Source organism: Enterococcus dongliensis (assembly GCF_031927985.1).
Classification (GTDB): domain Bacteria; phylum Bacillota; class Bacilli; order Lactobacillales; family Enterococcaceae; genus Enterococcus_A; species Enterococcus_A dongliensis.
This window is the reverse complement of record NZ_JARPZC010000005.1, coordinates 115,344-167,776: the sequence shown is the minus strand read 5'-3', so window position 1 is coordinate 167,776 and position 52,433 is coordinate 115,344. Positions and strand designations below refer to the sequence as shown.

Below are 52,433 nucleotides of genomic sequence, written 5' to 3'. Positions count from 1 at the left end.
TGTTTCTATTAAATAGAAACGCCCTACACATTTGGTTTGTTTTATTCGTTCAGTTTTCAAAGGTCTACATTGTTTGTCGCGTTGTTTCAGCAACTTTTATATCTTAACAGCTTACTGAGTGAATGTCAATAACTTTTTTGAAGTTTTTTTCGAAGAAGTTGTTGTCATCGTTTATTGCGACTTTGATAGAATAACTGAAAACCAGTTACCTGTCAATAACAATTTTAAAGTTTTTCAAACGAGGCAAGCTCGCTTTGGAACATTAAATAATATACCAACTTAATCTTATTAGGTCAATCGAAAATGTCATATTTTTTGAAGTTTTTTTCATTACTGACCAATAGGCTTTGATATTCGTTTAAATGTTCGCAAATAACATAAAAGCCGGTTGAAAACTCCCCTTTCAGAAAAATTTCAATCGCATTTTTGTTTTATCCTATGACATCATTTTCTAATGTTTCTTTTAAAGAAACTAAAAAAGACGCTCAGCTAAGCTGAACGTCTACTAAAATTTTTATTTTTAACGCAAGGTTGGGAATAATAAAACGTCGCGGATCGACTGAACATCGGTCAGCAACATGACTAAGCGATCAATCCCGATTCCTAGACCACCCGTTGGCGGCATACCATATTCCAGTGCTTCTAAGAAATCTTCGTCTACCCCATGCGCTTCGTCATTGCCTTGTTCGCGCTCTTTTTCTTGTGCCTTGAAACGTTCTCGTTGATCAATTGGATCATTTAATTCAGTAAATGCGTTGGCAAATTCTCGGCCCACGATAAATAATTCAAATCGATCAGTAAATCGGCCATCTTCAGCATTTTTCTTTGCCAGCGGTGAGACTTCCACTGGATGTCCGTAAACAAATGTTGGTTGTTGCAATGTTTCTTCAACAAATGTTTCAAAAAATTCATTGATGATATGACCAAGTTCCATATTGTCATTGATCTCAACGTTATGTTCTTTTGCTAATGCACGTGCTTCTTCAAGTGTTACTTCTGACCAAAAGTCTACGCCAGTTTGGTCTTTAATCGCATCTACCATGTGGACACGTTTGAATGGAGAACCTAGATCAATCATTTCGCCATCATAAGAAAGCGTAGTTTCTCCTAATACATTTTGTGCAACATCGCGGATAATCCCTTCAGTCAAGTTCATTACATCTAGGAAATCTTGATAAGCAGTGTACACTTCCATCATAGTAAATTCTGGGTTATGAGTTGTATCGATTCCTTCGTTACGGAAAACACGACCAATTTCATATACTTTTTCCATCCCGCCGACAATTAGTCGTTTTAAGTGCAATTCCAATGCGATACGCAAGTATAGATCCATATCCAATGCATTGTGGTGGGTAATAAATGGGCGTGCTGTAGCGCCGCCTGCTTCATTATGTAAAACAGGGGTCTCAACTTCGATATAGCCTAATCCATCTAAGTAACGGCGGATCTGGCTAATAATCTGACTACGTTTAGTAAAACGATCAAAACTTTCCCGATTACTGATTAAATCCAAGTAGCGTTGACGGTAACGTTGTTCTACGTTTGTTAAGCCATGGTATTTTTCTGGTAAGGGACGTAATGCTTTTGACAGCAGTGTGATCTCTTTTGCCTTGATTGAAACTTCACCGGTGTCTGTCTTCATGATTTCTCCAGTCACGCCGAAAAAGTCACCTAAGTCGCCTTTTTTAAAGATTGCATAAGGTTCTTCGCCAACTTCGTCTTTACGGACATAAATCTGGATTTGGCCTTCGCGGTCTTGTAAATGTGCAAAACCGACTTTCCCTTTCCCTCGTTTAGTCATCATCCGACCTGCAACACTTGCGCTCAATTGTTTTTCATGCAGCTCTTCTTTTGTATTTGCATCATATGTTTCATGTAGTTCTTTTGAATTCGTTGTGCGTTCAAAGCGTGCGCCGAATGGATCGATTCCTTCTTCACGAAGGTTGTCCAATTTTTCGCGTCGAACACGCATTTGGTCGTTCATTTCTGTCAAATTCGTTTGTTCCTCAGTCACGAATGTTCCTCCTCAGTATGTAATTACTCTTACTTATAATGCCAATGTATAAGCAAAAAATCAAGCCGAATTCCACATTCGGCTTGAAGATCAGCTAATTTTCTCTCTTGCTTCGGTCTTTTCCACCAATCTATCCAACAAATCTAGGATAACTTGTTTTTCCTCTGTTTGGTTGATTGCAACTTTGACTTTCGCAGAACGCGGAATGCCTTTTAAGTAATAACTAGCATGTTGCCGAAACTCGCGACAGGCGATTTTTTCACCTTTCAGCTGGATTAATCGTTCTAGATGCAGCTTGGCGGTCTCGATTTTTTCTCTTGCACTAGGTTCTGGAATCAGTACGCCTGTTTCTAAATAATGCTGTGTTTGATGGATCATCCACGGATTACCCAAAGCAGCACGTCCGATCATTACCGCATCAGCTCCGACTTCTTCGATCATTCGTTTTGCGTCTTCTGGTGTACGAACATCTCCATTTCCCATAAAAGGAATCGTCAATTGCTCAGCCACTTGTTTTAAGATTTCCCAATTTGCTTGCCCTTCGTACATCTGGACCCGTGTACGACCATGCATCGCAAGCGCAGAAGCTTCAGCACTTTGGGCAGCTTGAGCATTTTCCACTGCTAAGATATGTTGCTCATCCCATCCGATCCGCATTTTTACAGTCACGGGAATATCCACAGCTGAAGAAACAGCATGAACCATCTCATAAACCTTATCTGGATCCAATAACCATTTAGCTCCGGCTTCAGCTTTGATAACCTTGTTTACAGGACACCCCATGTTGATATCAATAATGTCTGCTTCGGTATTTTCTTGTACGAATCGAGCAGCCTCGACCAAAGAATCCTTATTCCCGCCAAAAATTTGCACACTTAAAGGATGCTCCCGTTCATCAATATATAACATCTCTAATGTTTTTTTGTTTCTAAAATGGATGCCTTGGTCGCTAATCATTTCACAGACTACTAACCCAGCACCGAATTCTTTGACTGTTACACGAAAAGCAGCATTTGTAATTCCCGCCATCGGAGCTACAACTACCCGATTTGGTACAGTCACATCACCGATTTTCCATGCACCATTTAATGGTTTCACTGCTATTCCCCCAAAATCTCTTGCTTTAATTCATAAAGATCTGCTTCACTGTATTGGTATTTATTATTACAAAAAGCACAAACAGCTTCTGCACCATGATCTTGATCGATCAACTCTTGGATTTGCTCAGGCCCCAACGTAATGATCGCTGAAGCAAATTTTTCTTTAGAACAATCACAGTTGAATTGAACTGGCATCTTATCTAAAAATTCCACCTCAGTCGTAGCCAAAAGGTTTTGTAAAATTTCTTCTGGTGTCTGCCCCTCGTCTAATAAAGTAGAGATTCGAGTCGTTTCTTTCAAACGGGCCTCAATCTGATCAATGATTGATTCATTAGCCCCTGGCATGATTTGAATCATGAAGCCCCCTGCTGTTTTGATCGAATCATCGGTATCAACTAACACCGACACACCAACAGCCGATGGAATCTGCTCGGAAACAGCTAAATAATAAGTAAAGTCTTCGCCAATCTCACCAGAGACGATTGGTGTTTGTCCAGAAAAAGGTTCTTTTAATCCGAGATCTTTGATGACGGTAAACATCCCAGCCGTACCAACAGCTCCTCGTACGTCAATTTTACCAGCTCCATTCAACGGCAAACTGATATGAGGATTTTTAATATACCCTTTTACTTCCCCATTGCCATTGCTATCAACAATGATCGCTCCTGCTGGGCCATTTCCTTCAATTTTTACGGTCAGCTTGTCTTCGCCTTTTAACGTCGCACCTAACATCAAGGCGCCCACCATCGTCCGGCCCAAAGCTGCGGAAGAAGTGTTCCAAGTATCATGACGGCATTGCGCTTCTGCAATTGTTTCTGTCGCATTGACTGCATACGCTCGGACAAATCCTTCATAAGCTAATGCTTTTACTAAATAATCACTCATCTATCTGCTCCTTATTTCTCTCTACGAAATCAACCATTCGATTTCACTCGTGATTGCATCATACTAGGTGTTTCAATTTTTTTCAACTTCTCGGTATGAGCTTAAGAAAAAAACAGACGATTACTCGTCTGTTCATCAAAACCACAGCGGCAGTAAGAGTGCCGACATCGCCGTAGCATCGTATTTGACTGCTTCTTTTTTCAGCTGATTGTACAATACCCCTAGTGCTTTGGGGAAATCATGTTGATGCGACAAGGTGTACCAAGCGATTCCTTGACAAATCTTGGTTGCGACCAATCCACAGTCTTCGGTTTTTTCCAGCAATTGAGCATTCTCTAATAAGAGCTTTCGCACTTCATGTTGGTTCACTTGCTTATCTCCATAGGCTCGGCTGATCTGATCCATCATTTGTGAAACTCGTTCATCTCGTCTCATCTGCGTTCAACTCCCTTGTCGCTCATTTTACTCCTGCTTGCCTTTCAAATCAAAGAAGCTCTTTTGCCATAATCAGGTCTGTCTGCTGATCATCCCCCACATAAAAATCATGGGAACCGACTTGAACAAAACCAAATGTTTGATAAAAACGCAAAGCATTCTGATTGTGTTCCCACACACCTAGCCAGATTTGTTCACGTTTTTCTTGATCAGCGATAGCAAAAGCAAAATCTAATAATTGCCGTCCTAACCCTTGCCGTTTGAAATGTTTGCGGATATAGATTCGTTCAATCTCTAGTCCGTTTTTATCGCTCATCTCTGTTTGCGCCTTATTAGTGTTTAGTTTCAAGTAGCCTGCTAGCTGATCTTCTAAATAAATAAAAAAGAAGCGTGAATCAGGCGTGCTTAATTCCTTTTCTAATTTTACTAATCCATAAGCGTTTGATAAATACGTAGTTAAATCATTGGGATCATTTTCTGCTGCAAACGTATCTTTAAAGGTCTCGATACTGATTTTTTGTAATTCCGGCAGATCTTTATGCGTACATGGATAAATAGTTCCCTTCATTTTTTCCTCCTTGGATATAAAAAACCGGCATGCCAGAAGACATGCCGGTTTTTTTTAATCTTGCTTGTCGCTTGTATTATCTGATTCGATTGAATCGTTGTCTTCGGTTTTATCTTCTGCTTGTTTCTCAGCATCTTTTTCTTCCAAAGCACGTTTGGCTTCTTCGAAAGTTTGTGCTTGCGCTTTTTCACTTGGATAAAGACTGTCTTTGCCACCAGGCATTTGGCCGGTCTCAAACAATGACTTGATTGCTTTGGCATCCAATGTTTCAAATTCCAATAATTTTTCGGCAATCAATTTATGTTGTTCACGGTGTGCTTCAATGATCTCACGTGCTTTTTCATGTGCTTGCATCAAGATATGACGAACTTCTTCATCAATCTCAAAAGCAACTTGTTCAGAATAAGCTTTTGTTTGACCATAGTCGCGACCAACAAAGACTTGATGATTTCCTTCGTACTGAACTGGACCGAGTTTATCACTCATTCCATATTCAGTTACCATGCTGCGCGCTAATGCCGTTGCTTGTTCAAAGTCATTTGAAGCGCCAGTAGTTTGGACGTTGAAGACGATCTCTTCAGCCGTACGTCCACCTAACAAACCAACGATTTGTTCAAACAAATCATCTCTTGACATCAGCATTTGATCTTCTTTTGGTAAAGCAATCATATAGCCGCCTGCGCGTCCACGAGGGATGATGGTTACTTTATGCACGACACGTGCTCGGTTCAAGACCATCCCAATAATTGTATGGCCGGCTTCGTGGTAAGCCACTGTTTCGCGCTCGCGTTTGCTGATGACCCGGTCTTTTTTAGCAGGTCCTGCAATTACACGATCTTCCGCTTCATCCACATCAGAAGCGTCGATTTTCTTCTTGTTGCGACGAGCAGCTACTAATGCTGCTTCATTTAAGACATTTTCTAAGTCAGCACCAGCAAATCCTGGTGTTTGTTGTGCAACGACTTTTAAATCAACGTCGTCAGCCAAAGGCTTGTTACGAGCGTGGACTCTAAGAATCGCTTCACGTCCTTTAACATCGGGACGTCCAACTAAGATTTGACGGTCAAAACGACCTGGACGAAGCAACGCTGGGTCTAAAACATCTGAACGGTTCGTTGCCGCAACAACGATCACGCCTTCGTTTCCATCAAACCCATCCATTTCAACGAGCAATTGGTTCAAGGTTTGTTCACGTTCATCGTGACCGCCGCCCATACCGGCGCCACGTTGACGACCGACTGCATCGATTTCATCAATGAAGATAATCGCTGGCGCATTTTTCTTGGCTGTTTCGAACAAGTCACGGACACGAGAAGCTCCGACCCCAACGAACATTTCCACGAAATCTGACCCTGAGATAGAATAAAATGGTACACCGGCTTCACCGGCTACTGCTTTTGCAAGCAATGTTTTACCAGTTCCGGGAGGTCCCTCTAGTAAAACACCTGCTGGGATACGAGCACCCAGCTCAACGAAACGACGCGGATCTTTTAAGAATTCCACGACTTCTACTAATTCTTGTTTCTCTTCTTCAGCACCTGCTACGTCAGAGAAACGGACACGATTGGCTTTTTTGTCGGCTTCTTTGGCTTTAGATTTCCCAAAGTTCATCACACGGCCATTTCCGCCGCCACCGCCGCCTTGTTGTCCAATCATCATGTAGAAGAAGAAAACCATAATCAAGATTGGTAAGAAGCTGATTAATAATGTCACCCACATACCGCTGCTTGATTCTTCTTCGATTACTGTTTTAACCTTGTTTTCTTTTGCAAGATCAGTAACTTGACTCAAAGTCGTATCATTTGGCAAAATGATTGTTGAAAAATGAGTCGTTTTTGAATCTGTTGATCCAATGATACTCAAACCACCAGAGTTAGCCACTTCTTGTTTTTCTTTGTATTCACCGGTGATCTTGTAGACGCCACTAGCCGGCTGGATCTTCACATTTTTGATTTTGCCGTCTTGCATCTGTTCTGTAAAAGTTGAATATTCGACATCTGGCGAAGCTGACTTGTTATCTCCGAAAAGGAAATAAACAACCATGACCATCGCTAAGATGACGAGAATATAATAGAGAGCGTTTTTTGCCCCCTTATTGTTCTTATTCATCTAGGTCCTCCTCGTGCTTGTTAGTTTCTTAGCTTGTTAAAAAAGTTTTATCAATTTTGACCTTTTAAGTATATCACACTGTGATTTTTTCGGTCACTAATTTGATTGATAAATTTCAGGCTTTAATACACCTACGTATGGTAAATTGCGATACGCTTCTGCATAGTCTAAACCGTACCCAACGACAAATTCATTCGGTACATCAAATCCAACATAATCTGCATGAATATCTACTACGCGCCCCTCTGGTTTGTCCAACAATGTGACAATTTTCACTGAACGAGCTTTACGATATTTGAATAAATCGACTAAGTACCCCAATGTGCGGCCGCTATCGATAATATCTTCAACGATTAGCAAGTCGCGACCTTCGACATTCGTATCCAAGTCTTTAATGATTTTTACTTCTCCAGAAGAGACCATTTGATTGCCGTAGCTTGAAACGTCCATGAAGTCCAATTCTAGATGGGCATCGATCTCACGAACGATATCTGCCATAAAAGGAACAGCTCCTTTTAAAATACCAACCACTAATGGATTTTTATCGGCATAATCTGCGGTTAATTGTGCGCCTAATTCAGCACAACGTTTTTGAATATCTTCTCTAGTAATCAAGATTTTCTCAATATCTTTTGCTAGCATATAGAAACTCCTTTCATTTCGCTACTTGAAGCGTGTAGTCAAGTATGTAGTGTATTCTATCAGTTTCAGTTGCAATACTCAAATAGGAATTGACAAAAGGTAAAAGTGCAACGACTTCCCCGGCTGCATCTGCTACTACCCACGCTTCTTCACGATCATCCGCAGGGATTTTTCGATCGATAAAATAACGACTAATTCGTTTTGTCAACGTCTTGCTCAATCGAATACGGTCCCCAGCTTGCCTTTTACGGATAGTCAATGGCAAGTTAATCGTCAATGGTAACGGAATAGATGTCGGCGTTTTTTCAGAAACCATATCACTTTTTTTTAGTGTGATTTTTGCTCCATTTGGCAATATCTGCTGATCATTTTCTGCCAAATAAAAAGAACCTTCAGCTGCAGTTGTCCTTTTTTCTAAGTAAAACCGCTGGTAACGTCGGGAAAATCGCCAACCATCCCCTAGATCGACGGCCCATTGACTTACTGGTCGTTGAAGTTGATCTAACAAGGCAAAAAGTTGTTTTTGCGAGACAGCCAACTTTGTTTGTGCCGTAACTTGCTGGAAAAAGCTGGATAGAAAATAATAACGACCGCCTGGATCCGCAGGCAAGGTTTCAGCAGTGAAGTTCCAGCGGTGACCGTCATATTCGACATTTCTTAAATTTTTTTTTAGCAGCTGGTTAATCAGCTGATCTGCCCACGCCAATTGTTGGTGAAACTGCTGGGCGTGTGTCAAAATTTGCGGATTCTCCTTTTTAAGTTCTGGGACGACATTGTGCCGGATACGATTTCGAAAATACACTGTTGAAGCATTCGTCGCATCTTCGAAATAGGTCAAATTCTTTTCTTTTGCGTAACAATAAATCTCTTCTTTAGAAAAAGACAGCAGCGGACGAAGCAACGTCCCTGTACCAAATGGTTGTTGGCGTGCAATTCCGCTGTGACCGATTAATGAGCCGCCTCGAGCCAGTCGCATCAAAAGTGTTTCTAGTTGATCATCGCCATGATGGGCCGTTAAAAGAACATCGTAATTTTCTTGTTCCATGATGGTTTCAAAAAAAGCATAACGTAAACTACGCGCTTGGGCCTCAATATTTTCTTTTGCAGGCTGTTCCCAGATTTTTAAATAAAATGGTAATTGATGCTCCCGGCAATACTCCCGTAAAAAAAGGGCCTCATCATTTGATTCCGTCCGTAGCTGATGATTCACATGTACGATACCGATTTGTATTTTTTGTTGTTCCAATAAGTGTAAAAGAACCATTGAATCAACACCCGTAGAAACGGCCACTAATAATTTCTTTCCTGTTAGTAATTCAGGATTCCCACGAAAAAATGCTTGCTCCATATCAAACTCCTCATTCTAGTTGCTGGATTCGATAAAAAAAGCTGAAATCCCATAAGAATTCCAGCTTAACTACTCTAACTACGGCGACCGCCTCGGCCTCCACGTTTTCCTTCAGTATTGCGTTTGATCGATGACAAACGATCATCGCTATCCTTTAAAAAGGAACTCATCAATGAATCGAAGTCTTGTTTGCCGCTATTTTGGGGTTTGCCCTTAGCAGATGGTTTCGGACGATTGTTATCACGAAACTCACGTTTGAAAGGTTTCTTTTCTGGTTGTGGTTGATCCTGTGCCTTACGGATCGAAAGACCTACTTTACCGTCGTCTCCGACTGAAGTTACTTTCACCGTTACTTCATCCCCGACAGTTAACACATCGTGAATGTCTTTGACGAAACCATTAGATATTTCACTGATATGGACTAAGCCCGTTTTACCTTCTCCCAAGTCGATAAAGGCACCGAAATTGGTGATCCCTGATACTTTTCCTTGCAGCTTAGCTCCTACTTCGATTGACATAAAAAAAACGTTCCTCCTAATTTTTTTCCAATTTATTTTAAAACTGTACGTAATGACAGTTTTGGTCTTTATTTTTCAGCAGCTTGTTTGTCTGTATGCGTGTTTGCTGAATCTGGTAAAACAAAAATCAATTCGTCCTCTTTTGAATAATAGAACCGGCTCCGAGCCAATTTTGCCACATAGTTCTCATCTTTCAACAATTCTACGTCTTGTTTCAAGCCTGATACTTGATTATCAATTTCAGCAGATTTAGCGATCGTTTCAGTTTTGATCTCTTTTAATTCACTCAAATGACGCTGTTCGTTGAAGATCTGGACACCCATGACGATAGCTGCAAAAGCAGCAACAGCAAATAAAACAGCCAAACGGCGACGCTTGAAGATCAATTGACGATGTTGCTTTTGAAATTTACGATATTGCTCTTTTGCATACGGCGTATCTAATGAAGCAATTTTCGGCGTCTCGTTCTCATTCATCACTGCTCGCTCCTCACCTTGAAATTCTTTACTATTATATCAATTCAGGCTATCATTGTCTATTTGAATTGTCGTTAATTCCCGTTATTTTCCACACGTGTCTCACTAATGATCCGATACATTTTTGCAGCATCTTCTTTTTTCGTTGACTCATGCAGCTCTTCTATCGCAATCACCAAGACTTTGTTACCAAATTGGATACGCAATTCATCACCGATTTTTACATCAGTGGATGATTTGGCTAGTTTCCCGTTCACTTGAATCCGTCCCTTATCGGCGACTTCTTTTGCCACCGTCCGACGTTTGATGATCCGTGAAATTTTTAAAAATTTATCTAATCGCATGAATTATCTCCTTTTCCAATGTATTCTCAATAATTTACTACCAAAAGGCAACATCAGCCACTCGCGAATCGTTAACAAGCGCAAGCGTATAGCTAAGATCAAAAAAGCGCTCCCGCCAATCAACACTCCAAAAACAGCTGCGAGCAATGCGAAACCTCTGCTTTGTACCATTCCAAAAAGAATACTGATACTGCCATAATAACACAAGAGGACGATTATCATACCCGCTAAACAAATAAAAAGTTTCCCAGCAAAATGTTGTTGTCTATAATAATTCCTCGTTTCCTGTTCACAGGCATAATGCAAGAGGATTAGTGCTGCGGCTAGACCTAGCAATGTGGAGAGACTAGCACCGATTGTCCCAAATTGTTTGGTCAATGGAAAAGTAGTCACGCCTTTTACTATGAGTCCAACGCCTGCTGCTTGCAGTGATCGTCGGTATTTGTTTTGACTTTGGGCAATACTTTGATACGCCTGCACCAGCGCCATTAGAAAAATCGCAAAGACAAACAACACTAATGGAGCATTTCCTTTGTAGTCTTTAAACAAGCCATAATTGACATAAGGCAGTAATAGCGCCAAACCTATTGACGCGGCTGCTCCGATTGCACAAGTCAACCGTAAAAAAATTTGGCTGGTTTTAACAAACAGTCTGCGATCACGATTAGCTAAGTAGCGGGTCAAGACCGGCAGAAAACTTGAGCTCAATGCTAGGGCTACGACTAATCCTAATTGGACCAGCGGCTGTCCCCGATCATAGACTCCTTTTGCCAATTTAGCACCATGTTCACTTAATCCAAATTCAACTAACGCTTTTTTGACAGTGAAAGAATCGATCAATTGGAACAAAATCAACAAGCCGCTGTAGGCAGTCATCAAGCCGCCTTCAAGTGCTAATCGTTTGCCTAACGCCCTTGTTTTAGCGTCCAAGCTAGGCAGTATATACGCGATATTTGTCCCTAAAATTGTTTGACGGTAATAGCGTAGGACAAAGACTGCAACTACTCCACCCACTAGCGCACCGGACATTGCGATTGTTCCAGTATGATACACATCCCAGCCAAATTGTTTAAATGACCAGGCAGCGCTTATGATCACACCTACACGAAGCAATTGTTCGACCACTTGCGAGACAGCCGTAGGAATCATCAGCAGTTTCCCTTGAAACTCGCCGCGTGTAATCGCTAAAAAAGGCATGATTACAAAAGTGAACGACACGACCCGCAGCAAAGGAGCCAGCTGCTCATCTCCCATCCAGATAGACAAAGGACGCGCGCTAAAAAAACAAAGAGCCCATAAAATCAATCCAAAACTACTAATCAGCGGAAATAATTCTTTCAACGCTCGCCGTTGTTCGTTCGGTTCTTTTTGTTCTGCCACATATTTTGAAATAAACTGCGGCAATCCCGACAAAGCTAACGTCATGGCAATACCATAGATTGGGTAGACTTGCTGGTAGACATAAAAACCTTCATCTCCAACGAAATTTTGATACGGTACGCGGTAGATAGCACTTAATAACTTCGCCACAAAAGATGCCGCCGTCAAGACGAAGGCACCTTGCATCATGACACGCATTTCTTTATTCGCCAGTGCCGCCACCACCTATTCTTTGTATTTTTGTTCTCGCAATGCTCGGACAAATAGACTAATCTCTCGCAACCAGACCGCTTCATCCATCGTTTTTGCAATCATTAATTTGATCACCATCTGGTCTTTTTCCACTCCTAAAGTCGCCTTCATTTTCGTCGCGCCAAGCGCTTCGAACAATTGCTCGACTTTATACGCCTTCGTGCCTACTTTACTTAAAGTAAAAATAATTTGTTGCTGACGTTTTTGGATGCTTTCTACGAGGGCACGATCGCCATCCATCTTGATCTGACCAACGTTCAATAAATTAGCCACTTCATCCGGATAATCGCCAAAACGATCGACTAAGTCTGCTTCTACTTCATCGAGCATCTCAGTGCTTTCCAATTCACGGATTCGTTTATAGATTTCAATTTTTTGTCGTTCGTCTTCAATATAATCTCCCGGGATATAGGCATCAATCCCTAGATTGATCTCAACTGACGTTCGCTCGATCTGAGTATTTTTTTCTTGCTTACGATCAACTGCTTCAGATAACATTTGTGAATACATATCAAATCCGACTGCGTCGATAAAGCCATGTTGTTGTGCTCCGAGAAGATTTCCTGCACCACGGATAGACAAGTCTCTCATCGCGATCTTAAAGCCTGAACCAAGTTCTGTAAAGTCTTTGATTGCTTGTAGACGCTTTTCACTGACTTCATTTAAAATCTTCTGCGGCTCATACATGAAATAAGCATAGGCGATTCGATTGCTCCGCCCCACTCGTCCGCGCAACTGATACAAAGTTGAAAGTCCCATGTAATCGGCATTTTCAACAAACAACGTATTCACATTGGGAATATCTACCCCGGTTTCAATGATCGTCGTTGTCACTAAGATATCATATTGTCCATCAATAAAATCCATCAAAGTATTTTCCAATTGCACTTCGGTCATTTGTCCATGAGCAAAGCCGATTTTAGCATCGGGTACTAGCATTTGCAGTTCTTCCACTTTTCGTTCGATTGTCTCTACTCGATTATAAAGGTAAAAAACTTGTCCTCCGCGAGCCATTTCTCGTTCGATCGCTTCACGGATTGCCCCAGGATTAGTCTCCATCACATATGTTTGGATTGGGTAACGATTTTCCGGCGGCGTTTCGATCACTGAAAGATCTCGTACGCCCAACATCGACATATGCAATGTGCGAGGAATCGGTGTGGCAGTCAAGGTCAATACATCGACTTGAGAACGAAGCTGTTTCAATCGTTCTTTGTGTTTTACGCCAAACCGTTGTTCTTCGTCAATCACCAACAGCCCTAAATCAGCAAATTGTAGATCTTTTGATAAAAGGCGATGAGTCCCTACCACGATATCCACTTGCCCTGTACGAATTTGTTCAATCGTTTCGTTTTGTTGTTTTTTCGTGCGGAAGCGACTTAGCATCGCTATATTGACTGGAAAATTCTCAAAACGCTCAGTCATTGTTTCTAAGTGCTGTTGAGCCAAGATTGTCGTTGGGACCAAAAAAGCGACTTGTTTGTTTTCTTTAACTGCTTTGAAGGCTGCTCGTAAAGCAACTTCAGTCTTGCCAAAACCAACATCACCGACCAACAGGCGATCCATCGGACGTGCTCGCTCCATATCGTGCTTGATCTCAGCTGTACTACGCAGTTGATCGTCCGTTTCACTATAAGGAAAAGCATCTTCGAATTCCTTTTGGTATTCATCGTCCGGTCCAAAGGCATAGCCGCGCTCTGCCTCTCGTTTTGCGTATAATTCAATCAAATCATCAGCAATATCTTCAATTTTTTTCGAAACTTTACTTTTAGTTTTCGTCCATTCACTCCCACCCAATTTATTTACTTTTGGTGGTTTTGCTTCGGAAGAAACATATTTTTGAATCAAGTTTAATTGAGTCACTGGGATAAATAGTTTGTCGTCTTTTTGATACAAAATCGACATGTAATCTTGATGAACACCATCGATTTCGATTGTCTCCATCCCAATGTATTTTCCGATCCCATGGTTAGCATGAACGACATAATCACCAGGTTTCAGCTCATTGTAGCTCTTCAATCGTTCGGCATTAGAAATTGTTTGACGTCGGGCACGCTTTTTGGTTACTTTTTGGAAAATCTCCCGTTCTGTCACTACGACCAATTTGTCTTGCGGCAATTCAAATCCAGACGTTAAACTGCCTGTAACAATCTGTGTTTGTCCAATCAATAATTGTTCTGGTGTAGTCTGGACGGCTTTAATCCCGACATCTTGAAATTCCTGTGTCAATTTTTCTTGCCGCTCCGGATCAGAAACAAGGAATAACACTGTTTGCTCTTGTTTTTGCCAACGATCGACCTCTGTTTTTAATAAAGGCATCTGTCCAAAAAATTGCTGCATGGAGCGGTATTGGAAATTATGGATTGCTTCAAACCGTAAATTTCCCATACCTTTTTGAAACAATGAAAAGAAACTGGCAACAAGTTTGGACTTTTTGATCAGGTCGTGTGCATTCATTCCAAAAGTCTGTTCTGAAAAGACCCGCATTTCTTCGATTTTCTGCGTATGCCACTCGGCTTCTTCTCGTTCCATTTCACGATGAGTCTCCATCATACGAGGATAATCATCGACAAACAACAGTGCATCTTTGGCAAAATGATCCAATAATGAAACTTTTTTTTCATATAATAGATCAGTGTAATACTTCGCCTGCTCTGTCGGTATCCCCGCTTCCCAAGAAGTGATCAATTGACCAAAATAATCATTTAAAAAATGATAGTCGGCTTTTTCTTTTGTAACAACTAAGCGATTCTGCAAAAGTTGATTTACTTTCTCTGCTCCTTGGGTCAAATCTTCTTTAGAAAAAACCAAATCTGTTGTCGGGGTGATCCAAACTTCTACCAAATTTTCCACTGAACGTTGCGTCTCTGGTTCAAAGTAGCGCAGAGAATCGATCTCCACATCAAATAACTCCATTCGGACGGGGTATTCCGTCGTTAATGGATAGACATCTACAATATTGCCGCGCATACTGAATTCGCCGGGTTTTCCAACCATCGTCTGACGTTCATAGCCCATTAAAACTAATTGTTGAGCCAAATGTTCTAAGTCGACTTCACTGCCAATCTGCCAATGGAATTGATTGGCTTGCCATGTTTCTGCTGTCGGTAAAAACTTTCGTAACGCTGCGACGGGTACGACATATAGTCCCTTTTGGCCTTGCGACAAGGCCTGCAGTGTCGATACGCGTTCTGCACGAGCTTCAGGAGAAGCAAAAGCCATCTCTGCTGACAGCACTTCATCTACTGGAAAAAGATGAACATCATCAACGATTTGTCTCAATTCCTCTGCCAATTGGTTACTATAATAAAGATTCGGCACGACTACAACGGTTTGCTTTTGATTTGCCTGATGAGTCGCTGTCATGACTAAGGCTTTTGCTGAACCAGAAAGACCGATCAACAATTGCCGTTTTGCTTTATTTTCTAGATCTGCTTGCCAACTCTTGACTAATGGCAGCCGATTCACAAATTCAATCACATTCATGTTTATACTCCTTATTGATCTTCTTGATCTATTCATTGAATGATATAGATACTAACTAGGTGTTCATTTTTCTGTTTGATCCATTTAACCTTATACGAACCAAATTGTTCAAAGCCAAACAGCCTTAGTTGAAGCGATTCATTGTTTTCAAAAAATCATTGCCGCTGACAAAATCATCCACCGCATCAGCCGCTCGTGCTACACTTGTCGCAATCACTGCCGCATCTTCTTTACTAAATGTACTCAATACATGATTGACCACGGTCTTTCCATTCGGACGGCCGATTCCGAGTTTGATTCGATTAAATTCTTGTGTGCCGATATGTGCGATAATACTTTTTAACCCGTTGTGTCCCCCTGCACTGCCTTTTTGTCTTAGGCGCAGTTTAGCAAGCTCCATATCCAGATCATCCGCAATGACGACCAGTTCTGCTAAATCAACACCAAAATAAGTCATTAAAGGGCCGACTGCTCGGCCAGACTCATTCATGAAAGTCAGCGGTTTTACCAATAGAATCTTCTCACCATTTTCAAAATAATCTGCGACTTCGGCTTCAAACGTATTTTTTTTGAATACTGCGCCATGCTCAGACGCCAATCGATCAACGACCATAAAGCCGACATTGTGTTTTGTGTTCTCATATTTTTTTCCTGGATTTCCCAGACCTACGATCATTTTCATTTAATTTCGCCTCGTTCTTTTAAATAAATATTGTGTGGTGTGGATAAAAAAATTATTCACCATTTAGCTGCATGACAAAATGCTGGATAGTCAAATGACTACCCAGTCCAAAATTTTCTTTATCCAGTATAACACAAACTTATCTGTAGTGACCGTTTTCAGCACTTTAAGTCTCCCTTAAGATTCTGTTATTTTTGAAAAAACTTTATACTAACAGCCTCTTGAGCTATTAACACATGAAGCGTTTTCTTTTGAAACAGCAAAAATAACTGTATTATTAATGAGTAAAATACGTGACAAACTTCATTAATTAATGGTATCATTCCACTGGAAAACAAATAAAAGAAGGGATTGGTACACATGACTGCAACAGCAGCTAGTAAAACCCATCAAAAAGTAATGTTAATCGGAGACGGCGCAGTAGGTTCAAGTTATGCCTTTGCTTTAGTCAATCAAAATATCGCTCAAGAAATCGGTATTATCGATATCGATGCCAACCGCACACAAGGAGATGCGATCGATTTATCACACGCATTAGCCTTTACTTCACCTAAGAAAATTTATTCTGCAACTTACGAAGATTGCCATGATGCTGACTTAGTAGTCATCACAGCTGGTGCTCCTCAAAAACCAGGCGAAACTCGTTTAGACTTAGTTGGTAAAAACTTACGCATCAACAAAAGCATTGTTGAACAAGTTGTCGCTTCAGGTTTCGACGGTATCTTCTTAGTTGCTGCCAACCCTGTAGATATTCTTACTTACTCTACTTGGAAATTCTCAGGTTTTCCTAAAGAACGAGTTATCGGTTCAGGTACTTCTTTAGATACAGCTCGTTTCCGTCAAGCAATCGCTGAATTAGTTGACGTTGATGCACGTAACGTCCATGCTTACATCTTAGGCGAACACGGTGACTCAGAATTCCCAGTTTGGTCACATGCCAACGTTGCCGGCTTACAAATTTACGAATGGGTCAAAGATAATCCTGAAGTAGATGAAGAAGCTTTAGTTAACTTATTCTTCGGTGTCCGTGATGCTGCTTACGAAATCATCGAGAAAAAAGGTGCTACTTTCTATGGTATCGCTGTTGCATTAGCTCGTATTACTCGTGCTATCTTAAATGACGAAAGTGCTGTCTTCCCTCTATCTGTTTACTTAGAAGGTCAATACGGACAAAACGACATTTACATCGGTGCTCCAGCAGTTGTCAATGCAAAAGGTGTTCAAAATGTTATCGAAATTCCATTGAGCGATGCTGAAAAAGATCGTATGAACGCTTCTGCTAAAGAACTTAAAGATGTTATGAAACAAGCCTTTGCTGATCTTGAAGCTGAAGGAAAATAAAACAATCTTCAACCACAAAGAATATTCATATTCTTTGTGGTTTTTTTAATATTTCTTATATTCTAAGCATATCACTCGTAATTCAATCATTCTGTGGTATATTTGTATTCGGTATATCATTTATTCAGCGGCTATTATTATTGATTGACATGCTTTGATAATTGATACAAACCAAAAGAAAAAACAATGAGGAGTTATTTCGATGACAAGAAACGAAAGAAGAAATTCTCATAGCCGAAAACATATCGGTGTGATTGTTGTTTTAGGTTTATTGGTAGTTTTAGTTGGCGGATACGCTATCCGTAGTACATATTATTCCGAACGATTTCTACCTAATACAGTCGTTAACGGTGTGAAGATTAATAATTTGACAGTCAGTGAAGCCAATCGCAAAATTACTCGCGAATTAACAGATTCGCCTTTTTTGATCAAGATCGATAACAAAAATTGGAAAGAGATCAAACGAGCAGATTTAGGTTGGCAAAATGACTACCTTCCAGGTCTAAAAGCTGTGAAAAAAGATCAAAACCCTTTCAGCTGGGGAATGCAACTAGTTTCTGCAGCAGATACGAAAGACGTCGATGGCAATACCTTGGACGAAAATAAATTGAACGCAGTCGGCGAAGCGGTACGAGCAGAACTTACCCAAGCCAATACAACTCGAACCGCTACAGAAAATGCCAAAGTCACTCGGACAAACGAAGGCTTTGAGATCACTCCCGAAAAACAGGGAACAACAATCGATGTTGAAGCAGCTGTGACAGCTTTTAAAGAAGCAGCTAAAAATGGCAAACACAGTATTGATTTTGAACATTATCTTGCCAAACCAACCATCACCAAAGATGATACCGATTTGAAAAAGACGATGGATAAAATGAACGCAGTAGCAAAAATAAAGGCAACGTACAGTATCAATGGAAAAACGATTCAAATCCCTACCTCAGACATCAACACTTGGTTGATCGACGACAACGGAACGATGTCACTTGATCAAGATAAAGTAACGGCATACGTAACAAGCTTAGGTGAAAAATACAATACTAAGACTAACCCAACTGAATTTAACAGCACCCGTCGCGGAAAAGTTTCTGTCCCAGCCGGCACTTATAGTTGGACGATCAACACGCCTGAAGAAGTAGCCGCTTTGACAGAACAGATTTTAGCCGGCAAAGACTTCACTCGCTCACCAATTGTTACAGGAGCAACAACAGCCGACAAGCCTTTAGTAGATAAGACCTATATTGAAGTAGATTTAGAAAATCAACATATGTGGTATTACAAAGATGGCAAAGTAGCGTTAGAAACAGATATCGTTAGTGGAAAACCAAGCACACAGACCCCAACAGGTGTTGATTACGTTTGGTCGAAAGAAAGAAACAAAACGTTAAAAGGTAAAAATGACGACGGTTCTGATTATGCCAGTCCTGTTAGTTACTGGATGCCGATTGATTGGACCGGTGTGGGATTGCACGACTCAGATTGGCAACCTGCATACGGTGGAGATCTTTGGAAGACTCGCGGTTCCCACGGTTGTGTGAATACACCGCCTGACGTAATGGCGAAACTCTTCGATATGGTTGAAGTCGGAACTCCTGTATTAGTCTTTTAAAAATCCAACCTTGTAATAACTATACAAAATAAAAACGTTCCAGAGAGAATAATCGTATTTTCTCTGAAACGTTTTTTGATTTATATTTACAAAAAAATCGGCAATTTTTTACTACTCTCATCAATAAAGATCACGTTTTATTCAGCCGAAGTAAACACTTCTGAAACATCGTCATCGTCTTCTAATTTCTCTACCAAACGATCTAGTTTTTCTTGTTGTTCTTGGTCCAAACGAATTGTTGTTTGTGGAATCATCGTCAGCTCCGCCTGAGCTAAAGTAAATCCATCTGCTTCTAATTGATCACGAACTTGAGTAAAATCCTCTGCAGCAGTATAGATCTCAAAGACTTCCGGTAAGATTTCCATATCTTCTGCACCAGCCTCTAACACATCTTCAAACATCGTCTCTTCATCTACAGATAAATTTTCACGTTCGATTGCCATATATCCTTTGCGATCAAATAAATAATTTACTGAGCCAGTTTCTCCTAAATTACCGCCGTTTCGATTAAAAGCGACACGAACATTGGTCGCTGTTCGATTACGATTATCAGTCAGTGTATGAACTAGGATCGCAACCCCACCAGGTCCATACCCTTCATAAGTTATCTCGTCATACTGCTCGCCTTCTCCAGCTGAAGTCGCTTTTTTGATTGCTCGTGCGACATTGTCATTAGGCATATTTGCTGATTTGGCTTTATCAATCACCAACCGCAACGCAGGATTTGTACTCGGGTCAGGCCCTCCGGCTTTAGCGGCCATATAAATCTCGCGCGATATTTTTTGGAAAATCTTTCCCCTTTTCGCATCTTGAGCATTTTTCCGCCCTTGAATATTGTGCCATTTGCTATGTCCTGACATAGTACATTCCTCCAATTACTTTTTGTTCTCTATTATTGTCCACCTGAAATCTTTTTTCGTCAAGAAGAAGCCAGTTAACGTTTCTTAATAGCTTGATAGAGCACGATAAGCAGACACGCTGTCAGAGCTCCACAAGCATCCAGCATGACATCTTGAAACAACGGTGTTCGGCCACCTGTCATCATTTGATGAAATTCGTCCAGTGCCGCGTAACCAGTTGCGGCTAGCCAAGCAAAAAACAGACTTAAGACCGATGATTTTTGTTTCAATTTCGGTGATAATCCTAAGTATAGACTACCGCCTAAAATAAAATATGTCATAAAATGAGCCGCTTTACGAATAAAAAATTCAATAAATTTATCATAGCCTTTGGCTGCAATACTCACTTCACTACCCGCATAGTCAAAAGAAATTCGACTGAAAAAGTCTTTTAACGGCTTGTGGGCCAAATATTTTTGAATCGATGAGACTTGACTCTGTTGCTGATACGTCATTGAAGAGCTAATAAACAAAATGACCATCATCAAGATAGCCAGTCCCAAGTAAAAATTCCCATTTTTTAATTGTTTCTGCATTTTTTCCTCCATAAAAAAAGCCGGTACGAATTTCGTACCGACCATGATTGATAAATTAAATTACATACGAACGGCAAAGCTTGGTGCGAAGTAGCTTACAGAACTTACTGTAACAGTTTCGCCAGGTTGAGGAGCGTGAATGTATTGTCCGCCACCCATTGCAATTGCTACGTGGTATGTGCCGCCAGGGCTACCCCAGAAGTATAAATCGCCAGCTTGTGCTTGATCAACTGAGATTTGTGTTCCTGCTGATTCTTGAGGAACTGTCCATCCACCGATTTCACGGCCTGTTGCTTGACGGAAAACATATGAAGTAAAACCAGAACAGTCAAATCCTGATGGTGTTTTACCACCCCATACATAAGGTGTACCGATATATTTCATTGCTTCAGCAACTACTGATGAACCATTTCCAGACGGTGCTGGAGCTGGTGTCGGAGTTGATGGTGCTGGTGTAGCTGGTGTTTGATTTTCAGTTGAACCTTGATTGTTACTTGAACTTCCAGTATCAGAAGGTGTAGCTGGTGTTTCGCTACTTTGAGAATTATCTTCATTAGATACTTCTGTTGAAGGTTCTGTTGTTGGTTGTTGTTCAGTTGAAGAAGATTCTACAGTTGTGCTTTCAGTTGATGAAACTTCAGTTGTAGATTCTGTAGATTCCACTGTTGTACTTTCAGTTGTTGAAACAGTTGCTTCTTCTTGTGCTTGACGATCTGCTTCTGCTTTTGCATCAGCTTCCGCTTTGGCATCGGCCTCTGCTTTTTGAGCAGCTGCTTGTGCTTCCGCAGCTTTACGAGCTTCTTCTTGAACACGTTCTTGTTCTTTGATTGCTGCTTCTTGTTTTTCTTTCAAACTTGCTTTTTCACTTTCAGCTGTTGCTTGTTCTGCAGCTAAAGTCGTTGTTTGAACATTCAAATCTGCTTGTTTTGCAATCAAGTCGCCTTTTTGACCTTCTAAGGCTGCTTGGTTTGCAGCAATTTGTTCTTGTTGTTTTTGGTTTTCAGTTTGTTTTTGTTCAACTTCTGCTTTGTCCGCTTTTTGTTGTTCAACTAGGTCATTATTTGCTTTAACAATTGTTGACATAGCTTGAACACGGCCAACAGCATCGCTGAATGATTCAGCATTCAATACAACATCAATAACATTAGCTGACGATTGTTTTACTTGTACGTCGCGCGCTTGTTCTTTAATCGCCGCTGAACGTTTTTCAATACGTTTTTGTAATGTTTCGATTTGTTTTTGTAATTCTTGTGATTTTTCTCTTAATGATGCTTGTTCGTTTAATAACCCTTGCGCTTTGTCGTTAATTGAAGCAACTTCGCCTTCTAATGCACTGATTTGTGATTGTGCATCAGTTTGTTGGTTTTGTAAACTAGAGATTTTTGCATCCTGATCTGCGATTTTACTATCAAATTCATCGGCAGAAGCTGCGGCTGGAGCTGCTAATGCGCTTAATGTTACTGAACATACCATTAATGCTGATAACAAACTTTTTTTCACTCTTATGTCCTCCGACTACTTATTCGTTTTATTTTGAATTTTATTAGACTTTTTTCTAACACATTGATGAGTTTACCATAGCTGTGTGTCATCTATATAATAGCTTTGTTACAAAAATATTTCATTTTACTATTCCAAAATTACAAAGCGAGCCCAACAAAAAAGCAGAAGGAAAATCCTTCTGCTTTTTACTCGTTAATATAACTACTACTTTTTTAAATACTAAGCTCATCTTCTGTGGGGTCTATCAATAGTTTTTCTAATGGAAAGATTAAAATCACAAACATTAGAATATTGAACAACAGTGTCGGTCCTAAATATCGCGGAATAAAGAAGTCACTGCTGACTCCAGTCAGACCAAAAATAGTTTGAAGGAGCAAACTAATTGTCTCAAATAACGTCACGCTGATAATGACCGTGAAAAAAAGAGTCAAAATATTTTGTTGGATGATTTGTTTAAAAAGATAAAACAACATAACCAACATCGGGAAGATCACCGCATAGATCCCGATGACTCCGATATAATACAGATCATACAAAAAACCTATGGCTAATGAAGTTCCAAGTAAAAATCGTTGATTAACAACGCGAGAAACAAGCAGTAACACAAGTAACGCCAAATGAGCATTGGCAACGTACGCATTATTCGTCAAAGCGGCAATGATTCGTGTCACATGAGCATCGAGCAAGAACAATAAAAACAATAGTACTGGTGTAATATTTTTTAAAGTTGTTCGTCTAATCATTCGGCTGCTCCCGCCATTCTTTGGATGATTGTTACGACGGAGATATCATACATCTGTGCATAAGGTTTGATGTATACTTCTCGATTCAATCCATAACTATCAGGTTTCACTTTAATAACCGTGCCAATAGCAAGATCTGCTGGTGAATTACCTCCCAGCCCCGATGTTTGAACAACATCGCCTGCTTTGATGTCTTGTTCTCCTGTGATCTCTGAAGCAATCAACTGCTGTGCTTTCACATCATATTTGTTTAAAACACCAAAGGATTCGCCTTTAGCTGAACTTATTTTTACTGGAAAATGATTGCTGCTTTTATTGTCAGAAGTTAACAACTGAATCTTGGAAGAGTGCGCATTTACTTCCATGACGCGTCCAATCAATCCTTTTTTAGACATGACTGCCATATTTCCTTCTACGCCATCGCTGCTGCCTTTATCCACGATCAACATGTCTTGCCAAGTATCTGGAGAACGAGTGATCACATTGGCTGTCACTTTTTGATAGCTGGTCAAGGTCTGATTTAATTCAAGTTCATCTTTTAAGCGCTCGATTTCTTGTGCTTGGTTTTTGGTTTGTTGCTTCACTTCATCGTATTGATCGACTTCGTTTTTTAACTTTTGATTTTCCTCATAAGTATTGAGCAAATTGGCGATTGATTGAACTCCGCCAGTAAGCCAACGTCCGGGTGCAGTAATTACTTTATCAACCACACTGATTGTATCATTCACAGCTGATTGAACAATATTTGTCTTGCTGTCTCTTGCACGACTTGCTGCAGTAATCGAGATAGTTGTCACTACAATAATTGCCACGATTAATATGATAATAATATTTTTATTTGGATTAGACTTTCTCACTTAGGCACCTCTGAACGCTATAATATAGATTGAATTTTACCACTAAATGAAGGGATTAAAAAGCATCGACAGCTGATTTTAGAGAATTTTAGGATCTCTTCGTTAAAAGAAAAAAAAGCAGCAGATTCGTTTCAAAAAAAACGACGCTGCTGCTTTTTTACACATCTCTACTTTGGATTACTGCAATTATTCCTTCCGAAAAACTTACTTCAGCTTCCCCGGTTAAAAACTCATTACTAGCTAAACTAGTCGGCTGTAAAAAATCGATATCTGAAAGTTCGTATTTAACATTTTTCAATGTCAATTGTTTTACCGGAGTCAAACAACAAAAAGCAAGATAACTCATCTGTGCTTCTTTAACAATCTGATGACTTCCAGGCATAAGATAATCAACGCTATTTCCTTTATCTGCGATACGGATTTGTGTTGAAAACGGCTGGAAACGCGGTTCGACCCCTAACCACAGATTAGCCAACAGATGGTCTAAACGGCCACCGGTCGCCCCAATCAAGGTCACTTGTGCTTTTGGAAATCGTTCAAAGGCTGTCAACAAGGCTAATTGCGTATCTGTATCGTCTTTTTCTGCAGGTGAAGTCAACACTTCTGCAACTTGACTAAAAACTTCTTTTTTCTCGCTTGCATTCAATGAATCAAAATCACCGATCGCTAAATCTGGCACGATTCCTCGACGCAAAAGAAACAAGTTGCCGCGATCGATTCCAATGATTTTATCAAATCCAGCAAAAGCAGGCCAGTATGTAGGATCACCGCCTGCCACAAGTAAGATCTTCATTAATCGATGGCTGCGCGCAAAGCGTTGATTTTTTCTTGTGAATTTTCTGCGTCATAAATGTATGAACCAGCCACAAAAACATCTGCACCAGCAGCTGCACATTTTTTAGCAGATTCAGGTTGGATCCCGCCATCTACTTCAATCTCATAGCGATAGCCATGTTCTTTTCGTAAACGATCTAGCTCTGCAATTTTTTCAACAGTACTTTCGATAAATGATTGTCCGCCAAATCCTGGATTGACAGTCATCACTAGAATCTGATTAACATCACCCAACACGTATTTGATTGCTTCGACCGGTGTTCCTGGATTTAATACTACCCCAGGTTTTACACCAGCGGCCTTGATCATTTGGACTACACGATGGATATGCGGTGTTGCTTCCACGTGAGCCATAATAATATCAGCGCCTGCTTTAGCAAAGTCATTGATATAATTTTCTGGATTAGCGATCATCAAGTGGACATCTAGCGGTAATTTAGTCACCGGACGCAATGCACTTACGACAACTTGCCCAAACGAAATATTGGGCACAAAATTTCCATCCATCACATCCACATGAATGTAATCCACTCCTGCTTCTTCTACCATTTTCACTTCTTCGCCTAATCGTGCAAAGTCTGCACTTAAAATCGATGGGGCAATTTTCATTATCTGTACTCCTTCTTTCTTTTAATTTACATTTATTTTTCTTTTCAGAAAAAATAAGTCTGTTTTTTCTACAAGACTGAACTTATCTTCTACGATGACAGCTCGCTTTTAACACCTGCGCCAAAACCTTGTGTTTAGTTTTTATTTTTTTTGTAGATTGGGCGGCGTTTTTCGATTTCTTGTAAGAATTGCAAATAATTATCATAACGGATTGAGGAAATTTTTCCTTCTTCCACCCGCCGTTTCACTTCACATCCCGGCTCTTTTACATGGCGGCACTCGCGAAACCGACATTCTGAAGCGGCTGCCCGGAATTCTGGAAACTCCTTAGGCAATTCTTCTAATGAGATCTCCAAAAAATCGATTGAGCTAAATCCTGGGGTATCTGCTACTAACCCGCCAAACAATTCCAACAATTCTACATGACGGGTCGTGTGGCGTCCTCGACCTAATGAATCAGAAATCTCTCCAGTCTCTAAATTCAAACCTGGTGAGACATCGTTTAACAACGTTGATTTTCCAGCTCCCGATTGTCCCATAAAAACAGTCAATTTATCCGCAAATAAATCAGTCAGTTTTTGCTTATCTTGTTCCCCGTCAATAACGGGATAACCTAAAGGTTCGTATATCGAACGAATGTCTGCGACCAGCGTTTGATCAGCAACTAGATCCGTTTTGGATAAATAGATGATCGGATGGATATATTTATTTTCTAAAGTGACTAAAAAACGATCCAATAAATTATACGACAAATTAGGTTCCACCAAACTTGTAACAACAACACCTTGATCCACGTTAGCTACTGGCGGACGGATTAATTCATTTTTTCGCGGCAACAGTTCAAGGATATACCCTTCGCTATTTTCCTCACTACTAAAAATCACTTCATCTCCGACTAACGGGGTCAATTTCTTTTTACGAAAATTCCCTCGTGCACGGGTCTGATGAATTTTTCCTTCACTAGCAACATAATAAAAACCACTGAGGGCTTTACGAATCTGTCCTTTGATCCGGCTCATCTCCTTTTTTATACTAACGGAATTGATTTATCCAACAAAAATCAATTCGTTCTCCAAGTTATTTACTGTTTTTCCATAATTTATGAGGTACTGCTCTAAAAATTATCTTTCAGCGGATTCAATCAATGAATCTTCACGCTATTGTTAAATAATTTTCTATGAGTATGAACGTACCCACTTTTATTCAATTTTATTGTAGCATACTTTAAAATCAATTTCAGTACAAATAACCTAAAAACCTTTCCTAAGCAATTAGGAAAGGTTTTATCTACGGTACTATAATTGTTTCTGCTTTTTGTACATTTTTGGTAACGGCTGATTTGCCGTTTCGTTGGACTTCAATCGTTCCTGATCCACCTTCAGCAGTCGTTACAGAGACTGTTTGTTCTGTGGAAGGCGTATTCTTATCTAACTTGAAATCTAAAACAGGCGTTGCAGTAGTATTTTTTTCATCTTTTACCAGTACAGTGATTGTATCTTGCTGATTATCTGGACCAGTAAATTCAGCTGAGATCGTCACGTCAAAAGTCGTATTCTCCGATCCTTTTGAAATATATACGGTTACTGTATCGCCAGCTTTAAGCGAAGTTGAGCCTGCACCCGGATCGGTTCGAATCACTTTGCCTTCTTCCACTTCATCAGAAAATTCTTGCTGTTCCTCATATTTCAAACCTAAGTTTGCGATAATCTCTTCTGCTTCAGCTTTATCTTTATTAGCTAAATTATCTAATTTGATGTATGCCGAGCCAGAACTGACGGTCAACGTAATTTTATCTTTAGTCGTTAGTTCCGAACCACTCACTGGATTTTGGCGGATAACTTCTTCTGCTGGGATTGTTTCACTCGTCTCATCTTCGCGAACGATTTGATCTTTAGTAATTCCTAATTGCAATAAGCTCTGTTCGGCTTCTTCATAAGTCATCTGAGAATACTTGCCAATTTTAATTGTCTCTGGTCCATCCGAGACTTCAAGAACAATCTCGTCTTCTTTGGGATCGACTTTTGAGCCTGCTTTGGGGGTTTGGCTGATTACTTCATCAGCTGGGACAGATTCATCATTAACTTTTTCTATTCGAATGTTTTTATCTAAAAAACCAATCTTATTCAAGTCTTCTTTGACATCTTCAATCAGATCACCTGCGTAATCTTTCATCGTGACTTTTTGCGTGCCAGAACTAATATACAAATGAACCGAGCGGCTTTTTTTGATCATCGTGCCTGCTTCAGGATTTGTTTTAACAATCCGACCTTTTTTGATTGTATCGCTAGGTACCTCGTCTGTACTGCTATCGACTGTTAATTTAGCCGCTTCTAACGCTGAACGCGCCTCCGACTCAGTCATATCTTTGACTTGCGGGACTCTGATTTCGGCAGAGCTGGTCAGCAGATAAGCTGCAGTTCCACCAACCGTCAGCAACAACAAAAAGAAAATAAAAAGGAATCGCTTCTTGCCCTTTTTCTTCTTAGGTTTTTTTTCAATTATCGGCGGTTCTGGCTCTTTTTCTTCAGCAGGCATTTCTACTGGCTGGATTGGAGTCAATACTTTTGTTTCATCCAACATTGCTGTAGGATGCCAAGGTAATTCATTGGCACGCTCAACAGATAATGCAGTCGCAAGATCAGCTGCCATCTCATCAGCTGTATGATAACGATCCATGGGTTCTTTAGCTGTTGCATGCATTACGATGTTTTCCAATGCTTGCGGGACTTCTGGATCAAATCCTTTTACCGACGGCATCTCATCTTGAAAATGCTTCAATGCGATCGTCACAGCTGATTCTCCATCAAAAGGGACACTCCCTGTAATCATTTCATATAAAATGATCCCTAAAGCATAGATATCCGATTGTTTTGTCGCCATACTGCCACGAGCTTGCTCTGGTGATAAGTAATGGACTGAGCCTAACATAGAATTCGTTTGGGTCAGTGATGTCTCAGACAAAGCAATAGCAATCCCAAAATCAGTGATTTTTACCACGCCAGCTTGATCCATCAAAATATTTTGCGGCTTCAAATCACGGTGAATGATTCCATGAGCATGCGCCAAACTCACTGCAGATAAAATTTGTTCCATAATATCTACAATTTTTCTATAAGGAATCGGTGAATGCGTCTGGATATAGCGTTTCAAGTCCATCCCCTTCACATATTCCATGACTAAATACTGCATGCCGCTTTCTTCATCTACATCATAAACACCGACAATATTAGGATGAACCATTTCTGTCGCCGCTAAAGCTTCTCGTTGAAAACGTCGAATTGCAGTTTGGTCATTTTGAAAATTGAAGCGTAATATTTTGATGGCAACATCACGATCCAAGATTAAATCGTGGGCCAAAAAGACGTTAGCCATACCGCCGCTACCAATAGTGGCGATGATTTTATAGCGTCCATTGACCAATTTGCCTATTTCGATCATGGACGAGCCTCCCCTTCAAAATGGATCAGCAAAACGGTGATATTATCTGCGCCGCCAGCTTCATTGGCAGCATCGATCAATTGTTTCGTCTTAGTTTCCAATGATTGGTCACTTTCTACAATCGCTAAAATATCAGCTTCACTTACCATATTGGTCAGTCCATCAGAACATAATAATAAATAATCGTTTGGCTGGCATTGATGTTGCGAAACATCTGTCTTTACTTCTCCAGCAAAGCCTACTGAACGAGTCAAAACATTCTTTTGCGGATGGATTGCTGCCATTTCTTCAGTGATTTCTCCAGATTTCAGTAATTCATTTACTAACGAATGATCATCCGTTAATTGTTGCAGTTGTCCTTTTTGAACCAAATACGCACGGCTGTCGCCAACATGTGCTAAGACAAAGGTTTCATCCAACAAAGCCGTGCTGACAATCGTTGTTCCCATTCCCTGCATTTCTGGATGGGCGATACCTTCTTGATAGATCGCTTCATTGATTTTTTGGATCTCTTGCAAAAACCATTGAGTCGCTTCTTCTGGTTGTGCGATAGTCGAGGTCGACCAAGCAGCACCTAAACCATCCACAGCCATTTTGCTAGCTACATCACCTGCTAGATGACCGCCCATGCCATCGGCTAATATCGCTAAATCCATACCAGCTTGATTAATAAAAACATTTGCATAGTCTTGGTTCATATTTCGCCGCTTGCCGATGTCTGATTGAAACTGAATCTCCATCTTTCCACCTCGTTTATCTATTTTTTTCGCATTGCACAAATAAAGAAGCCATCTGTCATAAACATTTCCGGATATAAAATCAACATTTGTTCATGAATCGCCGGCTGTAATTTTTCTTCTATGTCTAATTCTATTTTTTCAAAATCAGGATGTGTTGCTAAAAATTCAGCGATGACTGCTTGATTTTCCGCAGGCACAATCGTACATGTACTGTATACCATAATTCCACCAGATTTCAATGTCGGAGCGCAATTCTTTAAAATTTCCAGTTGAATTGTCGGTAATTGACTAAAATCTTGTGGTTTTTTCTGATACTTAATATCGGGTTTTCGTCGCATCAAACCTAGACCCGAACAAGGTGCATCAACTAAAATACGATCAAAACTATTAGGTGAAAAGTTTACTGACGCTTCCCGTGCATCCATTTTTTTCGTGACTACCGTATCTGCCACCCGTAAACGTTCTGCGTTTTCATGCACTAACTCTAACTTATGATCATGAATATCCAATGCCGTCACTGATCCTTTGCCTTCCAGCAAAGCAGCAATATGAGTTGTTTTTCCGCCAGGAGCTGCACAAGCATCTAAAATCGTTTGACCTGGTTGCACTTGCAATGCTTGCGCTACTAACATTGAGCTTTCATCTTGGATTGTCAGCCAACCGTTTTGAAACAGTTCACTGCCGGCCAGAAATCCTTTATCTGCTACAATTCCGTAAGGAGAAAGTTCACTGATTCGCGCCTCAATTCCATCTTCAGCTAATGCCTCGATTGCTTCTGCTCGAGTCAAAAAGCGTAGATCAATCCGCGCACTGACACGACTAGGTTCAAATAAAGAAAGACCCATCTTTCGAGTTTGTTCTTCACCGATTTGTGCAACAAATTTTTCTGTTAGAAATTTGGGTAAACTAATCTCTGTTGCTAAGCGTTCCAAAGGATCTTGAATCAATTCTAGTGGTGGCACACCTTTTCGTTGGATCGAACGCAAGACACCATTGACAAATTTGCCGGTACCAGGATTTCCTTTAGCTTTGGCAATCTCAACTGCCTCATTGATGATCGCGTGATCAGGCACACGGTCTAAGTAAAGCATTTGATAAACAGATAACTGCAATAAACTTTTAACCCACGGGTCCACTTTTTTTGCTTTTTTGATAAACGGTTCAATGTCGTATGCCAACAACAGTTGACGACTGATCGTGCCGTAAACAAGTTCTGTTAATAAAGCGGTGTCTTTGCCGTCCACTTGATTTTTTTGGATTAATTCGTTCAATAATAAATTGGAATAGGCGCCGCCACGATTGATACGTTCAATTGCTTCTAGCGCAGTGAATCGAACAGAGCGTAATAATTTTTTGGGAATCTTTGCCATCTAACCCACCAGCTGCCCTTCTGAAACTATTTGACCGCTGCCATTTAAAAAAGCTTGAATAGTTTGTTTTGCTTTACCTGCAGGTTGTAGTTCATCAATTGCAACGACTGTTCCACCGCCACAAGCGATGTGTAGGGCTTTTTTTGTCCGAGTAATGATCGTACCTGGTACAGCAGTTGTCTCTTCTTCTAATGGCGTCACGCGGAAAATTTTCCAGCGCGTACCTTTATAAGTTGTGAAAGCTACTGGCCATGGATGCATTCCACGAACTTGATTATCCACTTCTTCTGCCGTTTTTTCCCAATCAATCGCTTCTTGTTCGCGACTGATATTTGGCGAAAAAGTGACATTTGCTTCATCTTGCGGAATAGGTTTCAATTCACCAGAAATAATTTTTGGCAACGTCTTTAGTAATAACTCCTTACCAACTTGACTGAGTTTTTCAAACATCGTACCAACATCGTCTTGTTTAGTAATAGCGATTTCTTGTTGGCTAAAAATTCCGCCCGCATCCATTTTTTTAATCATTTCCATGATGGTCACACCTGTTTTTGATTCACCTTCCATAATGGCATAGTGTACGGGTGCACCACCACGATATTTTGGTAACAGTGACGCATGGACATTAATCGCACCTAATTTAGGTACTTGCAGTAATTTTTCTGGTAAAAATTGGCCAAAAGCAGCAGTAACCAATAGATCCGGCGCCAATTCTTTGATTTTTTCCATTTCTGGGGAGCCGCTGATCTTTTCTGGTTGCAAGACTAACAGATTATGTTTTAATGCTGCTTCTTTCACTGGTGTCGGTGTAATAATTTTTTTTCGTCCCACGGGGCGATCTGGTTGAGTGACTACCGCAGCAACTTCATAACCTGCTGTGATCAAACTTTCTAGAATCGGCACTGAAAAAGCTGGGGTTCCCATAAATATAATTTTAGTCATCGGCATGTTCCTCCATATAACGTTCTAAGTCTTCCGGTTTGATCCGCTCAATCAGTTGATCAATAAATAATTTTCCATCCAAGTGATCAATCTCATGTTGAAAGGCACGGGCCAAATAACCGTACGCTGTAACTTCCATCTCTGAGCCATCGCGATCGTAATAACGTACAGTCACTTCGTCAGCTCGTTCGACCGTACCATATACTTCCGGGATTGAAAGACATCCTTCCACATCGATACTGGTCCCTTTGCGATCTATGATCTCTGGATTAATAAGATCAAAGCGGTCGCCCTCATCTACTTCTACTACTGCAATACGCAGTTTCCTTCCAATCTGGGGCGCTGCAAGACCGATTCCATCGTGAGCGACCATCGTTTCATACATATCGTCTAATAATACGACAATCTCATCAGTAATATAATCAATTGGTTCAGCTTGTTCATACAGACGCTGATCTGGATGAATAATGATTGGGTAACGCATAACGTCCATCCTCCTTTGTAATCGCTCTTTAAATAAAATACATAGGTTCATTGTCAATGGCGATTAATAAGCCTTGACGCTGATCTTTTTGACTAACTTGTAAAATATCTGTTAGAGTCGCTTGTAATTTTGGTTCATTTTTATATTTTATGATCAATTGATAGTAATAACGATTTTTGATTCGTAAAATGGCGCCTGGTGTGGGCCCTAGCAAAATACTTTGTGAACTTAATTGCTGTTGCAGTTGTTTTGCCAATTGAAATGCTTTTTGAGCTGCTCGCATCTCTTCTTGATGTGACACTGTCACTTTAACCGTGTAATAGTATGGTGGATAATCCGTTTGATGACGGATCTGCATCTCTTGCTTAAAAAATCGTTCATAATCATGGTGTTGCGCTAATTTGATCGTGTAGTGTTCCGGGTTAAAGGTCTGAATGACAACTTCACCGGCTTTATCTCCTCGACCAGCGCGTCCACTAACTTGGGTCAACAATTGAAACGTTCGTTCGCTGGCGCGGAAATCTGGTAAATTCAATGCCGTATCTGCATTTAATACCCCTACTAGCGTGACATTAGGAAAATCCAAACCTTTAGCGATCATCTGTGTCCCCAGTAAAATATCTGCTTTTCGTTCACCAAAGGCCGTTAAAATTTTTTCATGGGCCCCTTTACGTCTAGTCGTATCTACATCCATTCGCAAAACACGTGCCTCTGGAATCAATTGTGCTAATTCTTCCTGAACTTTTTCTGTTCCTGTCCCGAAATAACGGATCTTATCTTTTCCGCAATTGGGACAACGATGAGGAATTCCTTCTTCATGCCCGCAATAATGGCAACGCATTGTTTTTGTATCCATGTGCAACGTCAATGAAATATCACAATTTGGACATGGTAAAACAAATCCACAATCTCGGCACATTACAAATGAAGAATAGCCTCGGCGATTCAATAAAAGTACACTTTGTTCTTCTTTTATTAAACGGTCACGCAACTTTTCTTCCAGATTTTCGGAAAATGAAGAATTTAATCGGCGCTGCATCTCTTCACGCATATCGACAATCTCAACAGTCGGTAATTTTGCTTGGTTATTGGCCCGTCTAGTCAATTTCAATAACTGATAGACACCTTTTTGCCCTCGGGCACGGGATTCCAACGAAGGGGTCGCACTGCCTAAAACCACTGGACAGTGATGATACTTCCCGCGCCAAATCGCTAAATCACGAGCATGGTATCGAGGTGATTCTTCTTGCTTATAGCTAGTCTCGTGTTCTTCATCGATAATGATTGCCCCTAAATTTTTTAACGGAGCGAAAATAGCAGAGCGAGCACCCACTACTACATGGGCCTCTCCTCGTTCTAATTTACGCCATTCATCATATTTCTCTCCTTGTGATAGTCCGCTATGCAAAACAGCTACCTCACTGCCAAAACGCGCTTTAAAACGAGTTGCCATCTGCGGCGTCAAAGAAATTTCCGGTACTAACATCATGGCAGTCTGCCCATTAGCTAGCGTATCTTGAATGACTTGCAAATAAACTTCGGTCTTGCCGCTGCCTGTCACACCTTCTAGTAAAAAGACTCGATGGTTCTTCTCAGCACTTGCTCGACTGATTTCTTCATAAGCTTTTTTTTGTTCCGCGTTCAATTTCAGTGCAGACGTTTGTTGAATCGTTCTTTCAGCATACGGATCACGGTACGTTTCAACTGCTACAAACGTCAACCAGCCTTTTTTCTCTGCTTGATTCAAATTAGCTGTAGAATAGTCAGCTTTCAGTTGTTTGACCGCGACCAATTCTTCGTCAGCCAATTTAGCAAGATCATCTAGTAATTGTTCTTGTTTATACGAATTTTTACGTAGGCCGGCTTTTAATTCTTGTACCTTCTCAGGTTTGAAAATCCGTTTGATGTAGCGTTCAGTCTTAATTTTATTTTTCGTATGAACTTCATAGCGCAACTCCACGATTCCTTGCTCCCGCAAGACAGCCAATTCTTTTAACCAACCTTGTGCTTCCGCTTCTTCCCAACTCAATGAATCTGCCTCGCCGAAATAATTTGCTCGAACCACGGGATCATCTGCAACAAGATACAAACGTTTTTGATAATCTGCCTTCATCACGCTAGGCAACATTGTCTGCAGACAAGTCACTTTAAACGCAAACGTGGTTTCTTTCATATAATCGGCTAGCGCTAGTAATTCTTGATTTAAAACTGGCGCCAGATCCAGCACCCGAATGATTGGTTTTAAATTATTAGGTAATTGAGCAGGCGCTGAATCAAAACCAACTACAAACCCTTGAACATGGCGCGGACCAAAACCAACTTCTACGCGCATCCCGATTTCTACCGCTAAGTGGGGCGGGATCAAGTAACTAAACGGCTGATCTGTCTGCATTGAAGGCACATCTACGATCACTTGTGCTAATTTCATTTGTTCCGCCTCCATTTTCTAATTAGTGTACTAAATTTTAACTATGTACGTCTAAATTTATGAAACTATGTACCAGTACTTTTAACACAAAAAGAAGGGACTGCGCCAAAAGTATTGGTACAATCCCAGTTACACTTCATCAGCGAGAAAAATCTACGCTTAGTTTTGTTCGTTGCGAATCCGCGCTTCTAGATCACGTTGATCACGTTCGCGTTGCAAGTGGTGTTCTTCTTCTTCCATTTTCAAACGTTCCCGTTTGATCTCTGGATGTGGATCATTGATTACAGCACCGGCATCGATTTCTTCTAGTGCTTGACCCACACTTTTGACAGAATCAAATGATTCTAGAGTTGGCTGTGCCCCCGCATCTAATTCGTGTGCACGTTTGCTAGCTAAGATTACTAAAGAATATTTCGAATTCACATGATCTAATAAGGTATCAATTGAAGGTTTTAACATCATAAGCTTATATCTCCTTTAACATTTTTATATATTTACCAATTACTCGGTCAACTCGGTAATGCTCACTGACGATGATATCTTTGATTCGCTCGACAGCTTTTGGTACTTGATCATTGACGACAGCGTAATCGTATAAAGCCATCATCTCGATTTCTTGACGAGCAACTTTCATCCGTTTTTCGATTACTTCAGGACTGTCAGTTCCGCGACCAACAATTCGTGCTTTTAATTCTGCAAGATCTGGCGGCGTTAAAAAAATAAAAACGCCATCTGGTACTTTTTCTTTTACTTGTTGAGCCCCTTGAACTTCAATCTCTAAGAAGACATCTTTGCCTTCATCTAATGTTTTATTTACGTAAGTCAGCGGTGTTCCGTAATAATTTCCAACATACTCAGCGTACTCTAGCATTTCACCAGCTTCGATCATCGCCTCAAATTCTTCTCTAGTACGGAAATAATAATCAACGCCGTCAACTTCGCCTTCCCGCATTGGACGGGTGGTCATGGAGACAGAGTATTCAAACTCATTATCATCTCGTTCAAAAATGGCTTTTCTAACCGTTCCTTTACCAACTCCGGAAGGTCCCGACAATACAATCAACAGTCCTCGTTCAGACATACTAACGCCCTTTCATGCTCGTTTTAGCTAACGCCTATTGTGCACTTTTTTTACGAATATTTCAAGAGGCATCCACAAGCTACAGCCTATTTCTTATGAAAAACCACCGAATTATTCAACATTTTGAATCTGTTCACGAATTTTTTCTAAGATCGTTTTTAATTGGACGACGATGTCTTTAATCTGGATTGGACTTGATTTTGACCCAATCGTATTGACTTCGCGATTCATTTCTTGCAGCAGAAAATCCAGCTCTCGTCCGACGGGTTCAGTCGTTTGCAAAAGTTTGGACAATTTTTCTAAATGAATGCCTAAGCGATCCAATTCTTCATGAATGTCTCCGCGTTCTAATAAGATTGCTAATTCGGTCAACAAGCGCTCTTGGTCAACCGTATTGCCTAAATATTCTTCCAGCTTTGCTTGATAACGTTGTTGAAAATCAGCCTCATACTCAGTGACAAATCCTCCTAGTTTCGCCACCAATGATTGGACTTTTTCCCCATATTCAGTCAATACTTTTTGAATTCCTGCACCTTCGTGTTCACGGCTTATTGCTAATTGTGTAAAAGCATCATCGACAGCTGTTTGGACTAAATCCTCTAAGGTATCATCTTCAGTCGGCTGATCGACTAAGGTCACAAAATCAGCATGCTCCATCGCTTGGACTAATACTTTTTCTACTGGAAAATCGATGATGCCAAAATGTTTTTTGCTGCCCGTTTGTAATTCTGCTACTAATTGTTGTAAAAGATTCCAATCAACAGAAACTTTTTTATTGCCGCTTTTTAATGGTATCAAATTAATGAACACATCCACTCGTCCGCGGCGGATTTTTTCTTTTGCGATCTTACGAATCACTGATTCATAAGGATTCAATTCTTTAGGCATTCGAATTTGTAAATCTAAAAAACGATTGTTGACACTTTTTAGTTCAATGTTCAGTTCATACGCTTCGTTACTTTGTGCCGCTTGTCCATAACCCGTCATACTTTTCATTCGATTTGTTCCTTTCTCGCTCTAAATTCAACTACATTTTACTTAAGGTTTCTTTTAATACAGCAAATTCTTCATTGCTTAACGTAACACCTTTTCCCATCTTCTCATGTCCGGGCGCCCAGTCTCGTAAATCAAATTTAGGCGGACGGTCATTCCAACTCACTAAATTCAATTCTTTGCGCCACCCTTTCGGATTTTCCGATAAAACAGCGATTTCCTCTACGATTTCATAATTAAACTCAGCCATTTTCTTTCCTCCTGATTATTTCAACGATTTGATATTCTGCTTGCTTTTCAGGTTATTTCTTGTTGTTTAATAAAAATAATTTATTCATCTAGTCACTAGAAAAATTAGTCTCTCGAATATAGCGAAAAAAGAACGCCAGTAAAGTCTGGATCGGCCAACGTCGGTAAAAAGGTTTCAATGAACCTTTTTGCTGTTGAATTTGTAAAACACGATAATAGTCTGAAAAAACATTTCGACTTTCAATGAACTCTTCAATTTGTTCCTGTACAGATAAATTTGTATTCAACTGATTCGGCAATTCAACGTGTGCCAAGATCGTTCTAATAAATTCACTTGGCGTAAAAATGCGGGCAGGCGGAACCTTCACCCAATAAGCAAAAAATTCTAAAAAAGCCAAACTGAGTAGTTCTACTGGTACAGCTTGTTTAAAAAATTTTTGCAGCTCTGGATAAAGCTCTTTCCAATCCAATGTTAGTTTCGGTTGTAAATACCGTAAGAAATCTTTGGTCAACATTTCAAAATCTGCGTGTGGATAGAAAAAATAACGATACCCTTGCAAATCTCCCAATGCTCGTTTCGCCTCTAAATAGCCCAACTCAATATTTTCTGCTGAACGATCACTTTGGAACAAAAATAAATCCCCTAAGCTCCAAGGTGTGCTTAATACCAATTCCGCAACTCCAGCCGGTAACCGATAGTTTTTATCTAGACCTGGACCATGGACATCAACTATGATTAATTCTGTGACCGGATTTTGTAAAGCGACATCTACTGGTAAATTATTTCGATAACCACCGTCCACATAAAAGACGTCTTTGATTTTGCTCATCGCCATCATGGGAAAAAAAGCCGAAGAGGCTAACAACCAATCAATGATCTCTTCTTTTGAACAATCATTGATTGCGATGACTATTTCTTGAAATGCTGGGACCTTGGTCGTTACAACATATAAAGGACAACCCGTTTGAATTTTCGACAATTCCAAATGAGCTGCTAACAATTGCCGAAGCGGCTCAGTAGAGATCCCTCGCTGTTGCAAAGAAGTTCGAATAAAGGTTCGTAATTGATCGACTTGAGCAGAAAAATCTACTGCTTCGACTTCTTTGAAAGTGATATCCAATACTTTGTTCGTTTCGATCTTTTCCCATAATGTTAAAGCCTGGTCATAATCGCCTTGTACAATCAGCGCACCATTCAAGCTGCCAACAGAAGTTCCAGCGATGATTTCTATTGTGATATTTTTTTCTAACAATGCTTTCCAGACCCCTATTTGATACGCTCCGCGCGCACCGTCTCCACCTAGGACCAAGCCTGTATGGTAAACCAACTCTTTTTGCCAAATGCCCGCCTTTAACTGATACCCTTGTGACACTAGCCATTGATGTACAACGATATTTGCTTCAAATTTTAAATGTAAAGCTTGTTTGAATTTCTGTCGGGCAGCATTTTCCAGCAATAAAAAAGCAGTCTGCCAGCCAAGATTGGTTGAGATCAATAAGTTATTAATCTCCCAACAATCTTCTTGATCAATCTTGTCTACTAATAGCCAATAGGAGTGGTATTGAATACGATACCCCCCACCACGTTTGACCGCTGAAAAAAAAGCAGTACGTGCTTGACCATGCGAAGAATAAAAGGGAAAAAGCAACTGTGTCTGTTGAAATTTCTTCCAATCCATCAACAAATCCGAGACATAAACTCTTTTTAGTTCCATTGCTTCCTCCCTAATTGATCTTATGGTCAACAGCTTCTTGTTCTTTTAGTATAGCAGAAATCTTTTTTCAAAAAACTATCTCGCCTAATAGCAATAAAAAAGTTAGCCTTTTCAGACTAACTTCTTCTCCAAGCTTTTTATTCGGAAACAATTACTAAAAAACAAGGACATATTAATAGGTACGCTGTTCCATCTCAAAAGCTTTTCGCATGGAATCTGTCGCTTTATTGACCGGAGTTGTTGCTGCAAGGTCCCCTTGTACGATGTTTCGAGTCACACCTTCGATCTCCCCGCAAGTGACCAAAGTTACCTGTTTTTTTCCTGGCAAAACATCTAGATATTTTACTTCTGTTGGTTGCACTCGAACTTTTAAGGTAGTTTTATACGTATAAATATTGGTTAAATCAGTCAAATAGATTACGTCACCTTCTGTAACGCTCTCTAATGGTGTAAATAATAATCCTGGACGATCTGCACGATGACTCGCCAAGGCATAATTGCCTTCGCCCATCTGTTGATCAGGTGATAAGGTCCCTGCCCCATATAACAGCACTTCATTAGCTAAGCCTTTAAAAATCGACAAATTTATTTCAACTGATGGAATCGCGATTCCACCTACGACAGGTAATTTCTTATTACTCAATTGCGCCTGTAATACGGCTTCTGTACTAGCCGGTTGTACCGCATCAAAATCAAATGAAGCCTCTTTTTGGTTATTTTCATTAAGCTCGCTACGCTCCATTTTTGCTACAGCATAGCGTTCACCATTATATTGCATAAGGAAATATTTGATTTGATTGTTAAAAATCAACGCCAACCCTATTAATAATAGCAAGAAAAGAAAAATATTTATAAACCAATTTCTTTTTTTCTTCATCATAAGCCTCCTGTATTTTCGCACCTATTCTACCATACTCTTTCAAATCCAGTGAACTACTTTTACTCGAGATTTAAATGAAAAACAAGTAAGAATTAGATGAACTATTCGTTATTTATTAACGTCTTTCCAGCGATTTGAAAAAGGCTTCAACCTTACATTCTTTAAGGTCTTTGTAATCTAATTTTAAAATAAAAGATACGAGCTTTTTTTTTATTATTGAGTTAAAATGAGTATGACAATTATTAGAAAGGGTGAAAATTGTGCCAGATACATTATTTGCTTATATCGATTCCACAAGTAATGCGGTGCTTTCGAAAGGTCTTTCACCCAATGATTTTGTTGAGGGAATTGTTCATCGACCTAAAAATTTATTATTGCTAGATCCGGTAGCAGAAACAGGCGAATACGAGCCTCATACTGGTTTGAAAATTGTCAACAGTCCTGAACAAGTCCAACAGTTTTTTAACAACAAAACTTTTACTAATTCAAAAGGAACCAAATGGATTGATTTTAATGATTTAGCGATGTTGAAAGAACTGACACCATTAGAAATCTCCGAACTATTATATTTTGGGCACATGCGAACACATTTGCATTCACCCTTTTTTTACAAATTACAAAACAATTTCGTCTATTTCAATTTAGGCAATGAAACGATGCGTGTTTATTATCGCTATTTAGATGAATTTTATCGAATACTGGCTAGTAAATTGACCCGAATCGCCTTAGAAAAAGTAAATGATCGGCGATCGTTTTTCCGCAAAGGATCATCTGTTGCGCCATTAGATGGTGAATTATTAAAGGAATTATACCCGCTGTTACAAGAAGGTGCCATTTTTTGTCTTAACCAGTCGGAATTAAAGAATAAATTATACCGTATTCCAATCTTTCTTTCTGATGAAAAAGGTTGGCGACGCAATCCTAATAATTACACGAAAGAACAACAGATTGCAGAAATCTCCTATGATACGGCGAACCAACAATGGTCATTGGAGGTTGAAAACGATGATCCCGTTTTTTCATTTCGATAAGTTCTAAAAAAAGCATTTGTCTTTTTAAGACAAATGCTTTTTCTGTTTATTATTGACTTTTTCTTTGAACCAACAGACCATCTTTAGGCAGATATAATTGCGGTGCTTTTTCTGCGACCAATACTGCGACGATCGCTGTCACAATCGCGGTTGCTAACCCACTGACACCATTCATGACCAATGAGAACAGCCAAGGATTCATGCCCCACAATGCATAACTTCCCCAAAAAACAACTCCTGCAATAAAATGCCAGAAAAATCGCGTACTCGTTCCAACAAAGGAACCTAAAATAATCGTTTTTCGCGCCTTTCGAACATCTTGTTCAACTAATGCTTGTTGAACTTTTTTGGCATACAATCCCGCAAAACCAGCAAATGTAAAAGCAATCGGGTACTCGATCAATACTTGAACGACACTGAGATAAACAACTTGGCTTGCTGGAAAATGCAAGATCCCCCAAATAAAAGCTGCCATCAATGCAGGTTTCAATCCCCGTCGCAAAGCAAAAAGTGTCATTGGAATCATTCCCAATGAGATCGTAAAGCTGCTGCCGATAGTAGTCGGAATAAACGACAATACTAGCGACAAAGCTGCCACGACAGTCCCCTCGACTAAAATTCTTGTTTTATACATAAAAAAACTCCTCCTTTTGAACATACAGTCCACAAAGGAGAAGTAATTATCATTACTTCATCACAATTCCTACGCTCGAATAACCGAAACAGGTACTAGGGTTTAGAGTCATCTCAATCTCAGCCCGAAGGCTCCCCTTTGCGACAGTATTATTCTATTTTTAATACATTCCGAGTATAACAGATGTCTGGTTATCCGTAAAGGTAGAAAATACTTTTACCGTGAGATACTTTCTTGAACACCATTTGGGGATAACGTCGTCACCTTTTTGATTCGCTCAATCGGTAACATCACTAATTGATTTTCTTGAGTTCGAATCACGATGGAATCATTGTTCACCACTTTAGGTAGCCAACCGGAGATTGTTTGAAACTTCTCTTCGTCTTGTTCATCTTGAACTTGAATGACTACTAAACTATTTTGGAGAGCTGCCATCTTTAGTTTAAGAAAAATATTCTCGTTGGCTTGCTCTTGAGCTCGTTTTTCAGCAGAATCATTCAAAAAATCCGAAATGAAACGATACGACGAATTTGAAAACAGCTTAATTAAATTCTTTTTAGGCTTTTCATTTTTAATCATTCAGCTTCCTCCTATCAAGAGCGTAGTTTGATTTTACTTAAATTTCTAAGAAAAAACAAGGAATCTAGTCGTTTTCAAAAAAAGTTAACCATTCGTTTAACCCTTTTTGAATCAAGTAGAAGGTTTCAGCAAAATCACCTGTGTACCAAGGATCTGGAATACTTTTACCTGTATATCCAGGTACACGATCCAAATATAAATAGATTTTATTTTTCGTCCCTTCAGGAGCGATTGCTTGTAATTCACGGACATTTTCTTGGTCCATCCCAATAATGTAATCCGCAGAATAAAAATCTTCAGCAGTCACTTGACGCGCATGCATCCCTTTTGTAGAAATCTGGTAGCGCGATAAAATCTCTTGCGTACCATGGTGAGGGGGATTTCCGACTTCCCAACGACTCGTAGCTGCTGAATCAACTTGATAGTTATCGGAAATCTGTGCTTGTTTTAATGCATCACGAAAAATAGCCTCCGCCATTGGTGATCGGCAGATATTTCCCATACAAACAAATAGAATCTTTTTCATGTCATTCCTCCTGTGCTATAGTCAAATTAGTGAAATGAAACGAGGGATTGTCAATGAGTCAAATTTATCTTTCTGCTAAATTACCTGAACTTGGTACCAAATTATTAAAAGAGGCAGCCTTGGACTATACAGTATATGAAGGCGATCGCTTAATTACGAAAAAAGAACTGATCGAACATGTCGCTAGCTGCGAAGTTTTAATCTGTCCACTTTCCACGATAGTCGATCGTGAAGTCATCGATGCTGCGCCTAAACTGAAGTTGATTGCAAATTTTGGTGCAGGGTTCAACAACATCGATAGTGCGTACGCTAAAGAAAAAAATATCTATGTAACAAATACACCTGTCGTCTCCACCTATGCAACCGCTGAATTAACTGCTGGGTTAATCATCGCTTTGTCCCGTCGGATTGTCGAAGGAGATCGACTCATGCACGAACAAGGTTTCGATGGCTGGGCCCCACTTTTTTTCTTAGGACATGAATTAAAATATAAGACCTTGGGTATCATTGGAATGGGACAGATTGGACAAGCTTTAGCCAAAATGATGACGGCTTTTGGCATGAAGATTCTTTACTACCAGCGCCATCGTCTGCCTTTTGCATTGGAGAAACAGTTACAGGCGACTTACTGTTCACAAGCCGTGCTCATCCAACAAGCAGATGTCTTGACTTTGCATGCGCCGCTGACTAATGAGACACATCATTTATTGACTAGCAAAACTTTTGAACAAATGAAAAATAGTGCTCTTTTAATTAACGCTGCTCGTGGACCGCTAGTCGATGAACAAGCCTTGCTTCAAGCACTAACTACCCAACAAATTGCTGGTGCTGCTTTGGATGTCTATGAATTTGAACCAGCCGTTACTGCTGGCCTAAAAGAACAAAGTAATGTGATCTTGACGCCCCATATCGGCAACGCTAGTGTAGAAGCACGAAACGATATGGCCGAGATTGTTGCCAAAAATACGATCGCTTTATTTGAAAAACAGCCGATCCATCATATTATTAATCCGTAGACTGGTATGAGCCTAGCGCTCACGCCAGTCTTTTTCATATAAACGATAAGCAAAAAATTCAATATCTTTAGCAAAACGAAACAATTGGGCCGCAATCGTGATTGGGGGCTGATCAGCGCCTGCCAAAAGCCAATCAATCAAAATACCGCCGCAACCATGGGCCAAAAAACGAGCATAAAATTCTTTGTCTGTTAACGAAAGTTCACCTTCTTGGTCAACTTCATCAAATAAGCGGACAAATAAACGTTTAGCTAGTTCATTGAATTCTTTGGTTAGTACCTTGGGGGTCGCCCTTACGGTATTTAAATAAAATTGATGACAAATCTGCATCTCTTTTAACATCTTCAGCACGGATTCTTCCCAATTTCCCAAGGATAATTCATCAGAGACTAGATATTGCAGCCCCCGCTGATAATACGCATAGTGAAGCAGATCATCTTTGCCTTTAAAGTGATAATAAAATGTTTGGCGGTTCAAGCTGGCCAGCTGACTGATGTCTTGCACTGTAATCTTGTCATACGTTTTTTCTTGGCATAATGCGACTAACGCTTGGACAAATGTTTCTTTGGTCGCTTTTCCTTCCGCCATTTTTTCACCTTCAATCTATGTTTGATAAGGGTAGTTCAAATGTTCGTATGCTAATGGTGTTGCTACGCGTCCTCGCGGTGTGCGTTTGATGAATCCTTTTTGAATCAAATACGGCTCATACATATCTTCTACTGTCTCTCGCTCTTCACCGATATTTACTGCTAGCGTACTTAACCCGATCGGACCGCCATGATAAAGTTCGATCATTGTTTTTAATAATTTTTGATCGACGTAGTCTAGGCCAGCTCCATCAACTTGCAATAAACCCAAAGCTTGATCGGCAATTCTTTGGTCGATCATCCCATCAGATTGAACTTGGGCAAAGTCGCGAATCCGTTTCAGCAAGCGATTCGCGATTCGCGGTGTTCCCCGTGAACGACGAGCGATCTCGATTGCACCTTCTTCTACAATCTCAGTTTGAAAAATATCCGCCGAGCGCAATACAATTTCTCGTAAATCCTCTTCTTCATAATATTCCATATGAGAAATAATCCCAAAACGATCACGTAAAGGAGCCGAGAGCATTCCTGCTCGCGTTGTCGCTCCGACTAATGTAAATGGCGGTAACGGAAAATGCACAGGGTGTGCCGTTGGGCCTTGCCCTACCATAATGTCTACGTAATAATCTTCCATCGCAGAATACAACGTTTCTTCGGCAACTCGCGGCAAACGATGAATCTCATCAATGAACAAGACATCCCCAGGTTCTAATTCGTTCAAAATCGCTACGAGATCCCCGGGACGTTCGATCGCTGGGCCACTTGTTGAACGGATTTGTACATCCATTTCGTTAGCAATCACCATGGCCATCGTTGTCTTACCAAGTCCTGGTGGGCCATAAAGTAAGACATGATCTAATGCTTCTTGACGATTTTTTGCTGCTTCAATATAGATTGACAACTCTTGTTTTACTTTATCTTGTCCGATATATTGAGCAAGATACCGAGGACGCAGCGATTTTTCTAAACTTTTATCACTTTCATCTGCATCAGGTGATAATAAGTGTTCTTCCTCCATCTATGCTGTCCTCCTATTTCTTCATCATTAATTTTAAGGCCGCTCGCAAGTAATCGTCGGTATTTGGCAATGTTTCTTTTTCCAAAACTTTCTCGACTTTCTTGATCTCTTTTGGGCTGTAACCTAATGCTTGTAAAGCTTCCAATGCTTCAGCCAGAGCGGTGTCATCATTGCCTTCATAAAATAAAGACATGGGATCATCGACTAATTCCGCCAACTTGCCTTTTAGATCTAAGACCATTTGTTGAGCAGTCTTTTTACCGACACCTGGAAATTTAGTTAAATAGGTCACATCTCCCGCTTCGATTGCTTGGATCAATCCTTGGTGATCTTCATTAGCCATGATTGCTAAACCGCTTTTAGGACCAATACCTGATACAGAAAGCAGACGTAAAAATAATTCCTTTTCAGCCAATGTTTCAAAGCCGTACAACAGCTGTGCATCCTCTCGAATGATTTGTTGCACATAGATAGTCACCGCCTGCTCCATCTTGCTGCTGTAGCGATAGGGATTGCCTAACGCAATTTGATAGCCAATACCGTTTACATCTAACACCACATAACTTGGACTGATAAAAGTCAAACGACCTGTAATATATTCGTACATAGTTGATCCTTTCTTGTGTTGCAGCCATTAATAAACTGCACATATGTTCTCATTATTCTAGCACAAAAAGCGGCGGTTAAAAACTCTTACCGCCGAATCCTTGTACTAGTCTTAATAAAGCAAAATAATCAGCCATACGTAATTCCTGTGTGATAGCTAGCGTTGGTACCTCATCGTTATCATAAAGTAAGCTAGTTGTTAAACAAAGATCACTATTTTCTAGTGTCTCAGCAAAGACCACTTGAAAATCATTTGCTAAAAAGCGGCGGACATCTTCTTTTAAAATCAGCTCTTCAAATTCTGGCAAATCTGTTTGTAAAAAAATTCGCAATACCGGTTGTACCGTCAGTTCTGGTAAACGGCGCAATACAGATAAATAACGGCCAAATAAAATGGATTCACTTCCACCTTGATCAGACAAGATTTCTGCTACAAATGCAACTAATTTAGGCTGTTGCTGTGTGACCATCGTCCAAAAAGCTTTGCCATTGATGTTGAAGTGAATCATAGGAAACAAACGGTGATATAGATGCCCGCTGATTAAATAGTTTTCCGCCTGTAAGGCTTGGAATTTTTTCCACGTGCTGCGGTCATTGATTTTCTTTTCTAGCACCTGATACATCGCATCTACTTCGTCAATTACCGAAAAAGGTGCTTTGGCTAATAAACGGTGGATTTTTTTTGTGATAGTCGGTTCATGGTAATATTCTTCTCGCGTCAATAAATTCAAAAACAGATTGCCCAACGGTTCTTGTTTTTGAAAATACGGGGGCATTGCCGCTTTCAATTGTCGAGAAAAGTCGTTGAAGAGTGGATCATTTTTCAAGACCGTTTGACTAGCCGCTTGTTCCAATGAATAATGTTGGACCTCCCGCAACAGATGAGCCGCTACTAAATACTCCAAACGCTGTTCTTTGATAGGATTCAAATCAACTTGGAAAAAGCGTTGGATCGCTTGACTGACTTTTTCAACCAACTCATGTTGCAACGGGGCAAAAGGCCAATCTTTCCCTCGAAACAAGCGCCAATAATACACTGACAAATACATTCGAATGACCGCTTCTGGAGCCTGAAAACAAACCTCTCCTCGCTCAATCGTTAGTTGTAACGGAGTCAATTCTTTGCGAATCTCTTTTAATTTACGGCGGATCGTTGATTCACTGCGAAACAGTTTTTCACTGAGTTCTTTGATTGTTCGGACATTTCCAGCGATCAATAAATCAAGCAATCGATAGGCCAGCGAATGGCGAATTAAATCGACGAGAAATTGATTTTGTTCCATTGTCTGATTGGCAATCAACAGCTGATAACTATTGCCATTTTTTTCAAACAAAGGCAGATCTGCTTCAGTAAAACGCAGATAACTTCTGCCTAATTCTTCCAATAAGCGCTGCACGCTACGAGTATCTAACGTCAACGCTTTAGCTAAATCGCCTTTTTTATGGGGCTGTCTGTCATTCATTTCTTCTAACAAACGAACACCAAAATAAATATCTTTTTCGTAATTTTGCAATTCCAGCGCGTTAATATACATAAAAAAAAACTCCTTCACGCTTTATTTTAGCAAAAGAGCGCAAGGAGTGGTTACTAAAAACCTTCAAATAAACGAAACAATACCGGCAGCAAGGCTACGGTCACTAACCCATTAACACAAATACATAAGCCGGATAAAATTCCCTCCAACTCGCCAATCTCGATTGCTCGGCCTGTACCGATTGCATGAGACGTACTGCCTAGAGCGATTCCTTGTGCTACAGGACTTTTGATATTGAAAATCTGAAAGACTTTTGTTCCTACTAAAGCCCCAAAGATTCCTGTAGAAACGACAATCGCCAAAGTAACAGGAGAAATACCGCCCATCTGACTCGATAAATCCACTGAAATCGCCGTTGTTACAGATTTTGGCAATAACGAAACAACGATTCCTTGATTCAATGAAAATAGCCGTCCGATGCTAACACTCAATAAACAATTGAGGACTACACCGACTAGCGTTCCTAAAATTACTGGTAAAAAATATTTTTTTAACTTATCGAAATTTTGATACAGCGGTAAAGCCAAGGCTACCGTTGCTGGTGTGATCATCATGGTGAATAGATTTCCACCCATATTATACTCTTTATAACTAATTCCACTGAATTTCAATAAGATAATGATGATGACTACACTTGCAATCAAAGGATTGATAAAGGGAATATTGACCTTACTCAAAAGTTTTTCCATCACTGTGTAAATCAGCAAAGTAAGAGCCAACCCGAAAAGCGGGTTATTCGCCAGCGCTGAGATCATCCGCCTCACCTCGTATACTTTCAACTTTTTCAATCAAACGTAATTTTCTCTCACTACTTTTTATACCGATTTTTTCAACGAGTTCAGCTGTTTTCCCAACCGCTACAAGTGAAACCAATGAACAAATTACAACTGCACCTAAAAGGATCGGCCATGTATACTTAATCGCACCATAATATTGCATCAAACCAACACCTGCTGGTACGAATAAAATAGTTAAATGATTCAATAAGAAGTTTGCCGTGTCTTCGATTGCTGCGGGCTTCAAAATTTTGGTTTGGAAAGAAAGAAATAATAGCAAAATGCCGATAATGCTTCCTGGAACTGGTAAATGGAAAAACATCCGTATACCTTCTCCAAGAATAGAATACAGTAGCAACAGACTCAATTCTTTAAACATTTTCATAAAAATCGCCTTCTCTAAATAGGATGTTTCTAGTATACCCAAAAAAGAAAGGCCTCCTCACCAAGTTTTGTATAATTTCTAGACATTTTCTGAAAAAAAGCTGTACCAAAAATTGGCACAGCTTATTTTACTTGCTCTTTATATTTTCCGTAACCAGGAGCTTCCATTTCATCAAATGGAATGAAGCGCAACGCTGCAGAATTGATGCAATAGCGTAATCCTCCACGTTCTTGTGGCCCATCGCTAAAAACATGACCTAGATGTGCGTTAGCTTCTTTGCTTCGTACTTCTACACGGTGCATCCCATGAGAAAAATCGGCTTTTTCAGCAACACCTCGTTTTTCGATTGGCTGAGTAAATGACGGCCAGCCACAACCAGCATCATATTTATCACTGGAAGAAAATAAGGGTTCTCCACTAATTACATCAACATATATCCCTTTTTGATAAAAATCGTCATATTTTCCAGAAAATGGCGCTTCGGTTGCATTTTCTTGTGTCACTGCATATTCTATTGGTGAAAGTTTTTTCTTTAATTCTTCTTGACCCATCAAATTTCCCTTCTTTCAGTTTTTTTCTATATTAAGCATACGCTCACTAATAAAAAGAGACGAAGAATCTGCTCAACATTGTTCGTATTCACAAAAAAATCGATGAACTTTCTGTTCATCGATCAATACTCAAAATTTTTCAACATCTGATTCACTGCACCTACAGGAAAGCCTACGATACTGTAATAATCGCCGTCAATCCGTTCGACAAAAACCCCCGCACCATTTTGAATACCATATGCACCAGCTTTGTCTTTATAGTCATCACTATCAAGGTAATGATTGATTTCTTCATCGCTTAAAGAATAAAATGTTACTTTGGCAGACGTCAAACGCTCTTCCAATTTTTCTTGTTGGCGGATAACTACTGAAGTATAAACCAAATGACTGCCACCGCTCATACTCTTTAACATTGTAAATGCTTCTTGCCGGTTCTTTGGTTTGCCCAAGATTTTGTCTGCTAGTACCACGACTGTATCACTGGCGATTATTAATGCTTCCGGCTGTTTTTCAGCCACAACTGCCGATTTTTGCCGTGCCATCTCCATCACATACTCTTTAGGCGCATATTGATCTTTGACTTCTTCGTCAATATCTGCTGGTTGAACCATAAAATCTGGAATCAACCATTTTAATAATTCTTTTCGTCTTGGTGATTGTGAAGCTAAAACAACTGTCATAATTCTGCTCCTTTTACCATATTTAATGGGGATCTTGGATTCGTTTAAACATATGTTCCATGTCGCTGTTGCTGAAATGAATCAAAACGGGGCGGCCATGCGGACAATTAAATGGATTTTCACATTGGGCTAAATCTGATAACAACACTCGGGCTTGTGCTTCATTTAAATGATGATTGGCTTTGATGGATCGTTTGCAACTCATCATAATCGCCGTTGCTTCTCGAAATTTTTTGACACTTACAGAGCCAGTGAGCAAAAGCATATCGATCATCTCACGGATGATGCTTTCTTCTTGTCCTGCTGGATACCATGTCGGATGTGCCCGTACGATAAAACTATTCGGTCCAAATTCTTCTAAGTAAATACCGGCTTCTTGCAATAAATCTGTCTGCTCTTTTAATTTGATTGCATCATTATTGGGATAATCCAAAACAAACGGAACTAACAATTCTTGCAGATCATCTGATACATCTCCGATTTTTTCGCGGAAATATTCATATTTAATCCGTTCTTGTGCCGCATGCTGGTCAACGATGTATAACCCTTCTTTACTTTGAGCAAATAAATAGGTCCCATGCATTTGACCAAAATATTCCAACATCGGAAAACGTTCTTGCGGCTTTTCTTGTTCCAACTTAGTGATGGCTTGTTCGATCACTTTTTCACCTGATGGTGTGCTTAGATCAAATTCCGGATGATCCCCGTTAGCAAGTTCGTCCTCAATTTCTGTTTCGACTTCTTGTTCAAGGAGCGGATCAGATGTTTCTTCTATTAGTGACTTATCTTCTGTTTTTGGAATCGAGTATTTTTCCTCAATCGATCTTTCTTTTGTGGATACAGATTCTTCAAATACTGCCGGTTTTGGTTCAACATAAAAAATGCCGGTCTTTGGATCGTAATTTAAATCGCTTTTTTTCTTAGGTTGCTCTTCTAACGGCAAGTCTAATTGTTCTGTTTGAATTTTTTCGACTTTTCGTTTAAAACTAGGATTTTCACCCACATCTGGGATTAAATTGATTTGCCGCAAGCTTTCAGCAATCGCTCGTTGGATCAGCTCGACCAATTCTTTTTCTTTGGATAAACGGACTTCTTGCTTCGTGGGATGGACATTCACGTCGACTAATAATGGATCCATCGTGATCTCAAGTACTGCTAGAGGATAACGACCGACCATCAATTTTGATTGATATCCTTGGACGATTGCTTTGTTCAACGCATAATTTTTGATATAACGACCATTGATAATCACAGAAAGATAATTACGACTAGCCCGTGTCACTTCTGGCAACGATACATATCCAGTTAATGTAAAATCTAAGTCTTTAGCCTCGACTTTCAGCATTTTTTTAGCAGTCGCCACTCCATAAATGCCAGCAAGCGTTTGTTTTAGCTCACCACTGCCGCTGGTAGTCAACATTTTATGTCCATCATGAACCAGTCGAAAAGCAATTTGTGGATGACTCAACGCCATTCGATTAACAATATCCCCAATATTCGAGAGTTCCGTTTGCAATGTTTTGACATATTTCAAACGAGCAGGTGTGTTGAAAAAAAGATTTTCCACAGTAATTTTCGTTCCTACTCGTAATGAAGTTGCCCGTTGTTCTTCAATCTGACCACCCTTTAAAAACACATACGATCCTTGTGCTTCATCTGCAGTCGCTGTCTCTAACGACAGTTCAGAAACAGAGGCAATCGATGGCAATGCCTCTCCTCGAAATCCCAACGTTCGAATCCGAAACAAATCATCTCGATTATGGATCTTACTCGTCGCATGACGTTTGAAGGCATTTTCCACATCTTCTTGACTGATACCTTCGCCATTATCAACGATTTGAATTTTCTTCAATCCGGCTTCTTCAATCAAAATATCAATTTGGGTCGCTTTAGCATCAATCGCATTTTCCACTAATTCTTTTACAACGGATGCTGGTCGTTCCACTACTTCACCCGCTGCAATTTGATTGGCTAAACGTTCGGACAATTCTTGGATTTTCCCCATCGAATGCCTCCTTTATTAAATCTGTTTTTGTAACTCGTACAAGAAGTTTAAGGCTTCCATCGGATTCATTTCAAGTAAATTGGCTTTTTTTAGCTGATCTACTACCCCTAGTTCTGCAGTGGAAACTTCACTGAATAGTGAAAGTTGTTCTGTCTCTTCTGTCTCTTCAACTTTCTTTTGCACTGGTGTATCAGCTTCTAAAGCAGCTAAAATTGTTGCCGCACGCGAGAGCAACTCCGTTGGCATTCCCGCAATTTTTGCCACATGAATACCGTAACTTTTATCTGCAGGACCATTCATCAATTTATGCAAGAAAACGACTTCGCCATGTTGTTCCACCGCTCCGACATGGACATTTTTTAATTTAGGTAATGTTTCTTCTAAAACTGTCAGCTCGTGATAATGGGTAGAAAATAATGTTTTGGCTTTGACTGTTTTATGGATATATTCGATGATTGCTTGAGCTAACGCCATTCCATCATAAGTTGCCGTTCCACGTCCCAACTCATCGAATAAAATTAAACTATTTGGTGTGGCATGACGCAGCGCTTGATTGGCCTCCATCATTTCCACCATAAAGGTTGATTGACCTGCAATCAAATCATCGCTGGCACCAATTCGAGTAAAAATTTGATCGAAAATCGGCAGTTCTGCTTTTTCAGCAGGAACAAAACATCCCATTTGTGCCATGATTACAGTCAATGCAAGTTGACGCATATAAGTACTTTTACCAGACATATTGGGACCGGTGATCAGCAATACCATCTCATCTGGATTCATGTGGACACTGTTTGGAATATATTCTTGATGACCAAGCACTTTTTCTACAACCGGATGACGTCCTTCATCAATCTGCAACTGATGGGTCCCTACTCCCAGTGTCGGCTGCACGTATTGATAGCGCTCGCTGATTGTTGCAAAACTTTGTAATACATCAGTCGCACTCAAACTTTTTGCTAGTTTTTGCAGACGTGTGATAGCTTTTTTAACTTCGTTACGTACCTTTAAAAAGAG

General features: G+C 40.1%; 51 protein-coding genes and 1 riboswitch (1 of these 52 only partly in view). Of the genes, 4 read left to right on the top strand and 47 right to left on the bottom strand.

Annotated elements, in window-relative coordinates; all coding sequences use genetic code 11:
- Nucleotides 1–520: 520 nt before the first annotated feature.
- The 14 genes from lysS to pth form a co-directional block, all read right to left on the bottom strand.
- Nucleotides 521–1,984, bottom strand: coding sequence for a lysine--tRNA ligase (gene lysS / locus P7D84_RS06075; RefSeq protein ID WP_311800401.1), 1,464 nt, complete (start codon nucleotides 1,982–1,984; stop codon nucleotides 521–523).
- Nucleotides 1,985–2,104: 120 nt separating this feature from the next.
- On the bottom strand, nucleotides 2,105–3,112 hold the full coding sequence (gene dusB, locus P7D84_RS06070; protein ID WP_311805533.1) for a tRNA dihydrouridine synthase DusB: 1,008 nt from the start codon (nucleotides 3,110–3,112) through the stop codon (nucleotides 2,105–2,107).
- 2 nt (nucleotides 3,113–3,114) lie between these two features.
- Nucleotides 3,115–3,999 carry an Hsp33 family molecular chaperone HslO gene (gene hslO, locus P7D84_RS06065; protein WP_311805532.1) on the bottom strand — a complete coding sequence of 295 codons (885 nt, stop codon included), beginning with the start codon at nucleotides 3,997–3,999 and terminating at the stop codon, nucleotides 3,115–3,117.
- Between the two features lie 135 nt (nucleotides 4,000–4,134).
- On the bottom strand, nucleotides 4,135–4,434 hold the full coding sequence (locus P7D84_RS06060) for a bacteriocin immunity family protein (RefSeq protein WP_311800316.1): 300 nt from the start codon (nucleotides 4,432–4,434) through the stop codon (nucleotides 4,135–4,137).
- Between the two features lie 49 nt (nucleotides 4,435–4,483).
- A complete protein-coding gene (locus tag P7D84_RS06055; protein WP_311800317.1) occupies nucleotides 4,484–5,002 on the bottom strand; it encodes a GNAT family N-acetyltransferase in 519 nt (172 codons plus the stop codon).
- A gap of 54 nt (nucleotides 5,003–5,056) precedes the next feature.
- Nucleotides 5,057–7,111 carry an ATP-dependent zinc metalloprotease FtsH gene (gene ftsH, locus P7D84_RS06050; protein WP_311800318.1) on the bottom strand — a complete coding sequence of 685 codons (2,055 nt, stop codon included), beginning with the start codon at nucleotides 7,109–7,111 and terminating at the stop codon, nucleotides 5,057–5,059.
- A gap of 96 nt (nucleotides 7,112–7,207) precedes the next feature.
- Nucleotides 7,208–7,753, bottom strand: a complete 546-nt coding sequence (hpt, locus tag P7D84_RS06045) for a hypoxanthine phosphoribosyltransferase (protein ID WP_311800319.1) — start codon at nucleotides 7,751–7,753, stop codon at nucleotides 7,208–7,210.
- Nucleotides 7,754–7,766: 13 nt separating this feature from the next.
- Complete coding sequence (gene tilS / locus P7D84_RS06040; RefSeq protein ID WP_311805530.1) at nucleotides 7,767–9,101, bottom strand: tRNA lysidine(34) synthetase TilS; 1,335 nt, start codon at nucleotides 9,099–9,101, stop codon at nucleotides 7,767–7,769.
- A gap of 74 nt (nucleotides 9,102–9,175) precedes the next feature.
- Complete coding sequence (locus P7D84_RS06035; protein ID WP_010745332.1) at nucleotides 9,176–9,619, bottom strand: S1 domain-containing RNA-binding protein; 444 nt, start codon at nucleotides 9,617–9,619, stop codon at nucleotides 9,176–9,178.
- 68 nt (nucleotides 9,620–9,687) lie between these two features.
- Nucleotides 9,688–10,095 (bottom strand): FtsB family cell division protein, encoded by a 408-nt coding sequence (locus tag P7D84_RS06030; RefSeq protein WP_311800321.1) that lies wholly within the window; start codon nucleotides 10,093–10,095, stop codon nucleotides 9,688–9,690.
- A gap of 74 nt (nucleotides 10,096–10,169) precedes the next feature.
- Nucleotides 10,170–10,439 (bottom strand): RNA-binding S4 domain-containing protein, encoded by a 270-nt coding sequence (locus P7D84_RS06025; RefSeq protein ID WP_311800322.1) that lies wholly within the window; start codon nucleotides 10,437–10,439, stop codon nucleotides 10,170–10,172.
- A 3-nt stretch (nucleotides 10,440–10,442) separates the two neighbouring features.
- Nucleotides 10,443–12,005, bottom strand: a complete 1,563-nt coding sequence (locus P7D84_RS06020) for an oligosaccharide flippase family protein (protein WP_311805542.1) — start codon at nucleotides 12,003–12,005, stop codon at nucleotides 10,443–10,445.
- 39 nt (nucleotides 12,006–12,044) lie between these two features.
- The gene (mfd, locus tag P7D84_RS06015) at nucleotides 12,045–15,557 is read right to left on the bottom strand and encodes a transcription-repair coupling factor (RefSeq protein WP_311805528.1); all 3,513 of its coding nucleotides are present in this window, start codon (nucleotides 15,555–15,557) and stop codon (nucleotides 12,045–12,047) included.
- Nucleotides 15,558–15,681: 124 nt separating this feature from the next.
- The gene (pth, locus tag P7D84_RS06010) at nucleotides 15,682–16,239 is read right to left on the bottom strand and encodes an aminoacyl-tRNA hydrolase (RefSeq protein ID WP_311805527.1); all 558 of its coding nucleotides are present in this window, start codon (nucleotides 16,237–16,239) and stop codon (nucleotides 15,682–15,684) included.
- A 360-nt stretch (nucleotides 16,240–16,599) separates the two neighbouring features.
- Between pth and P7D84_RS06005 the strand changes: the two genes are divergently transcribed.
- Both P7D84_RS06005 and P7D84_RS06000 read left to right on the top strand, forming a co-directional pair.
- Nucleotides 16,600–17,580: an L-lactate dehydrogenase gene (locus tag P7D84_RS06005; RefSeq protein WP_311800325.1), complete on the top strand. Its 981-nt coding sequence runs from the start codon at nucleotides 16,600–16,602 to the stop codon at nucleotides 17,578–17,580.
- A gap of 202 nt (nucleotides 17,581–17,782) precedes the next feature.
- Nucleotides 17,783–19,189 carry a L,D-transpeptidase family protein gene (locus tag P7D84_RS06000; protein WP_311805525.1) on the top strand — a complete coding sequence of 469 codons (1,407 nt, stop codon included), beginning with the start codon at nucleotides 17,783–17,785 and terminating at the stop codon, nucleotides 19,187–19,189.
- Between the two features lie 137 nt (nucleotides 19,190–19,326).
- Here P7D84_RS06000 and P7D84_RS05995 read toward each other — a convergent pair whose 3' ends face one another.
- The 20 genes from P7D84_RS05995 to P7D84_RS05900 form a co-directional block, all read right to left on the bottom strand.
- The gene (locus P7D84_RS05995) at nucleotides 19,327–20,049 is read right to left on the bottom strand and encodes a YebC/PmpR family DNA-binding transcriptional regulator (protein WP_311800327.1); all 723 of its coding nucleotides are present in this window, start codon (nucleotides 20,047–20,049) and stop codon (nucleotides 19,327–19,329) included.
- Nucleotides 20,050–20,123: 74 nt separating this feature from the next.
- Nucleotides 20,124–20,624: a VanZ family protein gene (locus P7D84_RS05990; protein ID WP_311805523.1), complete on the bottom strand. Its 501-nt coding sequence runs from the start codon at nucleotides 20,622–20,624 to the stop codon at nucleotides 20,124–20,126.
- A 60-nt stretch (nucleotides 20,625–20,684) separates the two neighbouring features.
- A complete protein-coding gene (locus P7D84_RS05985) occupies nucleotides 20,685–22,124 on the bottom strand; it encodes a C40 family peptidase (protein ID WP_311800329.1) in 1,440 nt (479 codons plus the stop codon).
- 215 nt (nucleotides 22,125–22,339) lie between these two features.
- Nucleotides 22,340–22,870, bottom strand: coding sequence for a rod shape-determining protein MreD (mreD, locus tag P7D84_RS05980; protein WP_311800330.1), 531 nt, complete (start codon nucleotides 22,868–22,870; stop codon nucleotides 22,340–22,342).
- Nucleotides 22,867–23,727 carry a rod shape-determining protein MreC gene (gene mreC / locus P7D84_RS05975; RefSeq protein WP_311805521.1) on the bottom strand — a complete coding sequence of 287 codons (861 nt, stop codon included), beginning with the start codon at nucleotides 23,725–23,727 and terminating at the stop codon, nucleotides 22,867–22,869. Before mreC ends, mreD begins: the two co-directional genes overlap by 4 nt.
- Before the next feature lie 157 nt (nucleotides 23,728–23,884).
- Entirely contained in the window at nucleotides 23,885–24,520 is a 636-nt protein-coding gene (locus P7D84_RS05970; protein ID WP_311805519.1) for a thiamine diphosphokinase, read from the bottom strand.
- A complete protein-coding gene (rpe, locus tag P7D84_RS05965; RefSeq protein WP_311805517.1) occupies nucleotides 24,520–25,170 on the bottom strand; it encodes a ribulose-phosphate 3-epimerase in 651 nt (216 codons plus the stop codon). Before rpe ends, P7D84_RS05970 begins: the two co-directional genes overlap by 1 nt.
- 134 nt (nucleotides 25,171–25,304) lie before the next feature.
- Nucleotides 25,305–26,189: a ribosome small subunit-dependent GTPase A gene (gene rsgA, locus P7D84_RS05960; RefSeq protein ID WP_311805516.1), complete on the bottom strand. Its 885-nt coding sequence runs from the start codon at nucleotides 26,187–26,189 to the stop codon at nucleotides 25,305–25,307.
- Between the two features lie 268 nt (nucleotides 26,190–26,457).
- A complete protein-coding gene (pknB, locus tag P7D84_RS05955) occupies nucleotides 26,458–28,608 on the bottom strand; it encodes a Stk1 family PASTA domain-containing Ser/Thr kinase (RefSeq protein WP_311805515.1) in 2,151 nt (716 codons plus the stop codon).
- Entirely contained in the window at nucleotides 28,605–29,348 is a 744-nt protein-coding gene (locus P7D84_RS05950; protein WP_311800336.1) for a Stp1/IreP family PP2C-type Ser/Thr phosphatase, read from the bottom strand. The genes pknB and P7D84_RS05950 overlap by 4 nt, the downstream gene beginning before the upstream one ends.
- Before the next feature lie 17 nt (nucleotides 29,349–29,365).
- Nucleotides 29,366–30,718: a 16S rRNA (cytosine(967)-C(5))-methyltransferase RsmB gene (gene rsmB, locus P7D84_RS05945; RefSeq protein WP_311805513.1), complete on the bottom strand. Its 1,353-nt coding sequence runs from the start codon at nucleotides 30,716–30,718 to the stop codon at nucleotides 29,366–29,368.
- Nucleotides 30,719–31,660, bottom strand: a complete 942-nt coding sequence (fmt, locus tag P7D84_RS05940) for a methionyl-tRNA formyltransferase (protein ID WP_311805511.1) — start codon at nucleotides 31,658–31,660, stop codon at nucleotides 30,719–30,721.
- On the bottom strand, nucleotides 31,653–32,144 hold the full coding sequence (gene def, locus P7D84_RS05935; RefSeq protein ID WP_311800339.1) for a peptide deformylase: 492 nt from the start codon (nucleotides 32,142–32,144) through the stop codon (nucleotides 31,653–31,655). Before def ends, fmt begins: the two co-directional genes overlap by 8 nt.
- 28 nt (nucleotides 32,145–32,172) lie before the next feature.
- Nucleotides 32,173–34,572 (bottom strand): primosomal protein N', encoded by a 2,400-nt coding sequence (gene priA / locus P7D84_RS05930; RefSeq protein ID WP_311805509.1) that lies wholly within the window; start codon nucleotides 34,570–34,572, stop codon nucleotides 32,173–32,175.
- 159 nt (nucleotides 34,573–34,731) lie between these two features.
- Nucleotides 34,732–35,034, bottom strand: coding sequence for a DNA-directed RNA polymerase subunit omega (gene rpoZ, locus P7D84_RS05925; protein WP_311805507.1), 303 nt, complete (start codon nucleotides 35,032–35,034; stop codon nucleotides 34,732–34,734).
- Between the two features lie 4 nt (nucleotides 35,035–35,038).
- A complete protein-coding gene (gene gmk / locus P7D84_RS05920; protein ID WP_311800341.1) occupies nucleotides 35,039–35,653 on the bottom strand; it encodes a guanylate kinase in 615 nt (204 codons plus the stop codon).
- Nucleotides 35,654–35,764: 111 nt separating this feature from the next.
- Entirely contained in the window at nucleotides 35,765–36,649 is an 885-nt protein-coding gene (locus P7D84_RS05915; protein ID WP_311805505.1) for a YicC/YloC family endoribonuclease, read from the bottom strand.
- 31 nt (nucleotides 36,650–36,680) lie between these two features.
- The gene (locus P7D84_RS05910; protein ID WP_311800343.1) at nucleotides 36,681–36,896 is read right to left on the bottom strand and encodes a YdbC family protein; all 216 of its coding nucleotides are present in this window, start codon (nucleotides 36,894–36,896) and stop codon (nucleotides 36,681–36,683) included.
- Between the two features lie 88 nt (nucleotides 36,897–36,984).
- A complete protein-coding gene (locus P7D84_RS05905) occupies nucleotides 36,985–38,610 on the bottom strand; it encodes a patatin-like phospholipase family protein (protein WP_311805503.1) in 1,626 nt (541 codons plus the stop codon).
- Nucleotides 38,611–38,782: 172 nt separating this feature from the next.
- Nucleotides 38,783–39,487, bottom strand: coding sequence for a class A sortase (locus tag P7D84_RS05900; RefSeq protein ID WP_311805501.1), 705 nt, complete (start codon nucleotides 39,485–39,487; stop codon nucleotides 38,783–38,785).
- A 263-nt stretch (nucleotides 39,488–39,750) separates the two neighbouring features.
- Between P7D84_RS05900 and P7D84_RS05895 the strand changes: the two genes are divergently transcribed.
- On the top strand, nucleotides 39,751–40,521 hold the full coding sequence (locus P7D84_RS05895; RefSeq protein ID WP_311800347.1) for a hypothetical protein: 771 nt from the start codon (nucleotides 39,751–39,753) through the stop codon (nucleotides 40,519–40,521).
- Nucleotides 40,522–40,570: 49 nt separating this feature from the next.
- Here P7D84_RS05895 and thiT read toward each other — a convergent pair whose 3' ends face one another.
- The 3 genes from thiT to P7D84_RS05880 all read right to left on the bottom strand — a co-directional run bounded on the left by thiT (nucleotide 40,571) and on the right by P7D84_RS05880 (nucleotide 42,260).
- On the bottom strand, nucleotides 40,571–41,155 hold the full coding sequence (gene thiT, locus P7D84_RS05890) for an energy-coupled thiamine transporter ThiT (RefSeq protein WP_311805499.1): 585 nt from the start codon (nucleotides 41,153–41,155) through the stop codon (nucleotides 40,571–40,573).
- Nucleotides 41,156–41,204: 49 nt separating this feature from the next.
- Nucleotides 41,205–41,303: riboswitch (TPP riboswitch) on the bottom strand.
- 68 nt (nucleotides 41,304–41,371) lie between these two features.
- Nucleotides 41,372–41,734: a hypothetical protein gene (locus P7D84_RS05885; protein ID WP_311800349.1), complete on the bottom strand. Its 363-nt coding sequence runs from the start codon at nucleotides 41,732–41,734 to the stop codon at nucleotides 41,372–41,374.
- Nucleotides 41,735–41,798: 64 nt separating this feature from the next.
- Nucleotides 41,799–42,260 carry a low molecular weight protein-tyrosine-phosphatase gene (locus P7D84_RS05880; RefSeq protein ID WP_311805498.1) on the bottom strand — a complete coding sequence of 154 codons (462 nt, stop codon included), beginning with the start codon at nucleotides 42,258–42,260 and terminating at the stop codon, nucleotides 41,799–41,801.
- Between the two features lie 53 nt (nucleotides 42,261–42,313).
- Between P7D84_RS05880 and P7D84_RS05875 the strand changes: the two genes are divergently transcribed.
- Nucleotides 42,314–43,276, top strand: a complete 963-nt coding sequence (locus P7D84_RS05875; protein WP_311805496.1) for a 2-hydroxyacid dehydrogenase family protein — start codon at nucleotides 42,314–42,316, stop codon at nucleotides 43,274–43,276.
- Between the two features lie 12 nt (nucleotides 43,277–43,288).
- Here the strand turns inward: P7D84_RS05875 and P7D84_RS05870 are convergent, their stop codons facing one another.
- The 10 genes from P7D84_RS05870 to mutS all read right to left on the bottom strand — a co-directional run.
- On the bottom strand, nucleotides 43,289–43,864 hold the full coding sequence (locus P7D84_RS05870; RefSeq protein WP_311800352.1) for a TetR/AcrR family transcriptional regulator: 576 nt from the start codon (nucleotides 43,862–43,864) through the stop codon (nucleotides 43,289–43,291).
- 15 nt (nucleotides 43,865–43,879) lie between these two features.
- Complete coding sequence (ruvB, locus tag P7D84_RS05865) at nucleotides 43,880–44,881, bottom strand: Holliday junction branch migration DNA helicase RuvB (protein WP_311800353.1); 1,002 nt, start codon at nucleotides 44,879–44,881, stop codon at nucleotides 43,880–43,882.
- Between the two features lie 13 nt (nucleotides 44,882–44,894).
- Nucleotides 44,895–45,488 carry a Holliday junction branch migration protein RuvA gene (gene ruvA, locus P7D84_RS05860; RefSeq protein ID WP_311805495.1) on the bottom strand — a complete coding sequence of 198 codons (594 nt, stop codon included), beginning with the start codon at nucleotides 45,486–45,488 and terminating at the stop codon, nucleotides 44,895–44,897.
- Between the two features lie 76 nt (nucleotides 45,489–45,564).
- Entirely contained in the window at nucleotides 45,565–47,022 is a 1,458-nt protein-coding gene (locus P7D84_RS05855; RefSeq protein WP_311805493.1) for a helix-turn-helix domain-containing protein, read from the bottom strand.
- Between the two features lie 53 nt (nucleotides 47,023–47,075).
- Nucleotides 47,076–47,774 carry an LrgB family protein gene (locus P7D84_RS05850; RefSeq protein WP_376715875.1) on the bottom strand — a complete coding sequence of 233 codons (699 nt, stop codon included), beginning with the start codon at nucleotides 47,772–47,774 and terminating at the stop codon, nucleotides 47,076–47,078.
- The gene (locus P7D84_RS05845) at nucleotides 47,755–48,183 is read right to left on the bottom strand and encodes a CidA/LrgA family protein (RefSeq protein WP_311800358.1); all 429 of its coding nucleotides are present in this window, start codon (nucleotides 48,181–48,183) and stop codon (nucleotides 47,755–47,757) included. Before P7D84_RS05845 ends, P7D84_RS05850 begins: the two co-directional genes overlap by 20 nt.
- A 122-nt stretch (nucleotides 48,184–48,305) precedes the next feature.
- Nucleotides 48,306–48,734 carry a peptide-methionine (R)-S-oxide reductase MsrB gene (gene msrB / locus P7D84_RS05840; protein ID WP_311805491.1) on the bottom strand — a complete coding sequence of 143 codons (429 nt, stop codon included), beginning with the start codon at nucleotides 48,732–48,734 and terminating at the stop codon, nucleotides 48,306–48,308.
- 122 nt (nucleotides 48,735–48,856) lie between these two features.
- Entirely contained in the window at nucleotides 48,857–49,414 is a 558-nt protein-coding gene (locus P7D84_RS05835) for a Maf family protein (protein WP_311800361.1), read from the bottom strand.
- Nucleotides 49,415–49,436: 22 nt separating this feature from the next.
- Nucleotides 49,437–51,419 (bottom strand): DNA mismatch repair endonuclease MutL, encoded by a 1,983-nt coding sequence (gene mutL / locus P7D84_RS05830; protein WP_311805489.1) that lies wholly within the window; start codon nucleotides 51,417–51,419, stop codon nucleotides 49,437–49,439.
- 15 nt (nucleotides 51,420–51,434) lie between these two features.
- Nucleotides 51,435–52,433, bottom strand: partial view of a DNA mismatch repair protein MutS gene (gene mutS, locus P7D84_RS05825; RefSeq protein WP_311805540.1) — the final stretch only. The gene runs 1,557 nt beyond the window's last position; the window shows 999 of its 2,556 coding nt (coding positions 1,558–2,556); its start codon lies beyond the right edge, outside the window; the stop codon is at nucleotides 51,435–51,437.

Coding starts and splice junctions, on each gene's coding strand:
- P7D84_RS06035 (WP_010745332.1), bottom strand. CDS start 9,619: ATGTCAATCGAAGTAGGAGCTAAGCTGCAAGGAAAAGTATCAGGGATC.
- P7D84_RS05875 (WP_311805496.1), top strand. CDS start 42,314: ATGAGTCAAATTTATCTTTCTGCTAAATTACCTGAACTTGGTACCAAA.
- P7D84_RS06060 (WP_311800316.1), bottom strand. CDS start 4,434: ATGAGACGAGATGAACGAGTTTCACAAATGATGGATCAGATCAGCCGA.
- P7D84_RS05995 (WP_311800327.1), bottom strand. CDS start 20,049: ATGTCAGGACATAGCAAATGGCACAATATTCAAGGGCGGAAAAATGCT.
- lysS (WP_311800401.1), bottom strand. CDS start 1,984: ATGAACGACCAAATGCGTGTTCGACGCGAAAAATTGGACAACCTTCGT.
- rpe (WP_311805517.1), bottom strand. CDS start 25,170: ATGAAAATTGCCCCATCGATTTTAAGTGCAGACTTTGCACGATTAGGC.
- rsgA (WP_311805516.1), bottom strand. CDS start 26,189: ATGAGCCGGATCAAAGGACAGATTCGTAAAGCCCTCAGTGGTTTTTAT.
- msrB (WP_311805491.1), bottom strand. CDS start 48,734: ATGGGTCAAGAAGAATTAAAGAAAAAACTTTCACCAATAGAATATGCA.
- hslO (WP_311805532.1), bottom strand. CDS start 3,999: ATGAGTGATTATTTAGTAAAAGCATTAGCTTATGAAGGATTTGTCCGA.
- P7D84_RS05915 (WP_311805505.1), bottom strand. CDS start 36,649: ATGAAAAGTATGACGGGTTATGGACAAGCGGCACAAAGTAACGAAGCG.
- P7D84_RS05885 (WP_311800349.1), bottom strand. CDS start 41,734: ATGATTAAAAATGAAAAGCCTAAAAAGAATTTAATTAAGCTGTTTTCA.
- P7D84_RS06025 (WP_311800322.1), bottom strand. CDS start 10,439: ATGCGATTAGATAAATTTTTAAAAATTTCACGGATCATCAAACGTCGG.
- mreD (WP_311800330.1), bottom strand. CDS start 22,870: ATGATTAGACGAACAACTTTAAAAAATATTACACCAGTACTATTGTTT.
- P7D84_RS06020 (WP_311805542.1), bottom strand. CDS start 12,005: ATGCAAGGTGCCTTCGTCTTGACGGCGGCATCTTTTGTGGCGAAGTTA.
- hpt (WP_311800319.1), bottom strand. CDS start 7,753: ATGCTAGCAAAAGATATTGAGAAAATCTTGATTACTAGAGAAGATATT.
- thiT (WP_311805499.1), bottom strand. CDS start 41,155: ATGTATAAAACAAGAATTTTAGTCGAGGGGACTGTCGTGGCAGCTTTG.
- P7D84_RS06000 (WP_311805525.1), top strand. CDS start 17,783: ATGACAAGAAACGAAAGAAGAAATTCTCATAGCCGAAAACATATCGGT.
- P7D84_RS05845 (WP_311800358.1), bottom strand. CDS start 48,183: ATGAAAATGTTTAAAGAATTGAGTCTGTTGCTACTGTATTCTATTCTT.
- P7D84_RS06055 (WP_311800317.1), bottom strand. CDS start 5,002: ATGAAGGGAACTATTTATCCATGTACGCATAAAGATCTGCCGGAATTA.
- P7D84_RS05855 (WP_311805493.1), bottom strand. CDS start 47,022: ATGTATATTAACGCGCTGGAATTGCAAAATTACGAAAAAGATATTTAT.
- pth (WP_311805527.1), bottom strand. CDS start 16,239: ATGAAAATGATCGTAGGTCTGGGAAATCCAGGAAAAAAATATGAGAAC.
- P7D84_RS05950 (WP_311800336.1), bottom strand. CDS start 29,348: ATGGAGATTCAGTTTCAATCAGACATCGGCAAGCGGCGAAATATGAAC.
- P7D84_RS06030 (WP_311800321.1), bottom strand. CDS start 10,095: ATGAATGAGAACGAGACGCCGAAAATTGCTTCATTAGATACGCCGTAT.
- mutL (WP_311805489.1), bottom strand. CDS start 51,419: ATGGGGAAAATCCAAGAATTGTCCGAACGTTTAGCCAATCAAATTGCA.
- P7D84_RS05870 (WP_311800352.1), bottom strand. CDS start 43,864: ATGGCGGAAGGAAAAGCGACCAAAGAAACATTTGTCCAAGCGTTAGTC.
- priA (WP_311805509.1), bottom strand. CDS start 34,572: ATGAAATTAGCACAAGTGATCGTAGATGTGCCTTCAATGCAGACAGAT.
- P7D84_RS05880 (WP_311805498.1), bottom strand. CDS start 42,260: ATGAAAAAGATTCTATTTGTTTGTATGGGAAATATCTGCCGATCACCA.
- P7D84_RS05910 (WP_311800343.1), bottom strand. CDS start 36,896: ATGGCTGAGTTTAATTATGAAATCGTAGAGGAAATCGCTGTTTTATCG.
- mfd (WP_311805528.1), bottom strand. CDS start 15,557: ATGAATGTGATTGAATTTGTGAATCGGCTGCCATTAGTCAAGAGTTGG.
- P7D84_RS05905 (WP_311805503.1), bottom strand. CDS start 38,610: ATGGAACTAAAAAGAGTTTATGTCTCGGATTTGTTGATGGATTGGAAG.
- P7D84_RS06005 (WP_311800325.1), top strand. CDS start 16,600: ATGACTGCAACAGCAGCTAGTAAAACCCATCAAAAAGTAATGTTAATC.
- def (WP_311800339.1), bottom strand. CDS start 32,144: ATGCGTTACCCAATCATTATTCATCCAGATCAGCGTCTGTATGAACAA.
- P7D84_RS05835 (WP_311800361.1), bottom strand. CDS start 49,414: ATGACAGTTGTTTTAGCTTCACAATCACCAAGACGAAAAGAATTATTA.
- fmt (WP_311805511.1), bottom strand. CDS start 31,660: ATGACTAAAATTATATTTATGGGAACCCCAGCTTTTTCAGTGCCGATT.
- tilS (WP_311805530.1), bottom strand. CDS start 9,101: ATGGAGCAAGCATTTTTTCGTGGGAATCCTGAATTACTAACAGGAAAG.
- pknB (WP_311805515.1), bottom strand. CDS start 28,608: ATGATCGAAATAGGCAAATTGGTCAATGGACGCTATAAAATCATCGCC.
- ruvB (WP_311800353.1), bottom strand. CDS start 44,881: ATGGAGGAAGAACACTTATTATCACCTGATGCAGATGAAAGTGATAAA.
- P7D84_RS05990 (WP_311805523.1), bottom strand. CDS start 20,624: ATGCAGAAACAATTAAAAAATGGGAATTTTTACTTGGGACTGGCTATC.
- ruvA (WP_311805495.1), bottom strand. CDS start 45,488: ATGTACGAATATATTACAGGTCGTTTGACTTTTATCAGTCCAAGTTAT.
- P7D84_RS05970 (WP_311805519.1), bottom strand. CDS start 24,520: ATGAAGATCTTACTTGTGGCAGGCGGTGATCCTACATACTGGCCTGCT.
- P7D84_RS05900 (WP_311805501.1), bottom strand. CDS start 39,487: ATGAAGAAAAAAAGAAATTGGTTTATAAATATTTTTCTTTTCTTGCTA.
- ftsH (WP_311800318.1), bottom strand. CDS start 7,111: ATGAATAAGAACAATAAGGGGGCAAAAAACGCTCTCTATTATATTCTC.
- gmk (WP_311800341.1), bottom strand. CDS start 35,653: ATGTCTGAACGAGGACTGTTGATTGTATTGTCGGGACCTTCCGGAGTT.
- rsmB (WP_311805513.1), bottom strand. CDS start 30,718: ATGGCAAAGATTCCCAAAAAATTATTACGCTCTGTTCGATTCACTGCG.
- rpoZ (WP_311805507.1), bottom strand. CDS start 35,034: ATGATGTTAAAACCTTCAATTGATACCTTATTAGATCATGTGAATTCG.